Annotated in this window: 58 protein-coding genes and 2 tRNA genes (2 of these 60 cut by a window edge); 40 read left to right on the plus strand and 20 right to left on the minus strand. The window is 58.9% G+C overall.

The genetic code is table 11. From position 1 onward, the window contains the following. On the plus strand, window positions 1-788 hold the 3' portion of the coding sequence (locus AB9L16_RS08930; RefSeq protein WP_375123392.1) for a c-type cytochrome. 448 nt of this gene lie to the left of the window's left edge; the window shows 788 of its 1,236 coding nt (coding positions 449-1,236); the start codon falls outside the window, past its left edge; its stop codon occupies window positions 786-788. Window position 789: 1 nt separating this feature from the next. Beyond that, window positions 790-1,761, plus strand: coding sequence for an XdhC family protein (locus AB9L16_RS08935; RefSeq protein ID WP_375123393.1), 972 nt, complete (start codon window positions 790-792; stop codon window positions 1,759-1,761). Between the two features lie 129 nt (window positions 1,762-1,890). Here AB9L16_RS08935 and AB9L16_RS08940 read toward each other — a convergent pair whose 3' ends face one another. Further along, window positions 1,891-3,174 (minus strand): FAD-binding oxidoreductase, encoded by a 1,284-nt coding sequence (locus AB9L16_RS08940; protein ID WP_041478544.1) that lies wholly within the window; start codon window positions 3,172-3,174, stop codon window positions 1,891-1,893. Window positions 3,175-3,357: 183 nt separating this feature from the next. Here AB9L16_RS08940 and AB9L16_RS08945 point away from each other — a divergent pair. Together AB9L16_RS08945 and AB9L16_RS08950 are read left to right on the plus strand one after the other, a co-directional pair. Further along, a tRNA-Val gene (locus AB9L16_RS08945) sits at window positions 3,358-3,434 on the plus strand. 464 nt (window positions 3,435-3,898) lie between these two features. After that, complete coding sequence (locus AB9L16_RS08950; protein WP_375123394.1) at window positions 3,899-4,354, plus strand: DUF2214 family protein; 456 nt, start codon at window positions 3,899-3,901, stop codon at window positions 4,352-4,354. Between the two features lie 219 nt (window positions 4,355-4,573). Here AB9L16_RS08950 and csrA read toward each other — a convergent pair whose 3' ends face one another. Continuing rightward, window positions 4,574-4,768: a carbon storage regulator CsrA gene (csrA, locus tag AB9L16_RS08955; RefSeq protein ID WP_375123395.1), complete on the minus strand. Its 195-nt coding sequence runs from the start codon at window positions 4,766-4,768 to the stop codon at window positions 4,574-4,576. Window positions 4,769-5,018: 250 nt separating this feature from the next. Here csrA and AB9L16_RS08960 point away from each other — a divergent pair, with 250 nt between their 5' ends. Beyond that, a complete protein-coding gene (locus AB9L16_RS08960; protein ID WP_375123396.1) occupies window positions 5,019-5,384 on the plus strand; it encodes an SPOR domain-containing protein in 366 nt (121 codons plus the stop codon). Between the two features lie 83 nt (window positions 5,385-5,467). On the opposite strand, the gene AB9L16_RS08965 is transcribed toward AB9L16_RS08960, so the two are convergent. The 3 genes from AB9L16_RS08965 to AB9L16_RS08975 all read right to left on the minus strand — a co-directional run bounded on the left by AB9L16_RS08965 (window position 5,468) and on the right by AB9L16_RS08975 (window position 7,717). Continuing rightward, complete coding sequence (locus AB9L16_RS08965; protein WP_375123397.1) at window positions 5,468-6,157, minus strand: endonuclease; 690 nt, start codon at window positions 6,155-6,157, stop codon at window positions 5,468-5,470. 4 nt (window positions 6,158-6,161) lie between these two features. Beyond that, window positions 6,162-6,431, minus strand: a complete 270-nt coding sequence (locus AB9L16_RS08970; RefSeq protein WP_217863818.1) for a DUF1654 domain-containing protein — start codon at window positions 6,429-6,431, stop codon at window positions 6,162-6,164. A 197-nt stretch (window positions 6,432-6,628) separates the two neighbouring features. Next, on the minus strand, window positions 6,629-7,717 hold the full coding sequence (locus AB9L16_RS08975; RefSeq protein ID WP_095179504.1) for an asparaginase: 1,089 nt from the start codon (window positions 7,715-7,717) through the stop codon (window positions 6,629-6,631). A 336-nt stretch (window positions 7,718-8,053) separates the two neighbouring features. On the opposite strand from AB9L16_RS08975, the gene AB9L16_RS08980 reads away from it, so the two are divergent. From AB9L16_RS08980 to AB9L16_RS09015, 8 genes are all read left to right on the plus strand, one after another. Continuing rightward, entirely contained in the window at window positions 8,054-8,503 is a 450-nt protein-coding gene (locus AB9L16_RS08980; protein WP_041478549.1) for a hypothetical protein, read from the plus strand. A gap of 198 nt (window positions 8,504-8,701) precedes the next feature. Then, a complete protein-coding gene (locus AB9L16_RS08985) occupies window positions 8,702-9,658 on the plus strand; it encodes a sugar ABC transporter substrate-binding protein (RefSeq protein WP_024012403.1) in 957 nt (318 codons plus the stop codon). A gap of 55 nt (window positions 9,659-9,713) precedes the next feature. Beyond that, entirely contained in the window at window positions 9,714-11,267 is a 1,554-nt protein-coding gene (locus AB9L16_RS08990) for a sugar ABC transporter ATP-binding protein (RefSeq protein ID WP_236169312.1), read from the plus strand. Continuing rightward, window positions 11,264-12,241, plus strand: coding sequence for an ABC transporter permease (locus AB9L16_RS08995; protein ID WP_016774040.1), 978 nt, complete (start codon window positions 11,264-11,266; stop codon window positions 12,239-12,241). The genes AB9L16_RS08990 and AB9L16_RS08995 overlap by 4 nt, the downstream gene beginning before the upstream one ends. Window positions 12,242-12,244: 3 nt before the next feature. Continuing rightward, on the plus strand, window positions 12,245-13,264 hold the full coding sequence (locus AB9L16_RS09000) for a LacI family DNA-binding transcriptional regulator (protein ID WP_041478551.1): 1,020 nt from the start codon (window positions 12,245-12,247) through the stop codon (window positions 13,262-13,264). Window positions 13,265-13,288: 24 nt separating this feature from the next. After that, window positions 13,289-14,206: a ribokinase gene (rbsK, locus tag AB9L16_RS09005; RefSeq protein WP_305382607.1), complete on the plus strand. Its 918-nt coding sequence runs from the start codon at window positions 13,289-13,291 to the stop codon at window positions 14,204-14,206. Then, window positions 14,203-14,607, plus strand: a complete 405-nt coding sequence (rbsD, locus tag AB9L16_RS09010; RefSeq protein WP_315435646.1) for a D-ribose pyranase — start codon at window positions 14,203-14,205, stop codon at window positions 14,605-14,607. The genes rbsK and rbsD overlap by 4 nt, the downstream gene beginning before the upstream one ends. Before the next feature lie 31 nt (window positions 14,608-14,638). Next, window positions 14,639-15,667 (plus strand): nucleoside hydrolase, encoded by a 1,029-nt coding sequence (locus tag AB9L16_RS09015; RefSeq protein ID WP_315435647.1) that lies wholly within the window; start codon window positions 14,639-14,641, stop codon window positions 15,665-15,667. 34 nt (window positions 15,668-15,701) lie between these two features. On the opposite strand, the gene AB9L16_RS09020 is transcribed toward AB9L16_RS09015, so the two are convergent. Then, on the minus strand, window positions 15,702-15,902 hold the full coding sequence (locus tag AB9L16_RS09020; RefSeq protein ID WP_056784436.1) for a hypothetical protein: 201 nt from the start codon (window positions 15,900-15,902) through the stop codon (window positions 15,702-15,704). Between the two features lie 129 nt (window positions 15,903-16,031). On the opposite strand from AB9L16_RS09020, the gene AB9L16_RS09025 reads away from it, so the two are divergent. Then, window positions 16,032-16,334 carry a hypothetical protein gene (locus AB9L16_RS09025; protein ID WP_056784439.1) on the plus strand — a complete coding sequence of 101 codons (303 nt, stop codon included), beginning with the start codon at window positions 16,032-16,034 and terminating at the stop codon, window positions 16,332-16,334. 166 nt (window positions 16,335-16,500) lie between these two features. Next, a complete protein-coding gene (locus tag AB9L16_RS09030; RefSeq protein WP_016774047.1) occupies window positions 16,501-16,818 on the plus strand; it encodes an I78 family peptidase inhibitor in 318 nt (105 codons plus the stop codon). 65 nt (window positions 16,819-16,883) lie between these two features. On the opposite strand, the gene AB9L16_RS09035 is transcribed toward AB9L16_RS09030, so the two are convergent. Together AB9L16_RS09035 and AB9L16_RS09040 are read right to left on the minus strand one after the other, a co-directional pair. Next, window positions 16,884-17,096 carry a cold-shock protein gene (locus AB9L16_RS09035; protein ID WP_003179963.1) on the minus strand — a complete coding sequence of 71 codons (213 nt, stop codon included), beginning with the start codon at window positions 17,094-17,096 and terminating at the stop codon, window positions 16,884-16,886. A gap of 290 nt (window positions 17,097-17,386) precedes the next feature. Then, window positions 17,387-17,689, minus strand: a complete 303-nt coding sequence (locus AB9L16_RS09040; protein ID WP_056784441.1) for a hypothetical protein — start codon at window positions 17,687-17,689, stop codon at window positions 17,387-17,389. Window positions 17,690-18,059: 370 nt separating this feature from the next. On the opposite strand from AB9L16_RS09040, the gene thrS reads away from it, so the two are divergent. The 10 genes from thrS to AB9L16_RS09090 all read left to right on the plus strand — a co-directional run bounded on the left by thrS (window position 18,060) and on the right by AB9L16_RS09090 (window position 25,934). Beyond that, window positions 18,060-19,982, plus strand: coding sequence for a threonine--tRNA ligase (gene thrS / locus AB9L16_RS09045; protein ID WP_024012407.1), 1,923 nt, complete (start codon window positions 18,060-18,062; stop codon window positions 19,980-19,982). After that, on the plus strand, window positions 19,982-20,533 hold the full coding sequence (gene infC / locus AB9L16_RS09050) for a translation initiation factor IF-3 (RefSeq protein ID WP_169432615.1): 552 nt from the start codon (window positions 19,982-19,984) through the stop codon (window positions 20,531-20,533). Before thrS ends, infC begins: the two co-directional genes overlap by 1 nt. Before the next feature lie 60 nt (window positions 20,534-20,593). Beyond that, window positions 20,594-20,788, plus strand: coding sequence for a 50S ribosomal protein L35 (gene rpmI, locus AB9L16_RS09055; RefSeq protein ID WP_002553160.1), 195 nt, complete (start codon window positions 20,594-20,596; stop codon window positions 20,786-20,788). Between the two features lie 27 nt (window positions 20,789-20,815). Beyond that, complete coding sequence (rplT, locus tag AB9L16_RS09060; RefSeq protein ID WP_002553161.1) at window positions 20,816-21,172, plus strand: 50S ribosomal protein L20; 357 nt, start codon at window positions 20,816-20,818, stop codon at window positions 21,170-21,172. 109 nt (window positions 21,173-21,281) lie between these two features. Next, window positions 21,282-22,298 (plus strand): phenylalanine--tRNA ligase subunit alpha, encoded by a 1,017-nt coding sequence (gene pheS, locus AB9L16_RS09065; protein ID WP_375123398.1) that lies wholly within the window; start codon window positions 21,282-21,284, stop codon window positions 22,296-22,298. 26 nt (window positions 22,299-22,324) lie between these two features. Beyond that, the gene (gene pheT, locus AB9L16_RS09070; RefSeq protein WP_130899497.1) at window positions 22,325-24,703 is read left to right on the plus strand and encodes a phenylalanine--tRNA ligase subunit beta; all 2,379 of its coding nucleotides are present in this window, start codon (window positions 22,325-22,327) and stop codon (window positions 24,701-24,703) included. A gap of 3 nt (window positions 24,704-24,706) precedes the next feature. Beyond that, the gene (gene ihfA / locus AB9L16_RS09075) at window positions 24,707-25,009 is read left to right on the plus strand and encodes an integration host factor subunit alpha (protein WP_002553164.1); all 303 of its coding nucleotides are present in this window, start codon (window positions 24,707-24,709) and stop codon (window positions 25,007-25,009) included. Further along, window positions 24,990-25,346 carry a MerR family transcriptional regulator gene (locus tag AB9L16_RS09080; RefSeq protein ID WP_003179985.1) on the plus strand — a complete coding sequence of 119 codons (357 nt, stop codon included), beginning with the start codon at window positions 24,990-24,992 and terminating at the stop codon, window positions 25,344-25,346. The genes ihfA and AB9L16_RS09080 overlap by 20 nt, the downstream gene beginning before the upstream one ends. Window positions 25,347-25,435: 89 nt before the next feature. Further along, window positions 25,436-25,512: transfer RNA gene (locus tag AB9L16_RS09085), tRNA-Pro, on the plus strand. 206 nt (window positions 25,513-25,718) lie between these two features. Further along, a complete protein-coding gene (locus AB9L16_RS09090) occupies window positions 25,719-25,934 on the plus strand; it encodes a hypothetical protein (RefSeq protein ID WP_076567342.1) in 216 nt (71 codons plus the stop codon). 419 nt (window positions 25,935-26,353) lie between these two features. On the opposite strand, the gene rtcR is transcribed toward AB9L16_RS09090, so the two are convergent. Beyond that, a complete protein-coding gene (gene rtcR / locus AB9L16_RS09095; RefSeq protein ID WP_375123760.1) occupies window positions 26,354-27,958 on the minus strand; it encodes an RNA repair transcriptional activator RtcR in 1,605 nt (534 codons plus the stop codon). Between the two features lie 195 nt (window positions 27,959-28,153). On the opposite strand from rtcR, the gene AB9L16_RS09100 reads away from it, so the two are divergent. The 3 genes from AB9L16_RS09100 (at window position 28,154) to AB9L16_RS09110 (ending at window position 31,029) form a co-directional block, all read left to right on the plus strand. Next, window positions 28,154-29,380 carry an RtcB family protein gene (locus AB9L16_RS09100; protein ID WP_375123399.1) on the plus strand — a complete coding sequence of 409 codons (1,227 nt, stop codon included), beginning with the start codon at window positions 28,154-28,156 and terminating at the stop codon, window positions 29,378-29,380. A gap of 161 nt (window positions 29,381-29,541) precedes the next feature. Continuing rightward, complete coding sequence (gene rtcA, locus AB9L16_RS09105) at window positions 29,542-30,567, plus strand: RNA 3'-terminal phosphate cyclase (RefSeq protein ID WP_375123400.1); 1,026 nt, start codon at window positions 29,542-29,544, stop codon at window positions 30,565-30,567. A 174-nt stretch (window positions 30,568-30,741) separates the two neighbouring features. Continuing rightward, a complete protein-coding gene (locus AB9L16_RS09110) occupies window positions 30,742-31,029 on the plus strand; it encodes a hypothetical protein (RefSeq protein WP_041478565.1) in 288 nt (95 codons plus the stop codon). A gap of 82 nt (window positions 31,030-31,111) precedes the next feature. Here AB9L16_RS09110 and AB9L16_RS09115 read toward each other — a convergent pair whose 3' ends face one another. Continuing rightward, window positions 31,112-31,327 (minus strand): hypothetical protein, encoded by a 216-nt coding sequence (locus tag AB9L16_RS09115; protein ID WP_041478566.1) that lies wholly within the window; start codon window positions 31,325-31,327, stop codon window positions 31,112-31,114. Window positions 31,328-31,454: 127 nt separating this feature from the next. Continuing rightward, window positions 31,455-31,730: a hypothetical protein gene (locus AB9L16_RS09120; protein ID WP_041478567.1), complete on the minus strand. Its 276-nt coding sequence runs from the start codon at window positions 31,728-31,730 to the stop codon at window positions 31,455-31,457. A 196-nt stretch (window positions 31,731-31,926) separates the two neighbouring features. Here AB9L16_RS09120 and AB9L16_RS09125 point away from each other — a divergent pair, with 196 nt between their 5' ends. Then, the gene (locus AB9L16_RS09125) at window positions 31,927-32,256 is read left to right on the plus strand and encodes a hypothetical protein (protein ID WP_041478568.1); all 330 of its coding nucleotides are present in this window, start codon (window positions 31,927-31,929) and stop codon (window positions 32,254-32,256) included. Window positions 32,257-32,286: 30 nt separating this feature from the next. On the opposite strand, the gene AB9L16_RS09130 is transcribed toward AB9L16_RS09125, so the two are convergent. From AB9L16_RS09130 to AB9L16_RS09140, 3 genes are all read right to left on the minus strand, one after another. After that, entirely contained in the window at window positions 32,287-33,231 is a 945-nt protein-coding gene (locus AB9L16_RS09130) for an alpha/beta hydrolase (RefSeq protein WP_041478569.1), read from the minus strand. Between the two features lie 114 nt (window positions 33,232-33,345). Continuing rightward, window positions 33,346-34,344 carry an NAD(P)H-quinone oxidoreductase gene (locus tag AB9L16_RS09135; protein WP_375123401.1) on the minus strand — a complete coding sequence of 333 codons (999 nt, stop codon included), beginning with the start codon at window positions 34,342-34,344 and terminating at the stop codon, window positions 33,346-33,348. Between the two features lie 60 nt (window positions 34,345-34,404). Beyond that, a complete protein-coding gene (locus AB9L16_RS09140; RefSeq protein WP_252887659.1) occupies window positions 34,405-35,604 on the minus strand; it encodes a YbfB/YjiJ family MFS transporter in 1,200 nt (399 codons plus the stop codon). Window positions 35,605-35,715: 111 nt separating this feature from the next. Between AB9L16_RS09140 and AB9L16_RS09145 the strand changes: the two genes are divergently transcribed. After that, window positions 35,716-36,591 (plus strand): LysR family transcriptional regulator, encoded by an 876-nt coding sequence (locus tag AB9L16_RS09145; protein WP_375123402.1) that lies wholly within the window; start codon window positions 35,716-35,718, stop codon window positions 36,589-36,591. A gap of 180 nt (window positions 36,592-36,771) precedes the next feature. Continuing rightward, on the plus strand, window positions 36,772-37,278 hold the full coding sequence (locus AB9L16_RS09150; protein WP_375123403.1) for a hypothetical protein: 507 nt from the start codon (window positions 36,772-36,774) through the stop codon (window positions 37,276-37,278). A gap of 41 nt (window positions 37,279-37,319) precedes the next feature. Here the strand turns inward: AB9L16_RS09150 and AB9L16_RS09155 are convergent, their stop codons facing one another. Next, a complete protein-coding gene (locus AB9L16_RS09155; RefSeq protein ID WP_375123404.1) occupies window positions 37,320-38,042 on the minus strand; it encodes a pirin family protein in 723 nt (240 codons plus the stop codon). A gap of 220 nt (window positions 38,043-38,262) precedes the next feature. Here AB9L16_RS09155 and AB9L16_RS09160 point away from each other — a divergent pair, with 220 nt between their 5' ends. Both AB9L16_RS09160 and AB9L16_RS09165 read left to right on the plus strand, forming a co-directional pair. Continuing rightward, entirely contained in the window at window positions 38,263-39,213 is a 951-nt protein-coding gene (locus tag AB9L16_RS09160; RefSeq protein ID WP_095179519.1) for a GlxA family transcriptional regulator, read from the plus strand. Window positions 39,214-39,303: 90 nt separating this feature from the next. Beyond that, window positions 39,304-40,776, plus strand: coding sequence for a winged helix-turn-helix domain-containing protein (locus AB9L16_RS09165; RefSeq protein WP_095179520.1), 1,473 nt, complete (start codon window positions 39,304-39,306; stop codon window positions 40,774-40,776). Here the strand turns inward: AB9L16_RS09165 and AB9L16_RS09170 are convergent. Together AB9L16_RS09170 and AB9L16_RS09175 are read right to left on the minus strand one after the other, a co-directional pair. Continuing rightward, window positions 40,741-43,482, minus strand: a complete 2,742-nt coding sequence (locus tag AB9L16_RS09170; protein ID WP_375123405.1) for a winged helix-turn-helix domain-containing protein — start codon at window positions 43,480-43,482, stop codon at window positions 40,741-40,743. The two genes, AB9L16_RS09165 and AB9L16_RS09170, sit on opposite strands and share 36 nt — an antisense overlap. Before the next feature lie 241 nt (window positions 43,483-43,723). Next, window positions 43,724-44,155: a helix-turn-helix domain-containing protein gene (locus tag AB9L16_RS09175; RefSeq protein ID WP_056784487.1), complete on the minus strand. Its 432-nt coding sequence runs from the start codon at window positions 44,153-44,155 to the stop codon at window positions 43,724-43,726. A gap of 236 nt (window positions 44,156-44,391) precedes the next feature. Between AB9L16_RS09175 and AB9L16_RS09180 the strand changes: the two genes are divergently transcribed. The 6 genes from AB9L16_RS09180 (at window position 44,392) to ycaC (ending at window position 50,592) form a co-directional block, all read left to right on the plus strand. Then, window positions 44,392-45,375 carry an MBL fold metallo-hydrolase gene (locus AB9L16_RS09180; protein WP_056784490.1) on the plus strand — a complete coding sequence of 328 codons (984 nt, stop codon included), beginning with the start codon at window positions 44,392-44,394 and terminating at the stop codon, window positions 45,373-45,375. A 54-nt stretch (window positions 45,376-45,429) separates the two neighbouring features. Then, window positions 45,430-46,353: a LysR family transcriptional regulator gene (locus tag AB9L16_RS09185; RefSeq protein WP_039762138.1), complete on the plus strand. Its 924-nt coding sequence runs from the start codon at window positions 45,430-45,432 to the stop codon at window positions 46,351-46,353. Between the two features lie 635 nt (window positions 46,354-46,988). After that, entirely contained in the window at window positions 46,989-47,402 is a 414-nt protein-coding gene (locus AB9L16_RS09190; RefSeq protein WP_024012430.1) for a DoxX family protein, read from the plus strand. Beyond that, entirely contained in the window at window positions 47,395-48,021 is a 627-nt protein-coding gene (locus tag AB9L16_RS09195) for an antibiotic biosynthesis monooxygenase (protein ID WP_375123406.1), read from the plus strand. Before AB9L16_RS09190 ends, AB9L16_RS09195 begins: the two co-directional genes overlap by 8 nt. A gap of 40 nt (window positions 48,022-48,061) precedes the next feature. Then, window positions 48,062-49,900, plus strand: coding sequence for an amidohydrolase (locus AB9L16_RS09200; RefSeq protein ID WP_042609477.1), 1,839 nt, complete (start codon window positions 48,062-48,064; stop codon window positions 49,898-49,900). A 68-nt stretch (window positions 49,901-49,968) separates the two neighbouring features. Next, complete coding sequence (gene ycaC / locus AB9L16_RS09205) at window positions 49,969-50,592, plus strand: isochorismate family cysteine hydrolase YcaC (RefSeq protein ID WP_016774080.1); 624 nt, start codon at window positions 49,969-49,971, stop codon at window positions 50,590-50,592. 224 nt (window positions 50,593-50,816) lie between these two features. On the opposite strand, the gene AB9L16_RS09210 is transcribed toward ycaC, so the two are convergent. Then, window positions 50,817-52,244: a mechanosensitive ion channel domain-containing protein gene (locus AB9L16_RS09210; protein WP_375123407.1), complete on the minus strand. Its 1,428-nt coding sequence runs from the start codon at window positions 52,242-52,244 to the stop codon at window positions 50,817-50,819. 108 nt (window positions 52,245-52,352) lie between these two features. Next, a complete protein-coding gene (locus AB9L16_RS09215; protein WP_150741528.1) occupies window positions 52,353-53,372 on the minus strand; it encodes an alpha/beta hydrolase in 1,020 nt (339 codons plus the stop codon). A 235-nt stretch (window positions 53,373-53,607) separates the two neighbouring features. On the opposite strand from AB9L16_RS09215, the gene AB9L16_RS09220 reads away from it, so the two are divergent. Further along, entirely contained in the window at window positions 53,608-54,507 is a 900-nt protein-coding gene (locus tag AB9L16_RS09220; protein ID WP_041478583.1) for a LysR family transcriptional regulator, read from the plus strand. A 72-nt stretch (window positions 54,508-54,579) separates the two neighbouring features. Here AB9L16_RS09220 and AB9L16_RS09225 read toward each other — a convergent pair whose 3' ends face one another. Then, window positions 54,580-54,676, minus strand: the final stretch of a protein-coding gene (locus tag AB9L16_RS09225) for a type II toxin-antitoxin system mRNA interferase toxin, RelE/StbE family (RefSeq protein WP_082228561.1). Its footprint extends 173 nt past the window's final position; 97 of the gene's 270 nt are visible here — the last part of the coding sequence; its start codon lies off the right edge, out of view; its stop codon occupies window positions 54,580-54,582.

The following is a 54,676-nucleotide window of genomic DNA, read 5'->3' on the forward strand; positions in this document are numbered from 1 at the left end:
CCGGCTGGAACATGCTCTACGGCAAAGACGTCAAGCTGGAGCCCGCCGAAGGCAAAAGTGCGGCGTGGAAGCGTGGCCAGTATATGGTCGACGTCCTCGGCCATTGCGGTGAATGCCATACGCCACGCGGCCTGCCCGGCGCGATGCAAATGGACAAGCGCATGACCGGCGGCATCCTCAATGGTTATCTCGCGCCGAGCCTGCTGGCTACCGACCTGGCCGCGCGCGGCTGGAATCAGCAGGATCTAAGCACGTTTCTCAAGCATGGCATGAGCGCGCAAGGAACGATGTTCAACGAAATGTTCCCGGTGTTTCACAACAGCACTCAAGGTCTGAGCGATGCTGATCTGGCGGCAATGGCGACGTTCCTGCTTGGCGAGCAACCGCCACCAGCCAAAGAGCTCGTCGAAGTACCGCTGGACAAGCTCAGCGCGAGTGCTCAGCGCGGCCGTCAGGAATATCTGAACGTCTGCGCCGGTTGTCACGCGGTTGGCGGAGAAGGCAAACCGCACATCGCAGTGGCCATGCGCGGCAACACCACGTTGCGTCTGGAAGATCCGCGCAATCTGTTGCGAGTGATCGAGGACGGCATCGGCGAACAGAAGTTCTCCGGGTTCGAGCACATGCAGCCGATGCCGGGTTTTGCTGAAAAGCTCAGTCCTGAGCAATTGACTGATCTGCTCAACTACCTGCGTCAGGGTTGGGGCGGCCAGAGCGCTGAGCTGGCAGTAAGTGAAGTGCAGAAGCTGCAAGCCGACGCGCCGAGCGTCGAGCACAAGGCCCACTGATATGCAGCATCTCGATCTGCAAGTGGTGCGTCGGGCGCTGGAATGGTCGGTGGCCGGGCAGCGAATCTGGCTGTGCACGGTGCTGACCACTTACGGCTCGGCACCGCGCGCGCCGGGTTCGCTGCTCGCGGTGAACGAAAGCGGGCAGTGGATCGGTTCGCTGTCGGGCGGTTGCGTTGAGGAGGATTTTCTTCAGCGCGTTGCCGAAGGTGCGTTTCTCGAAGTAGTCAGCGTCGTGCGTTACGGCGAAGGCGATGATCCGCGCTCGCGGGTCAGTCTGCCTTGCGGTGGCATTCTCGATGTGTTGGTGGAAAAACTTGACGCCGACAGCGCGGTGCAGGCGCATCTGCGTGAACTGGAGTCAGCGCTGCTGGGTCAACGTCGTCTGCTTCGCGAAGTCGATCTGGCCAGCGGTGCGCGCGTTCTGTTGGCTGATCGCGAGCAGGGTGCACGGATCGAGCGTGAGATTGATCGGGTGCGCATCCGTATCGGTGCAGCACAGCGCTTGTTGCTCGCCGGCTACTCCAGTGTGGCGCAGGCCTGTGCCGAGTTCGCGGTAGGACTTGGCTTCGAAGTGATTCTCTGCGATCCGCGCGAGGAGGTGCTGGAAGGTGTGGTGCTCAATGGCGTGGAAATCCGTCGGCAGTTGCCTTCGGTGTTTATTGCCGACGGTGGTTGTCATCGCGATACGGCGGTAGTGGCGTTGACCCACGATCCGCGTATCGATGATCTGGCGATGATGGAGGCGGTGCGCACCAAGGCGTTTTACATCGGTGTGATGGGATCGCTGCAGACGTCGCAAAAACGCTTTGAGCGCTTACGTCGCATTGGTGGTTTGAGCGAGGCGGAGCTGGCGCGGATTCATGCGCCGATCGGCCTCAACCTCGGCAGCAAGACCCCGGCGGAAATTGCGCTGGCGGTGCTGGCGGATATCCTGCGGATTCGCAGCGGGATCGCTCGGGATCAGCTCTGATCCTAAGCCTTGCTGAATCTACTGTGGCGAGGGGATTTATCCCCGTTGGACTGCGTAGCAGTCCCCTCCTGCTCAAGAGGGGGCGCTTCGCACCCCCAGCGGAGATAAATCCCCTCGCCACAATGGTGTTTATAGGCCGTACTTATCGCGCAGCCCGTAATACCAGGCGCCCAGCGCGGCAAACGGTGTGCGTAGCAGTTGCCCGCCGGGGAAGGGATAGTGCGGCAGGTCGGCAAAGGCATCGAAGCGCTCGGCCTGACCGCGCAACGCTTCGGCGAGGACTTTGCCAGCCAGGTGCGTGTAGGTGACGCCGTGGCCGCTGCAGCCCTGCGAGTAATAGATGTTGTCGCCCAGGCGCCCGACCTGCGGTAAGCGCGAAAGGGTCAGCAGGAAGTTGCCGGTCCAGGCGTAGTCGATCTTCACGTCCTTGAGTTGCGGGAAAGCTTTGAGCATCTTCGGGCGAATGATCGCTTCGATATTCGCCGGATCGCGAGCGCCGTAAACCACGCCGCCACCGAAGATCAAGCGTTTGTCGGCGGTCAGGCGATAGTAGTCGAGCAGATAGTTGCAATCCTCCACGCAGTAATCCTGCGGCAAAAGCGCCTTCGCCAGCTCATCGCCCAGCGGCTCGGTGGTGATCACCTGGGTACCGCACGGCATCGATTTGGCCGCCAGCTCGGGCACCAGATTACCAAGATAGGCGTTGCCGGCGACGATGATGAACCTGGCCCTGACCTTGCCTTGCGGTGTATGCACAACCGGATTGGCCCCGCGCTCGATGCGCACGGCAGGTGATTGCTCATAGATGGTGCCGCCGAGAGACTCGACTGCCGCTGCTTCACCGAGCGCCAGATTCAGCGGATGGATGTGGCCGCCGCTCATATCGAGCATGCCCCCGACGTATTGATCGCAACCCACCACTTCACGGATGCGGCGTTGGTCCATCAGTTCCAGCTGAGTGTGACCAAAGCGTTCCCACAACCGTTTCTGCGATTCAAGGTGGCCCATTTGTTTGGCGGAAAGGGCGGCGAATACACCACCGTCTTTCAGGTCGCACTGGATGTTGTATCTGGCCACGCGCTCGCGAATGATCCGGCCGCCTTCAAAGGCCATTTCGCCGAGCAGTTGCGCCTGCTTGGGGCCGACCGTGCGTTCGATGACATCAATGTCGCGGCTATAGCTGTTGACGATCTGCCCACCGTTTCGGCCAGAGGCGCCAAAACCGACTTTCGCCGCTTCCAGCACGGTTACGCGAAAACCGTTCTCCAACAGGAACAGGGCGGACGACAGCCCGGTATACCCGGCGCCGATCACACAGACGTCCGTCTCCACATCATCCTGCAGCACAGGGCGTGGTGGTACGGCATTGGCCGACGCAGCGTAATAAGACTCTGGGTATTGGGTGTTCGCCATCCTGCCGCCTCTGTTTAATATATTTTACGAGTGTGCCGATCCTACCCGAGTTGAAAAACCTCCGCCAGCCACCGGAAAATCTTCGTCGCTGAGGCGAAATTAAATATTTTGCATATTCATAGGGTTAGGTGAAAAAAAGGTGTTGACACCCCTCCGGAATTCCGTAGAATGCCGCCTCACAGCAGGCACGTAGCTCAGTTGGTTAGAGCACCACCTTGACATGGTGGGGGTCGTTGGTTCGAGTCCAATCGCGCCTACCAAACAAAATCCGCTCTGCTGGGCGGTCTAGAAGGGCTCACCGAAAGGTGGGCCCTTTTTTGTTTTCTGCGATTTGCGCAACGCTTGTTCCCAGTCATTTCCGCTTCGCTCTGATCAGCTCTCCATTCATTACTATTTGCGCAAAATGATCAAGCGCCATTTTGGTGCGTTTTTTTACCATTTCGTGGTTGAAAACACCTGAATATCCAAAGGCTTACAGCTATTTTTCTCCAACCGGTTATCGAAAAAGCCTTGTTGCATATTGGGAATTTAAGTAACATCCGTTCCGCGTTCACCACCACGGTTTATGCATTTTTAAATCCCAAGCTTCCATCAGCTGCTTGGGATTTTTTTTGCCTGCGTTTTGGCGTTTGGCATCTGTCTCGCCGTCACCTCCAAGCGAGGCCCCGCTTTTTCGTCTACTACTGACTGGCCGATTTTCAACTCTTTGTAAGGGAGTGCGTCGATGCTGAGTCAGTGGATCCTTGCGGCTGTTCATCTATTCGCGTTTGCCTTGGCTTTCTGGGCGGTGCTGACGCGCGGCACAGTGTTCAGCCAGCTCTCGGCGGGTACGGGAGAGGTCAAGCGCGTGCTGCTCGCGGATAACTTGTGGGGGCTTTCAGCTTTGACGCTGCTTATTACCGGAGCGATGCGCGCATTTGGTGGTTACGAGAAAGGCTCTGACTATTACCTGAATCAGCCGCTGTTTCATCTGAAGATGACGTTGTTAGTGCTGATCCTGCTGGTAGAGCTTGCACCCATGATCACGCTGATCAAATGGCGCATCGCATCGTCGCGCGGGGTAGCGCCTGATGCCGGGCGTGCGAAGTTGTACGCGCGCATCAGTCATGTTGAAGCGCTGCTGCTGATCCTGATGATGGTCGCGGCGACAGGCATGGCGCGTGGGGTGATATTCGCTTAGAAGGCGAAATTCTCCGTGCTCTATCGGAAACGTCCGACAGCCAGCTCCAGGAGTGAAAGGTAATATCGGCGCAAGAAAGGAGGGAGTGACAAGTGAAAGGAGTCAGTGTGCTTCAGGCGCCGTGCCCAGCGGGGTGAAATGCGGATGGCTAAACGGCGCGTGAATCTTTAGCCAGTCTTGCGCGACGGCAATAGGACTGGCTACGTAATGCAAAGTGGCTCAGGATGTTTGCGGCTTGTCCGGAGCGGTCAGGCCGGCCTGGATGCGTTGGTAAATTTCTTCACGGTGCACTGCCACGTTTTTCGGAGCGTTGATGCCGATGCGGACTTGTTGGCCGCTGACTCCGAGGATGGTGATCGTGATGTCATCACCAATGTTTATGCTTTCACCGACTTTGCGGGTGAGTATCAGCATGGTCTTCTCCTTGATTGCTTTGTAGGGCACCTGATTCAGACAGTGCAGAGGTCGGTGGTATCTATAGATTAGTGCGAAGTCTCACGGTTTGGGTGCCTCTTTCTGACGCGCAGATGCGGCATTAATTCCCAGGGCGTAACTATACAGAGGCTGCAATCATCATTCTCGTTGTTTTGTGCCCATTTTGCGGGGCTCGCGAAGTATTTTTGAATGATAAGATCGCGGCTTTGTGAATTCCGAGGAAAGCGTTGTGCGCAAATTGGTTTGGCTGGTAGCGGCACTGGCATTGGCAGGCTGCGGTGAAGGCAAGAATGTAGATGCGCCAAAGCCTGAGGCAAAGGTCGCGGCAGCGCCGGCGGCCGCCGCGCCACAGTGGGATCTGGAAGTGCGTGGCGAGACTCCTCAGGCCGTCAGTGATCTGAGCGGCTGGTTGATCGAGCACGCTTTCGTTCCGACGGTCGTGAAGGACGGCAACGGTAAAACACGAATTCTGATAGGTCCGTTCAACTCCCAGGCTGATGCCGAAGCGCGCAAGGTGCAGGTGGATGCGGCGTTGGTAAAAGCCAAGAAACAAAATATCGAGTCGGTGGTGATTGAGCATCCGCTCACGCCATAAGCGAAGCGCCTTCAACACAGATTGAACGCCAGACATGAAAAAGGCCTCGAGCATAACGCTCGAGGCCTTTTTTTGTGCTGCGATCAGCCGCAGGCTTTCAGATTTACCGAGCCGACAAACTCGTTGCCACGCCCCATCACGCACGCCACGCTCTGGTTGCGCTGACGTTCCCAGTCCTGCACTGGATAGGTCTTGTCCCACGCTTCGTACAACTGCCGATCTTGCTTCGAAAGCCGCAGTCCGTATTGTTTGCTCATGTAAAAATACGTGCGGGCGATCATGCCGCGGATCGAAGGGCGGGGCATGACCTTCTTGGCCTTGAAGTCGACCTGCGTCAGGCAGGATCCATACTGACCGGACTGCACCGGCAACCAGCCGTAGCTGAAGTTGCTGCGATCACCGTTGACCTCACCGATGCTCGGTACCAGGTTGTGCAGGTCAGCTTCGGCCTTTTGATAAACCGGATCGTAACGCGTGCAATTCTTGCGTCCGCCTTGCTGCCAGCACTGCCGCTGATGCCCGATCTGCCACGCTGGCACGATGTGCTCCCACTCGATCCTCGATGCACGCTTGGCGTTCTTGCGCGGCACATAGCCGCAAGCCTTGAGATCGACGCGGTTGCCGGTGTACTTGCAGCCGCAGTAAAACTCCGTGGACTGCGGCGCATAAAGTTTCCATGCAGCTTTCTTGGCTTCGGAAAATGTACGTGGGGCGCCAGCCTGGGCGCCCACGGCGAAAAACAACAACAGCAAAGCAACACAGCGGACAGTCATTGAATCAATCTTCCTTCGGCACAACCCAAAAAATCTGCACGCCACCGTCATCGCGATAGGCGAGGGTGACGTTGTCGTTCTCGTCGATTTCCTCGAGCAAGCGCTCCCAGTCGTCTATCGGCTCATCCGGCAGACGGAAAATCAGTGCGGCTTTGGCTTTTTGTGCGGTGGGGGAATTGATGATTTTCTGAACGCGCATACCCATGCGTTCATAAGCGTCAGGAGCAGCAGGAGAGGTGGCCACGAGGTTATCCTTATTAAGCTGTACGTGCATACAGTATTTAACTGTAAGCGATTTCGCAACTGCTTAAAATTCAAGAAAATCCTCTGACAGCGGGTTTCCGATTTTGGTGTAGGACTTGTCGAGATTTTTGTGGGAAAAGTATTGGAAGGGTGTAAGCGGGGCACCACCTGCCAAGCTGACAGGTGATGCGCAATTGCCCGATCGAGAAGTGATCAGGCGATGTTCAATCAGTATTCCCAGAACATCCGTTGCAGCTCTTTGCTGTCGTTGGTCTTGGTCAGTGCAACCATCGCCAGGATGCGGGCTTTCTGCGGGTTCAGGTCGTGAGCGACAACCCAGTCGTATTTGTCGTCGGGCTGTTCGGCGTTACGCAGGACAAAGCCGCCGGCGTTGACGTGGGACGAGCGAATGATCTGCACGCCATCCTTGCGCAGCGCTTGCAGGGATGGAACCACGCGGGAAGATACCGAACCGTTGCCAGTGCCGGCGTGGATGATGGCTTTGGCGCCGGCTTGAGCCAGTGCCTTGTAGGCGGTATCGCTGACGTTGCCGTAGGAGTAGGCAATTTCTACGTCAGGCAGGCTCTTGATGTCCTTGATGTCGAATTCCGAATCCATGGTGTGACGCTTGGCCGGCAGGCGGAACCAGTAGGATTTGCCTTCGACCACCATGCCCAGCGGACCCCACGCGCTTTTGAATGCTTCGGTCTTGATGTTGATCATTTTGCTGACGTCGCGACCGGACTGGATCTCGTCGTTCATGGTCACCAGCACACCTTTGCCGCGTGCTTCTTTGCTGCTCGCCACGGCGACGGCGTTGTACAGGTTGAGCATGCCGTCTGCCGACATGGCAGTGCCCGGACGCATCGAACCTACGACGATGATCGGCTTGTCGGTTTTCTCGACCAGGTTCAGGAAGTACGCGGTTTCTTCCAGAGTGTCGGTGCCGTGGGTGATAACGATGCCGTCCACGTCCTTGCTGTCGGCCAGTTCGGAAACGCGACGACCCAATTGCAGCAGGTTGTCGTTGGTGATGCTTTCCGAAGCGATCTGCATGACTTGTTCGCCGCGCACGTTAGCCAGTTTGCTCAACTCGGGAATGCCGGCAATCAGTTGTTCGATACCGACTTTTGCTGCCTGATAAGTGGCGCTGTTGGCAGCACTGGCGCCGGCGCCAGCGATGGTTCCGCCTGTGGCGAGGACGACGACGTTCGCCAGTTTCGTCTGGGTTTCGGCTTCTTTTGCCTGAAGGGCAGCAGGCAGGAGCAGGAGGAGGGCCAGTGCGCCCGGAATCAAAGTATTGAAAGCAGATTTCATTATTTTTCTCTCTAGTCGTGAGACGGTGCTGATGCAGGTTCATCTAGATGCGCCCCAAGCCGATCTGAATGCTCGAGGTGCAAGGACGGGAGCAGGATTCATACCATGCGTAATGTGCTGGCGGAAAATGTTTAACCCAATGATTTAAATCAATATTTGTCGAGGGCTGGAGCATCGTTGAGGATTCATCCATCCGGGATTCCGAACGACAGGCGGATTCGTGTTCGGCTCGCCGATAGGCAATCTCTGAAAAGCCAGGCGGGTGACAAATCCTCGCTAAAGAAATGTGCTCTCAGGCCGATGCGTCCTCAAGGAAACCAAATCTTAGGAGTTCACATGTCACTGACGGTCGGTTTTGCCAATCCCGCTGCAGTCACCATTGGCGGTAAAACTGCAGCGACGATCAACAGCCTGAACGATGCGACCAATGAGACTTCGGCGCAGGCGCTGGGTACCGAAAAGACTGAGAAGAATCAGGTCAGAACCGGTGGCGGGCCTGTGCAGGAAAACAGTGAAACCGAGGCTGACAGCAATCTCAGCATCACCGTCAAGACGTTGCTCAAGCGGATGAAGGAATTGCAGAAGCAACTTCAGGAGCAGCAACAGCAACTGGCTGCGGCTCAGGCTGCAAGCTATCCGACTCCCGAAGCGAAGTCCCAGGCAGTGATGTCGATTCAGGGCCAGATCGCGCAAACCAGCGCCGCACTGGCAGAAGTGGCGGGTGCGTTGGTCAAGGAGATGTCGAAAAGCGCTACCAGCGGTGGCCTGGTCAACACGACCGCCTGAAGCGTCAGATGGCCGACTCAGCGATTCGGCCTACAACAAAAGACGATTTCTGATTGTTGACAAATGTCGGCGGGATTCTCATAGTTCGGTCTACGCAAACGTTTGCGCGACTTGGAAGGGCATCTGCTCTCGGAGCCGTGACGTAGCTTACGTCAGCGCAAACGTTGCTCACAATAATCATAAGATCGGAGTGAACCCATGAAGCTGCCATTCGCCGCACGTCTTCTTGCTGTCGCTATGCTGGCTGCCACAGCCGCCGCACTACCTGTCTCCTCGGCGTTCGCCGAATCTGCAGAAAAGCCCAAAGTCGCGCTGGTCATGAAATCTTTGGCCAACGAATTCTTCCTGACCATGGAAGACGGCGCCAAGGCCTACCAGAAAGAACACTCCGCCGATTTCGATCTGATCTCCAACGGTATCAAAGACGAAACCGACACCGCCGGCCAGACTCGCATCGTCGAACAGATGATCCTGGCCAAGGTGAATGCACTGGTGATCGCGCCTTCTGACTCCAAGGCCATGGTGCCGGTGATCAAGAAGGCCGTAGACGCCGGTATCACGGTGATCAACATCGACAACCAGCTTGATCCCGCCGTGGTCAAAAGCAAGAACATCAACGTGCCGTTCGTAGGTCCGGACAACCGCAAGGGTGCACGTCTGGTTGGCGAATACCTGGCCAAGCAGCTGAAGGCGGGCGACGAGGTCGGCATCATCGAAGGCGTGTCCACCACCACCAACGCGCAGGCGCGCACGGCCGGTTTCAAGGACGCGATGGAAGCCGCGCAGATCAAAGTGGTCTCGCTGCAGTCCGGTGACTGGGAAATCGACAAGGGCAACAAGGTTGCGGCTTCGATCCTCAGTGAATACCCGGATGTCAAAGCGCTGCTGGCCGGTAACGACAGCATGGCGGTCGGTGCCGTTTCCGCAGTCCGTGCCGCTGGTAAGGCTGGGCAGGTGAAAGTCGTCGGTTACGACAATATCAATGCCATCAAGCCAATGCTCAAGGACGGCCGCGTGCTGGCGACGGCTGATCAGTTTGCAGCCAAGCAGGCCGTGTTCGGCATCGAAACCGCGCTGAAGATCATCAAAGGCGAGAAAGTCGACAGCGGTGCCAACGGCGTGATCGAAACACCGGTCGAGCTGGTCACCCAGTAAGTCATCTGGCGACACAACGGCGCTCGTCCGTCCGGGCGAGCGCATGGAGATTTCTATGTCAGTTTCCGCTCCGAACGCTGTCCTCTCGGTCAGCGGTATCGGCAAGACCTATGCGCAACCGGTGCTCACCGGCATCGATCTGACGCTGATGCGCGGTGAAGTACTGGCGCTGACCGGCGAAAATGGTGCCGGCAAAAGTACCCTGTCGAAGATCATTGGTGGTTTGGTCACACCCACTACCGGCCAGATGCAATTCCACGGCAAGGACTATCGTCCGGGCAGCCGTACCCAGGCTGAAGAGCTTGGCGTGCGCATGGTCATGCAAGAACTCAATCTGTTGCCGACGCTGTCGGTGGCGGAAAACCTCTTTCTGGATAATCTGCCGAGCAGCGCGGGCTGGATCAGCCGCAAGCAGTTGCGCAAGGCGGCGATCGAAGCCATGGCGCAAGTCGGGCTCGATGCGATCGATCCGGACACGCTGGTCGGCGAACTCGGTATCGGCCATCAGCAGATGGTTGAAATCGCGCGCAACCTGATCGGCGACTGCCATGTGCTGATCCTTGACGAGCCGACCGCGATGCTCACGGCGCGCGAAGTCGAAATGCTCTTCGAGCAGATCAGCCGATTGCAGGCCCGCGGCGTTTCCATCATCTATATCTCTCACCGTCTCGAAGAACTGGCGCGGGTGGCGCAGCGTATTGCCGTGCTGCGTGACGGCAACCTGGTCTGCGTCGAGCCGATGGCCAACTACAACAGCGAGCAACTGGTCACCTTGATGGTCGGTCGCGAACTGGGCGAACACATCGACATGGGGCCGCGCAAGATCGGCGCTCCGGCGCTGACGGTCAAAGGCCTGACCCGTTCTGACAAAGTCCGTGACGTCTCTTTCGAGGTGCGTGCCGGGGAGATCTTCGGTATTTCCGGATTGATCGGGGCAGGGCGCACGGAATTGCTGCGGCTGATATTCGGTGCCGATGCTGCCGACAGCGGCACCATCGCGCTCGGCTCCCCGGCCAAGGTCGTGAGTATTCGCTCGCCAGTCGATGCCGTACGCAATGGCATCGCGTTGATCACCGAGGATCGCAAGGGCGAAGGGCTGCTGCTCAGTCAGTCGATCAGCGCCAACATCGCTCTGGGCAACATGCCGGAAATCTCCAGTGGCGGTTTCGTCAACAATGGCGACGAAATTTCCCTGGCGCAGCGTCAGATCGAAGCCATGCGCATCCGCAGCTCGAGCCCGACGCAGTTGGTTTCGGAGCTGTCCGGCGGCAATCAGCAGAAGGTCGTGATCGGTCGCTGGCTGGAGCGCGACTGTTCGGTGCTGCTGTTCGACGAGCCGACTCGTGGAATCGATGTCGGTGCCAAGTTCGACATTTACGGTTTGCTCGGCGAGTTGACCCGTCAGGGCAAGGCGTTGGTGGTGGTGTCCAGTGACTTGCGCGAGTTGATGCTGATCTGCGACCGGATCGGCGTGCTTTCGGCGGGGCGTCTGATCGACACCTTCGAGCGCGACAGCTGGACCCAGGATGATTTGCTTGCCGCCGCATTCGCCGGCTACCAAAAACGTGATGCGTTGCTCAATGAGGCAGCGCCTAGGGATCTCCCATGAAAACTGCATCTTCTGCCAGTAAACGTAGTGGCAATTTCTTCGGCCTGGGCACATATCTGGGCCTGGCCGGTGCCTTGCTGGCGATGATTGCGCTGTTCTCGGTTCTGAGCAGCCATTTCCTCTCGTACAACACTTTCAGCACCCTGGCCAACCAGATTCCCGACTTGATGGTGCTGGCGGTGGGCATGACCTTTGTGCTGATCATCGGCGGCATCGATTTGTCCGTCGGCTCGGTGCTGGCGTTGGCCGCATCGACGGTCAGCGTTGCGATTCTCGGCTGGGGCTGGAGCGTTTTGCCAGCGGCGCTGCTCGGCATGGCGGTGGCGGCGCTGGCCGGGACCATCACTGGCTCGATCACCGTGGCCTGGCGGATTCCGTCGTTCATCGTCTCCCTCGGCGTGCTGGAAATGGCCCGCGGTGTGGCGTATCAGATGACCGGGTCGCGGACTGCGTACATCGGCGATGCGTTCGCCTGGCTGTCGAATCCGATCGCGTTCGGTATTTCACCCTCGTTCATCATCGCTTTGCTGGTGATCTTCATCGCGCAGGCAGTTTTGACTCGCACTGTTTTCGGCCGCTACCTGATCGGCATCGGCACCAACGAAGAAGCCGTGCGGCTGGCCGGGATCAATCCCAAGCCCTACAAAATTCTGGTGTTCAGCCTTATGGGCCTGCTGGCGGGCATTGCCGCTCTGTTTCAGATTTCGCGTCTGGAGGCGGCTGACCCGAACGCAGGTTCGGGTCTGGAACTGCAAGTGATCGCGGCGGTGGTTATCGGTGGTACCAGCCTGATGGGTGGACGCGGTTCGGTAATCAGTACTTTCTTTGGCGTGCTGATCATTTCCGTGCTCGCGGCCGGTCTCGCACAGATTGGTGCGACGGAGCCGACCAAGCGCATCATCACCGGAGCGGTAATTGTTATCGCCGTGGTGCTCGACACCTATCGCAGTCAACGCGCCAGTCGCCGAGGCTGAACCATGGCAACGATCAAGGATGTAGCGGCGCTTGCGGGTATTTCCTACACGACCGTGTCGCACGTGGTGAACAACACCCGCCCGGTGAGTCAAGAAGTGCGGCGCAAAGTCGAGGCGGCGATCAAGAGCCTCGACTACGTTCCCAGTGCCGTGGCGCGCTCGCTGAAAGCCAAAACCACGGCGACCATCGGCCTGCTGGTGCCTAACAGCCTCAACCCGTACTTCGCTGAATTGGCGCGCGGAATCGAGGATTACTGCGAGCGCAACGGTTACTGCGTGATCCTCTGTAACTCCGACGACAATCCGGACAAGCAGCGCAGTTATCTGCGCGTGTTGCTGGAAAAACGCATCGACGGTTTGATCGTCGCCTCCGCCGGCGGTGACACTGGTCTGGCGCAAGGGCTGGCAGGCGTGAAGACGCCGATGGTTATCGTTGACCGGGGCCTGGAAGGTGTAAATGCCGATCTGGTGCGTATCGATCATGAATACGGCGCTTATCTGGCAACCCGTCACCTGCTCGAGTTGGGGCATCGCGACATCGCCACCATTGGCGGTCCGGCCAGTACCAGCGTGGCGCAAATGCGTCAGGCCGGTTATTGCCGAGCGCTGCGAGAAGCGGGAATCGAGGTGCGCGAGGAGCGTATGCTCGAAAGCGACTTCACCAGCACCGGCGGTTACAACGCCGCAGCCCGGCTGCTCGAGAGCAATCCGCCGAGCGCAATTTTTGCCGGTAACGACATGATTGGCATCGGTGTGCTGCGTGCGGCGGCTGAACGTAATGTCCGGGTGCCGGCCGAGCTGTCGGTAATCGGCTTCGATGACATTCAGATGAGCCGTTATGTCTATCCGGCGCTGACCACGGTCGGCCAGTCGATCCTGCAACTGGGCGAGATGGCCGCCGAAGTGCTGTTGCGCAGAATTGCCGCGCCGGATTCGGGCACCGATCAACGCATCGTGACCCCGAGCATTGTCCTGCGCGAATCGACCGCGCCGCTGTCCGGCGTGTTCACCGAATATCGCTGAAACCGAATTGATGAGTAGTGATGTATGCCAGCAAATGTAGTGGTAATAGGCAGCCTGAACATGGACCTGGTCACCCGGGCGCCACGGCTGCCACGCGGCGGTGAAACGCTGATTGGTCATTCCTTTGCCACGGTGTCTGGCGGCAAGGGCGCCAATCAGGCGGTTGCTGCTGCGCGCTTGGGCGCTAAGGTGGCAATGATCGGTTGCGTCGGAAATGACGACTACGGTGTGCGATTGCGCGATGCCTTGCTCGCCGAGCACATCGACTGCGAGGCTGTCAGTGTCGTAGAGGATTCCAGTGGCGTAGCGCTGATTGTGGTGGATGACAACAGCCAGAACGCCATCGTGATTGTCGCCGGTGCCAACGGCGCGATGACGCCGGCAGTGGTCGACCGCTTTGATGCGGTTTTACAGGCCGCCGATGTAGTGATCTGTCAGCTCGAGATTCCCGATGCGACGGTCGGGCATGCGCTCAAGCGTGCGCGTGAACTGGGCAAAACCGTCATCCTCAACCCGGCGCCGGCCAGCCGTCCTTTGCCGGCAGACTGGTTTGCCGCCATCGACTATCTGATTCCCAACGAAAGCGAAGCCGCCGCATTGAGCGGGCTCGCTGTCGACTCGCTGCAGTCGGCAGAAACGGCTGCCACTCAGTTGATTGCCATGGGCGCGGGCAAAGTCATCGTCACGTTAGGCGCGCAAGGCTCATTGTTCGCCAACGGCAACGGCTTCGAACATTTCCCCGCGCCGACCGTGAAGGCGGTCGATACCACGGCGGCGGGCGACACTTTTGTCGGCGGTTTCGCCGCAGCGCTGGCCGATGGCAAGTCTGAGGCCGAGGCGATTCGCTACGGTCAGATCGCCGCTGCACTGTCGGTTACCCGCGCCGGTGCGCAACCGTCGATTCCAACCATATCCGAAGTACAGGCGTTCAATCCCGCATGAAAAAGACTCCTTTGCTTAATGTCGCGCTGTCGCGATTGATCGCTTCTCTTGGCCACGGTGACATGGTCGTGATTGGCGATGCCGGTTTGCCCGTGCCACCGGGTGTCGAGTTGATTGATCTGGCGCTGACCCATGGCATCCCTGATTTCGTCAACACGCTGAAAGTTGTACTCAGCGAGATGCAGGTAGAAAGCCATGTGCTGGCCAAAGAGATCTTCGACAAACAACCCACGGCACTGGCCGATCTGGACGCATTGAACGAAGAGGGCGCGCTGGGCCGTAGGGATCTGCTCACCCACGACCAGTTCAAGGTGCTTAGCCGACAAGCCAGGGCGATCATTCGTACAGGAGAATGTCAGCCGTACTGCAACATCGTTCTGGTCGCCGGGGTTACATTCTGATTTCCGATATCACCTGCACAAGGAATGCGCTATGCAACGCTATGCTGAAAAACTCCATCAACTGCTTCGGGGTCTGCTGCTTTTGTCTGTGATAACTGCGACCGGCGTTCAGGCCGCTGAAAAAATCGATTTGATCATCGACACCGATCCAGGCGCTGACGACGTTGTCGCTTTGCTCTTCGCGCTGGCGTCGCCGGATGAATTGAATATCCGCGCGTTAACGACTGTCGCCGGCAACGTGCGCCTGGACAAGACTTCGCGTAACGCACGCCTGGCTCGCGAATGGGCAGGACGCGAAGACGTGCCGGTTTACGCTGGCGCACCGAAGCCGCTGATGCGCACGCCGATCTACGCCGAGAACATTCATGGCAAGGAAGGTTTGTCAGGCGTCACGGTTCACGAACCGAAGAAAGGCTTGGCGAAAGGCAATGCGGTCAATTATCTGATCGACACTCTTAAATCGGCCAAACCGCACAGCATCACCATTGCCATGCTCGGTCCGCAGACCAACCTGGCTCTGGCATTGATCCAGGAGCCGGAAATCGTTCAGGGCATCAAGGAAGTGGTGATCATGGGCGGGGCGCATTTCAACGGTGGCAACATCACCCCTGTGGCTGAATTCAACTTGTTCGCCGATCCGCAGGCTGCCGAGGTGGTGCTCAAGAGCGGGGTGAAACTCACTTATCTGCCGCTGGACGTGACCCACAAGATCCTGACCAGCGATGCACGCCTGAAGCAGATCGCCGCGCTGAACAACAATGCGAGCAAGATCGTCGGCGACATTCTCAACGAATACATCAAGGGCGATATGGAGCACTACGGCATTCCCGGTGGCCCGGTGCATGACGCGACGGTTGTGGCGTATCTGCTCAAGCCTGAGTTGTTTGCCGGTCGGGCGGTTAACGTCGTGGTGGATAGCCGTGAAGGACCGACATTCGGCCAGACCATTGTTGACTGGTATGACGGCCTGAAAGCACCGAAGAATGCATTCTGGGTCGAAAATGGCGACGCCCAGGGATTCTTTGATCTGTTGACCGAGCGCCTGAAACGCCTGAAATAATTCGTCAACCCGCAGGCGGTTTGCCTGCGGGTTTTCACTGCGGCTGTTCGGCCTGGCTGATCGGATAGCGTTCGAATACCTGATTGATAAAATGCTGCGCCGCTTCTATCCCCAACTCCTTGACCAGTAAATCAATGCCGATCAGCGCCAATTCTTCCGTCGTGCCGGGGCTGTAAGAGCTGTGTCCTTCGGCCCATTTGGCGTTGATGGCGGCGTCGATGCTTACACTGGTCATGGGAGGCTCGAAAGGTCAGGATGTCTGTTTTCGAGTTAACCATTTTGTGCGGCATTTGGCACTGCGACTTAGGCATGAGCGGAGCGCTATGCGACACTTGGTCTTTTCCGGCTTGCAAAGGACCCCGCTGTGCAGATTGATCTGAATACCCCTGACGGCCTCACACTCGAAGCAGTGCGCCAATTGCTTGCCTCGGGCAGTGACGACGTGCACAACCAATTGCGCGTGACCAAAGATGGCATTGCCTATCTGTCTACGGTGACCGGTGGGCAGGATATCGAGGGTCTGCTGTTTCGCCTGGAAACCTGGGCGAAGGGGTCGGGCTATGTGGGTAACGTCGCAGCCAGCGATGAAGTCTGGGTGATGCAGATTTTCAACGCACTCAAAGACAACTGGCCGAATCCGCCCTACGACTACATCGACGTTTATTGAGGTCGTTAATATTCAGTCACGAATGTTTGATGAGCCGGACAGGGCGGCTCAGGCACACTCGGCATTTTTCCGCTCGTGGGGCAGGGCATGGCTTGAGCCTTGAAACCAAACGCCGCATTGGCGGTCGCACGATCTCTGCTTAAACATTTGAAAACAAGGAGGCTTCATGCCTTTGAAGTTCGCGACACTGGGTGCACTTATGGCCGCTGCTCTGTTGGCTGGTTGCAGCACAACCTCCAGCGAGTCGGCAAAGGAGCCCGTGGCGGCTGAATCAGGAAATAGCCGCTGCGAAGCATCGGCAGCGCAATTTGCCATCGGCAAGAAGGCATCCCCTGAGTTGCTGGATCAGGCGCGTGCCAAGGCTGGGGCGCAAAATGCGCGTTTCCTCAAGCCGAACGACATGATCACCCTGGAATACCGCTCCGATCGCCTGAACCTGAACACCGACAACAACCTGGTAGTTACTCGCGTCAACTGCGGCTGAGTCCTTTTGCGTCAGGCATAAAAAACCCCGTCACCAGGACGGGGTTTTTTTAGTGCGCCGAGAAATTACTCTGGGCGAACCTGTGCAGCTTGCATACCCTTTTGGCCTTTCTCAGCCACGAAAGAGACGGTCTGGCCTTCTTTCAGGCTTTTGAAACCGTCGGATTCGATAGCTTTGAAGTGTACGAACAGGTCGTCACCGCCACCTTGAGGAGTGATGAAGCCGAAGCCTTTTTCATCGTTGAACCATTTAACGGTGCCGGTTTGGCGATTAGACATGGTGTATCTCCAAGAAACATATATTTTCAGTAGTGCTGTGCTGCTCAGGCCAACTGGGCACACCCGGGTATCATAGTCGAAATGTTCGCTTTGGTAGCCCCCCGGACGTGCTGTTTGCCAATCAGTCGTGTTTTCTTTACCACCTGGTTGCGCTGAAAGCCCCGGTTTGAAAGGCTTTCAGCGAAACGTAAAGACGATAAAAAAACCTGTAAAACCTGCATAAATTGTCTGAAAAGCCTCATTTCCAGCACTTTTTTCCGCCTTTCAGCCGATGTTAATGACCGGTTTTCTTATTTTTTCGGGGCGGTATTTGCCTTGCATTTGGTGATCTGGCCAAGGGCTTTCTTTTGCAATTCAGGCGTCGCCTTGTTGTCCATCAGCGCCTGAATGTCGCTGGCCGGATAGGACTTGATGGCGTCAGCTCCGCAAGCGCAGTGGGATTTCGCCGCGGCAGCACCGATTTGCTGGGTTGCAGCCTCAGTGCACTGGGCCATGTACTTCTCGCGCTCGCCTTTCGGCCAGTCGGCATGGGCGCTCAGTGGCAGCAGCAGAACGACGGGTGCGACGAGGGCGAATAAGCTTTTCAGACGCATGCGAGGATGCTCCTTGTGGGTCAATGTCTTGTTATCTGAGGGCGCAAAGGCCGATCAAGTTCAGCACTTTGGCATAAAAACGGACATTTGACCTTCTGCCAAATCAGGACGTAAGCGACCGCTCATCTGTGCTAGCATGCCGGGCTCAAGCGTTCTCAGGCTTCGGATGACCTTCAGTCCCGAAGCGGTCGGCGTGCGAATTTTTCCGATTTGAATCCCAGTCACTCTGGTTCGGTTTTCCGGTTGGCCGCAAGGCTCCTGCCGCTGTAAGGCAGGCGTTCGTCATTGAATGGCCTGGATCGGATCTTGTACTGGCTCATCCCAACCCACGTGACCTTTGGTAGGGGTCACCACTAGGAGAGGAGGCGCCATGCCAACTATTACTCTTCCCGACGGCAGTCAACGTTCATTCGATCACCCGGTTTCCGTAGCCGAGGTCGCCGCATCCATTGGTGCAGGTCTGGCCAAAGCCACGCTCGCGGGCAAGGTCAATGGCCAACTGGTCGACGCCAGCGACATCATCAGCAGCGACGCGACCCTGCAAATCATTACGCCAAAGGATGAAGAGGGGCTGGAGATCATTCGCCACTCTTGCGCGCACCTGGTTGGCCACGCGGTCAAGCAGCTGTACCCGACCGCGAAGATGGTCATCGGCCCGGTCATCGACGAAGGCTTCTATTACGACATCGCCTACGAGCGTCCTTTCACGCCGGAAGACATGGCGGCCATCGAGCAGCGCATGCAGCAGCTGATCGAGAAGGATTATGACGTCATCAAGAAAGTCACTCCGCGCGCGGAAGTGATCGAAGTGTTCAAGGCCCGCGGCGAAGATTACAAGCTGCGTCTGGTCGAAGACATGCCGAACGAGCAGGCCATGGGTCTGTACTATCACGAAGAATACGTCGACATGTGCCGCGGTCCGCACGTGCCGAACACGCGTTTCCTGAAATCCTTCAAGCTGACCAAGCTGTCGGGCGCCTACTGGCGTGGCGACGCCAAGAACGAGCAATTGCAGCGCGTCTACGGCACCGCTTGGGCTGACAAGAAACAGCTGGCGGCGTACATCCAGCGCATCGAAGAAGCCGAGAAGCGCGATCACCGCAAGATCGGCAAGCGTCTGGGCCTGTTCCACACCCAGGAAGAATCCCCGGGCATGGTGTTCTGGCACCCGAATGGCTGGACTCTGTACCAGGTGCTCGAGCAGTACATGCGCAAGATCCAGCGCGACAACGGCTACCTTGAGATCAAGACTCCTCAAGTCGTCGACCGCAGCCTGTGGGAAAAATCCGGGCACTGGGCCAACTACGCCGACAACATGTTCACCACTCAGTCGGAAAACCGCGACTACGCGATCAAGCCGATGAACTGCCCATGCCACGTGCAGGTGTTCAATCAGGGCCTGAAAAGCTACCGCGAGTTGCCGATGCGTCTGGCCGAGTTCGGTGCCTGCCACCGTAACGAGCCGTCGGGTGCGTTGCACGGCATCATGCGCGTGCGAGCGTTCACTCAGGACGACGCGCACATCTTCTGCACCGAAGAGCAGATGCAGGCCGAGTCCGCTGCGTTCATCAAGCTGACCATGGATGTCTATCGCGATTTCGGCTTTACCGAAGTCGAGATGAAACTGTCCACTCGTCCGGAAAAACGCGTCGGCTCCGATGAGCTGTGGGATCGCGCTGAAGCAGCATTGGCTGCAGCCCTTGATTCTGCTGGCCTGCCGTACGATCTGCAGCCGGGCGAGGGTGCTTTCTACGGGCCGAAGATCGAGTTCTCGCTGAAAGATTGTCTCGGTCGAGTCTGGCAGTGTGGTACCTTGCAGCTCGATTTTAACCTGCCTGTCCGTTTGGGCGCTGAATACGTCTCTGAAGACAACAGCCGCAAACACCCGGTGATGTTGCACCGCGCGATCCTCGGTTCGTTCGAGCGTTTCGTCGGGATTCTGATCGAGCACTACGAAGGTGCTTTCCCTGCGTGGCTCGCGCCGACCCAGGCGGTGATCATGAATATCACTGATAAACAGGCAGATTTTGTTGCAGAGGTTGAAAAAACTCTCAACGAAAGCGGATTTCGTGCCAAGTCCGACTTGAGAAATGAAAAGATCGGCTTTAAAATCCGCGAGCATACTTTGCTCAAGGTTCCCTATCTCTTGGTTATCGGAGATAAGGAAGTCGAGATGCAGACTGTCGCTGTGCGTACTCGTGAAGGTGCTGACCTGGGCTCGATGCCCGTCGCCCAGTTCGCTGAGTTTCTCGCGCAAGCGGTTTCCCGGCGTGGTCGCCCAGATTCGGAGTAATTATTATCAAGCGTGAAATGAGACAAGATAAACGAGCTGCACCGAAAGCCCCGATCAACGAGAATATCTCGGCACGCGAGGTTCGGTTAATTGGCGCTGATGGCGAGCAGATTGGCATCGTCTCGATTGATGAAGCGCTTCGTATCGCTGAAGAAGCAAAGCTTGATCTGGTGGAAATTTCCGCAGATGCAGTCCCGCCTGTTTGCCGGGTGATGGACTACGGCAAATCGATCTTCGAGAAGAAGAAGCAGATTGCCGCGGCGAAGAAAAATCAGAAGCAGATTCAGGTTAAAGAAATCAAGTTTCGTCCAGGGACGGAGGAAGGGGATTACCAGGTAAAACTGCGCAACCTGGTACGTTTCCTGAGTGACGGGGACAGGGCCAAGGTATCCTTGCGATTCCGCGGCCGTGAGATGGCCCACCAGGAGCTGGGGATGGAACTCCTCAAGCGGGTTGAACAAGACCTGCTCGAGTACGGTTCGGTCGAACAGCATCCTAAGATGGAAGGACGCCAGCTGATCATGGTCATCGCCCCGAAAAAGAAGAAGTAATCAACAGGGCACGGCAGGCCTTCTGATTATGTTTATCAACTGAATGCGGAGTATCCGAACATGCCAAAAATGAAAACCAAAAGTGGTGCTGCCAAGCGGTTTCTGAAAACTGCTAACGGCATCAAGCACAAGCACGCTTTCAAGAGCCACATCCTGACTAAAATGTCGACCAAGCGTAAGCGTCAACTGCGCGGTAGCAGCTTGCTGCATCCGTCTGACGTGGCAAAAGTCGAGCGCATGCTGCGCCTTCGTTAATTTAGTCAAGAATAGAGGAAGTAACTCATGGCTCGTGTAAAGCGTGGCGTCATTGCCCGTAAGCGTCACAAAAAAATTCTGAAACTTGCTAAAGGCTACTACGGCGCACGCTCCCGCGTATTCCGTGTTGCCAAGCAAGCGGTAATCAAGGCAGGCCAATACGCCTACCGTGACCGTCGTCAGAAAAAACGTCAGTTCCGCGCTCTGTGGATCGCTCGTATCAACGCTGGTGCTCGTGTTAACGGTCTGTCCTACAGCCGTTTCATCGCTGGCCTGAAAAAAGCGTCCATCGAGATCGACCGTAAGGTTCTGGCTGATCTGGCAGTGAACGAAAAAGCGGCGTTTGCTGCGATTGTCGAGAAAGCTAAAGCCACCTTGGCTTAAGTACCCCCGACAGTCACCCGGCCTCACCTCTGTGGGGCCAGGTGTTAAACGTCATAAATAGGGGAAGAGCCTTCAAGCTCTTCCCCTATTTTGTATCTGGAGTCTGTACATGGAAAACCTGGATGCGCTGGTCTCTCAAGCACTAGAGGCTGTGCAAAGCGCTGAAGATATCAATGCCCTGGAGCAAATCCGGGTTCAATACCTTGGCAAGAAGGGCGAATTGACTCAGATGATGAAGACCCTGGGGAATCTGCCGGCCGAAGAGCGTCCGCAAGTCGGTGCGCTGATCAACGTTGCCAAGGAACGTGTTACAGGCGTTCTCAATGCGCGCATGGCATTGTTTGAAGAAGCCGAACTGGCTGCCAAACTGTCTGCCGAATCCATCGACGTGACATTGCCGGGCCGTGGCCAGACCTCTGGCGGTCTGCATCCGGTCACCCGGACTCTGGAGCGCGTCGAGCAGTTCTTCACCCGCATTGGCTACGGCATCGCCGAAGGCCCTGAGGTCGAAGACGACTACCACAACTTTGAAGCGCTCAACATCCCAGGCCATCACCCGGCCCGGTCGATGCATGACACCTTCTATTTCAATGCCAACATGTTGCTGCGCACCCATACCTCGCCGGTACAGGTCCGCACCATGGAATCCAAGCAGCCGCCGATCCGCATCGTCTGCCCGGGCCGCGTCTATCGCAGCGACTCCGATATCACCCATTCGCCGATGTTCCACCAGGTCGAAGGCCTGCTGGTTGATCGCGATATCAATTTTGCCGATCTCAAAGGCACCATCGAAGAATTCCTGCGGGTGTTCTTCGAGAAAGAACTGGCCGTGCGTTTCCGTCCTTCGTATTTCCCCTTCACCGAGCCATCCGCTGAAGTCGATATGGAATGCGTGATGTGCAGCGGCAAAGGCTGCCGCGTCTGCAAGCAGACCGGCTGGCTGGAAGTGATGGGCTGCGGCATGGTTCACCCGAACGTGCTGCGCATGTCCGGCATCGATCCGGAAGAGTTCTCCGGATTTGCCTTCGGCATGGGTGTCGAGCGTCTGGCCATGCTCCGTTACGGCGTGAACGACTTGCGTCTGTTCTTCGACAACGACTTGCGGTTCCTCGCGCAATTTCGCTAGTCGTAACGAATTCTTAGGAGAGCAGGATGAAATTCAGTGAACAATGGCTGCGTGGCTGGGTCAGCCCGCAGGTAGATCGCGATGAGCTGGTTGCTCGTCTGTCGATGGCCGGTCTTGAGGTCGATAGCGTTACTCCGGCCGCCGGCGTATTCAGTGGTGTGGTGGTGGGTGAGGTGCTGAGCACCGAGCAGCATCCGGACGCCGACAAGTTGCGCGTATGCCAGGTCAGCAATGGCGCGGAAACCTTCCAGGTCGTGTGCGGAGCGCCAAACGTGCGCCCGGGCCTGAAGATTCCGTTCGCGATGATTGGCGCAGAGCTGCCGGGCGACTTCAAGATCAAGAAGGCCAAGCTGCGTGGCGTCGAGTCCAACGGCATGCTGTGCTCGCAGGCAGAGCTGCAGGTCGGTGAGGGCAACGACGGTCTGATGGAGCTGCCGGCCGATGCGCCGGTGGGCGAAGATTTCCGAGTGTATCTGGATCTGGAAGACGCCAGCATCGAGGTCGACCTGACCCCGAACCGTGGCGACTGCCTGTCCCTGGCCGGTCTGGCTCGTGAAGTCGGCGCGCTGTACGCCGTGCCGGTAACCCGTCCTGTGGTGGCTGCGGTTGCAGCGGTACACGACGAAGTCCGCTCGGTCGAGGTGCTGGCCCCAGCTGCCTGCCCACGTTACCTGGGTCGGGTCATCCGTAACGTCGACCTGTCCAAGCCAACCCCGCTGTGGATGGTTGAGCGTCTGCGTCGCGCCGACGTGCGCAGCATCGACGCTGCCGTCGACATCACCAACTACGTCATGCTCGAGCTCGGCCAACCGCTGCACGCTTTCGATCTCGCCGAAATCAATGGCGGCATTCGTGTGCGCATGGCTGAAGAGGGCGAAAAGCTGGTTCTGCTTGATGGTCAGGAAGTCAGCCTGCGTAGCGATACGCTGGTCATCGCTGACCACACTCGTGCACTGGCGATCGCCGGCGTCATGGGTGGCGAGCACAGCGGTGTTTCCGCGACCACCCGTGATGTGTTCCTCGAATCTGCGTTCTTTGATCAGATTGCGGTTGCCGGCAAGGCACGTTCTTACGGCTTGCATACCGACGCTTCGCATCGCTACGAGCGTGGCGTTGACTGGCAACTGGCCCGTGAAGCCATGGAGCGCGCCACTGGCCTGCTGCTGGAAATCACTGGCGGCGAAGCTGGTCCGATCATCGAGACCGTCAGCGAACAACATCTGCCATCGATTGCACCGATCACTCTGCGCGCTCAGCGCATCACTCAGATGCTCGGCATGGAGATGGATTCGGCACAGGTCGAGCGTCTGCTCAGTGCCTTGGGCTTGAGCATTACCGCTGACGGCGAAGGCCAATGGCGCGTTGAAGTGCCAAGCCACCGCTTCGATATCAGCCTGGAAGTCGACCTGATCGAAGAGCTGGCTCGTCTGTACGGTTACAACCGTCTGCCGGTTCGCTACCCGCAAGCGCGTCTGGCGCCGCAAGCCAAGGCCGAAGCGCGTAGTGATCTGCCTGAGCTGCGTCGTCTGCTGGTTGCTCGTGGTTATCAGGAAGCGATCACTTACAGCTTCATTGATCCGCGTCAGTTCGAACTGTTCAATCCAGGTGTCGAGCCGCTGTTGCTGGCCAATCCGATCTCCAACGATATGGCCGCCATGCGCTCGTCGTTGTGGCCAGGTCTGGTCAAGGCGTTGCAGCACAACCTCAATCGTCAGCAGGATCGTGTGCGTCTGTTCGAGAGCGGCCTGCGCTTCGTTGGTCAGCTTGACGGCTTGAAGCAAGAGCCGATGTTGTCCGGGGTTGTGTGCGGGAGTCGCTTGCCGGAAGGCTGGGCGCAGGGTCGGGATACCGTCGACTTCTTCGACGTAAAGGCTGACGTGGAGGCTGTACTGGGTTTTGCCGGTGCCCTGGATTCGTTCACCTTTGCTCCGGGCAAACACCCAGCGCTGCATCCGGGTCAAACCGCGCGCATCGAGCGTGAAGGTCGCGAGGTAGGCTATATCGGTGCAATTCACCCTGAGCTGTCGAAGGCGCTGGGGCTGGATCGTCCGGTGTTCGTCTTTGAGCTGGTTCTGGCGGAAGTGGCGCTCGGTAAAATGCCGAAATTCCACGAGTTGTCGCGCTTTCCTGAAGTGCGTCGTGACCTTGCACTGATCGCGCACAAAGACGTCGCGGCCTCGGCTGTACTGGACGTAATCCGTGAAAATGCAGGCGAATGGCTCACAGAGCTCAGGCTGTTTGACGTGTATCAGGGTAAAGGTATTGATCCTGATAGAAAAAGCCTTGCAGTCGGCTTGACCTGGCAGCATCCATCGCGCACTCTTAATGACGATGAGGTGAATTCGACGACGCAAAATATCCTCACCTCGCTCGAACAAAGGTTGAACGCCACGTTAAGGAAGTGACGTATGGGGGCTTTGACGAAAGCTGAGATGGCGGAACGTCTGTATGAAGAGCTGGGCCTGAACAAGCGGGAAGCCAAGGAATTGGTCGAACTGTTTTTCGAGGAAATCAGGCACGCTCTTGAAGACAACGAGCAGGTCAAATTGTCCGGTTTCGGCAATTTCGACCTTCGGGACAAACGCCAGCGGCCCGGCCGCAACCCGAAAACGGGGGAAGAAATCCCGATCACGGCTCGCCGTGTGGTCACCTTTCGTCCAGGGCAGAAGTTGAAGGCCCGAGTTGAGGCTTATGCTGGAACCAAGTCATAACGACGAACTACCCGTCATCCCGGGCAAACGCTACTTCACCATTGGTGAGGTCAGCGAGCTGTGTGCCGTAAAGCCACACGTGCTGCGCTACTGGGAGCAGGAGTTTCCTCAGCTCAACCCCGTCAAACGCCGCGGGAACCGCCGGTATTATCAGCGCCAGGACGTGCTGATGATCCGGCAGATCCGCGCGCTCCTTTACGATCAGGGTTTCACCATCGGCGGCGCACGTCTGCGCCTGTCCGGCGACGAAGCCAAAGATGACACCACACAGTACAAACAGATGATTCGGCAGATGATTGCCGAATTGGAGGATGTCCTGGTGGTACTCAAGAAATAAAAAGCTGCGTTTGAATACTTCCAGTTTTCAAAAGCTTGCGATATATTCTTGAGCGTTCTTCGAGGTGAAGAACGGGATGCAACATCAGTCGGGGCGTAGCGCAGTCCGGTAGCGCACTAGCATGGGGTGCTAGGGGTCGAGTGTTCGAATCACTCCGTCCCGACCATATTTTTCAACGACTTAGGCCAATGTTCACAGCATTGGCCTTTTTCATGTGTGTGAGATTTGCGGGGCTACTCGATCACGCCTGCGACTCGCACCAAGTGTTTGGATTTGTAAGAAAGTCCGCTCGTCGAGCAAATAGCACTCTCTGTGCGCCGATCTTCTCTTACTTATTAAGCGCAGCCCCTGCGCCACTGACGGGAGAGAATGATGATCGACGACAACAACGGCCCTGAAGCGCCATATCCGGGACCAGACGAACAAACCCCTGATTCTGGCGAGGGTCATGATTCCGGCCTGGAGCAGGCTGATTCTGAGCCGAAGCAGGGCACCGACGAACGACCAGAGGACTGGAATCCGCCACCCGGCAATCCTGGCTCTGATCAGGACGCCCAGACGGGCCGAGATAATGGCGGCGCTAAGTAAGCCCGATCAATTGTAATAGTTCACGAGACCCGGCCATCGCGCCGGGTTTTTATTGCCGCCCAACCCTCTATCGACATCCTTGGGCGCAGACGGTTATTTGGGCGTGGGTGGGCGAAGCCGAGCGGCGCCGGCGGCTGGACGCTTCGATCCAGGCGCCGGCAACAAGCATGTTCACTCTACGATGCAGATCCAGCGATGGTTGTATCGATAGGGTGCGCGGGTGAAATGGACGTCTGAGACCATTTTCATGCCTCGCTCTTGGAGCGCTTCGGTCAGTTGTACGAGTGTCTCTGCCTGGATAGTCATTGCTGTCACCTCGTCAGATTTACTGCGTTCATAATTCTTGACCGAGAGATCAGGCGGCTAATTCATTTTTTCTACAGTCATCATTGAAGTAGTGCGATCAAGAGCGCTGTGCTTCACCTCGTGTCCACTAACTTGCCCCATTCAAGTCCGAACCGCGCCAGGTACTTCCTCAAGCGATCGGCATCATTAGGCTGCGCCTTGGCCTGCCGGGAAATACCGAACAGCTGTCGGCCTGCATCGGACAGGCTATCGGCCTGCCGGCACACCTCAATGACAGCCTTCAACTGCAAGCGATCGAACAAGTCCATGCTCTCGCCATCTCCCGGCAACTCAGTTGATATAGCAGTGGGTTGCGCCAAGCCCCATGCATATCGCAATCGATCGATCTCATCGTCTACCTGCGCTTCATCGATGCGTCCGCTTTCGGCCAAAGTTGCCATCCGGGTAATCGACGCGGACAGTTCGCGAAAGTTGCCCAGCCACGCTGCTTCACGTGAGCTGGCGAAGGCCAGGTAGCGTCGGCGTGCTTCGAGATTGAAACGCGCGCGTTGCCCATGTTCGCGCGCGTGGCGTTCCAGTTCGAAATCGATGTTTGGCTCGATGTCCTCGCGGCGGCCGGCGAGGCCGGGCAGGTCGAATGTCCAGAGGTTGATCCTTGCGTACAGATCCTCGCGAAAAAGGCCTTCGGCGACGCGGCTGCGCAGGTCGCGATGGGTGCCGGCGATTATCAGAAAATCACTCTCGACTTCCTTGTCCGAGCCCAGCGGGAAGAAGCGTTTCTCTTCGATTGCCTTTAACAGCATCGCTTGTTCGTCCGCGCCGAGCTCACCGATTTCATCGAGAAACAGCATGCCGCCGTTTGCGGCGCGCAGCAGGCCATCGCGAGCGTTTTGCGCTCCGGTGAAGGCGCCTTTGACGTGACCGAACAAGGCCGACATCGCGCCGTCGCCACGCAAGGTTGCACAGTTGACTTCGACAAAGCGTCCCTGCATTTGATGACGGTTACGTTTGAGTTCGTAGATGCGCCGCGCCAGGAAGGATTTGCCGGCGCCGGTCGGGCCGATCAGCAGCATGGGGGCTTTGGAGCGCAGCGCAACGCGCTCGATCTGTTCAATGGAGCGGTTGAAGGCCGGGTTGCGCGTGGCGATGCCGGACTTGAGAAATTCCAGGCCTTCGAGGCGTTTGCTGGCGAAACGTGAGGCAATGCGATCATAGCGCGACAGATCGAGATCGATCAGCGCGTGAGTGCCGCAGGCGGGCTCGTTTTCGTTCTTGCGCTTGGCGGGGGAGGTCTGAATCAGCCGGGCTGGCAGATAGCGCGCCTCGGTCAGCAGGAACCAGCAGATCTGTGCGACGTGGGTGCCGGTGGTGATGTGGACGAGGTAATCCTCGTGCTCGGTGTCAAAATTGTACGCAGTGGTGAAGTCGTGCAGGGCGCCGTACACCTCCTCGAAATCCCAAGGGTTGCGCAGCGACATTGGATGCAGGCGCACTTCGGTGCTCGGAGAAATCTGCTGGATGTCCGCTCGGACACGCTCGGCGAGGCTGACGTCGCGCGCGTCGAGGCCATGAATCAATTCAAGTCGGTGGATAGGGAGGTCTGTTTGTTGGCACAGGCCTACGCTTGGTCGCCAATAATTCCATCGGCTGGCACCTTTGCCGACACGATCCAGGGTGGCTCCGATAAATCCGATGGCGACCGTGCGTTTGTTGGGCATGCTTATCTCATAAGATAAATGACGATATGCAATGATAATTTTGCTGGTCGGATTTGTCTTCCATAGATTATCGAGCCTCGTCCAATCAGAGATAAAAGTTATTAAAATCAAAAACATAGCAGAAACAACCATGGCCGCATCCAAAGCTGGCACAGCGGCTGCAATGCTGATGGAAACGAACATGGACACCAAGATATGAAAGACCAAACCTACCAGCTTCTCGAAGTCGCCAACGGCAAGCCCATCAAACTCTGGACCGAAGGCGTCCCGGTTGAAAACGAAGCCCGCGCACAGTTGATGAACACTGCGAAAATGCCCTTCATCTTCAAGCATCTGGCGGTGATGCCGGATGTGCACCTGGGCAAGGGGTCAACCATCGGCAGCGTTATTCCAACGGTCGGCGCGATCATTCCCGCAGCGGTGGGCGTCGACATCGGTTGCGGCATGATCGCTGCGCGTACATCGCTGATGGCTTCGGATCTGCCGGACAACCTCCACGGACTGCGTAGCGCCATCGAGCAAGCGGTGCCACATGGCCGCAGTTCTAATCGTTCGCGACGAGACAAAGGCGCCTGGGGCGAGGTTCCGCAGCAAGCCGATCAGGCCTGGGCGGGGTTGCAGCCGCGCTTCAAACTGATCACCGACAAGTATCCGAAACTGGTCAACACCAACAACCGGGGGCATCTGGGGACGCTCGGCAGTGGCAACCATTTCATCGAAGTGTGCTTGGACGAGGCCAATCGGGTGTGGTTCATGCTGCACAGCGGTTCGCGTGGCGTCGGCAACGCTATCGGCAACCTGTTCATCCAGATGGCCCAAGCCGATATGCGTCAGCACATTGCCAACCTGCCGGACCGTGACCTGGCCTATTTCGAAGAGGGCAGCCAGCATTTTGATGATTACGTGGAGGCGGTTGGCTGGGCGCAGGACTTCGCCAGACAGAACCGTGAACTGATGATGCGTGCGGTGGTTCAGGCCACGCGGCAGATCATCCGCAAGCCGTTCGAAGTGGCGCTGGAGGCGGTCAACTGCCACCACAATTACGTGCAGAAGGAACGGCATTTCGGTGAAGACGTGCTGATTACCCGCAAAGGCGCGGTGTCAGCGAAGAAGGGCGAACTGGGGATTATTCCGGGCTCGATGGGCGCCAAGAGTTTCATTGTGCGCGGTCTGGGCAACGAAGAGTCGTTCAGTTCCTGCAGCCACGGCGCCGGGCGCACCATGAGCCGCACCAAGGCCAAGAATACCTTCACCGTTGCCGATCAGATCCGCGCCACTGCCCACGTGGAATGCCGCAAGGACGAAGCGGTGATTGACGAAATTCCGATGGCCTACAAGGACATCGACAAAGTCATGCACGCCCAGCGTGAGCTGGTGGAAGTGCTGCACACCCTGCGTCAGGTGGTGTGCGTCAAAGGCTAAGGAACTACAGCGCTGGCGAGAATTCTGCGTCCGGCGCTGCCCCGGTTCATCGCGGCTGAGCTGAAGCGCGAATTATCAATATTGATCGTAACTCACGAAGACCCACGACGGTTTAACGGTACCTCAGAGACACCGTCGGGCTATACGCGTAAGGATTTGCAATGAAAGAGATAATCGAACTGGACGGCGCCATCGGTGGCGGCCAGGTGTTGCGCAGTGCGTTGAGCCTGTCGATGGTGACAGGTCGGGCGTTTCGCATTAAACAGATTCGCGCCAGACGCAGTCGTCCGGGATTGCTGCGTCAGCACCTGACAGCCGTGATGGCGGCGGGCGAGATTTGTGGTGCACAGATATCTGGTGCGCATCTGGGGTCGCAAGGCCTGAGCTTCGAACCGGGCGAAATTCGCGGCGGCGACTTTCAGTTCGCTATCGGCACGGCCGGCAGCTGCACGCTGGTGCTGCAGACGTTGCTGCCAGCCTTGTTACGGGCATCGAAGGCCAGTCGGGTGACGATCTCCGGTGGCACGCATAATCCGCTGGCGCCGCCGACGGATTTCCTGTCGCGCAGTTGGTTGCCGCTGCTGCGGCGCATGGGCGGCGATGTCGAGTTGGAGTTGCTGCGTCATGGTTTCGTACCGGCTGGCGGTGGCGAAATTGCGGTGAAGGTGCAGCCCTCGCGCCTCACGCGCCTGGACCTGTGTGAGCGCGGCGAGGCAGTCTCACGACGCGCATTGGCGCTGACCGCAGGTCTCGCACCCACTGTCGCTCAGCGAGAGCTGAGTCAGGTGGCCAAGCGTTTGAACTGGCCAGTGGAGGCGCTGCAACCTGTGGCGCTTGATCCGGCACGCGGCCCGGGCAATGTGTTATTGCTGGAGTACGTTTTCGAGCATGTCACTGAGGTGTTCAGCGCATTTGGCCAAGTGTCGTTACGCGCCGAGAAGGTGGCCGATGCCGCAATCAATCAGGCTGTCGACTGGTTGCGCAGTGATGCTGCGGTCGCTGAGCATCTGGCCGATCAGTTGCTGTTGCCGATGGCGCTGGCCGGTGGCGGATCGTTCACCACGCCGCGCATGACTGATCATCTGCGCAGCAACATCGAAGTCATTCACCTGTTTTTGCCGGTCCGTATCGATTGCCGAGAGGAGGGCGGCGATCGCTTGCGGGTAGACGTTTTCCAAACCGATTAACAGCGGCCGGCAACCGGAAAGCAGTTGCACAACCTCATCGCAGGTGAGGCTAGCCTTCAGCCATTAGCACATCCGACCTAATTGCCCCCGGTCTGGCTCGACCTTAAAGTCCTTTCGCTTGGCAGGTTATTGCCAGTATTTCTCCGGTATGAAAATCAAAAAGGTCGATCTGCAATGAACTCATCAAGGACTATCCCGGTTCTCGCTTTATTCGCAACAATGGCGCTCGCAGTTACTGGATGCCAGACCGTCAAACCGGGAGAGAGTGATCTCAAGAATCGCGCACAGACCACCATCGGTAAACCCGTAATCAAGGTTTCAAATATCCGCAGCGACTTCAATACAACCTTCTACACCGCTCAAACCGAAAGTGGCGAATATACGTGCGAACTGCCGAGCGGCCCGATGGTTGCCCTGGGTTCCATGGGCATGGGACTGGGCGCTCAGTGCACCAAGCAATGACTAATCAGTCCTTTCGAAGCTGAAAGAAAAAGGCCAATGTCGATGACATTGGCCTTTTTATTTAACCAATACTCGGCGCAGATCAGCTGGTTTTCGAGTTCAGCTTGCGCAGTTCTTCGTAGGTCGCCGATTGCACGAACCAGAAGCCAGAGACGATGCACCAGCCCAGGGTGCCGCCTACAAACATGCCGAGACCCGAAAGAAAGCTCTGGCTCATCATGAAGAGGGAAACGATCAGGATGACCGCCAGTGCGATGTAGAGAACGATGTTGTTGACGCCGATGACGAAATCTTTCATTTGCATTCCTTGGATGTATTTTCCTCTGGCCACCTTCTATGGTGGCCAGTGCGCGCATCATATTGATATCACCGTGGATTGCGCTAGTTCGGCGTCGGTATTTCGTTATGAATAGCAAAGTCCGTGGTTACTGAGCGGGCTTTTTCTCAAGATCTTCAGAGTCGCTCGACGTCGCCGCATCCTTCTCCGTCTCGTGCGGTTCTGAGCCCGCATTGGCGCCTGAAGACTCTTCACCTTTCTTGTTGGCCTTCTCATCATGGTCACTAGAGCTTTGTGCATGATTGACACCGGGCAGGGCGGTGGCGGGGGTGGCAGCGCCCGCTGTCGTTTCGGCTGCCCAAGCGTGGAGCGGGCCAATCAAGCACAGACTGAAAAACGACATTGCGAAGATTTTCTTGTTCATCACGTGGGCCTTCTACGCGGTGGGATGTACTGCTTTGGATAAGCCTGTCTGCCAAAGGTGCGCAGTACTGGACGAGCGGCGAAGCCTGATTGTATTCAGCCGGATCAAAAATCTCGCGACAGCAGGCAAATTGCTGGCCCCCATAGGTGTTTCGCACCGGCAAAATCGCCTTTTTTCAAAAGGTTAGGTTGGCTACATGCGCACGATTGTCATCACCGTTGTGACGCTCTCCCTGGCTTTGATCGCCTCGGGAGTGCAGGCAAAAGAGTTGAGCAAGGGCCATCGCTTTGCCTGCACCTGGGGCTCGGATATTGCTGCCGGTGCGCAGCGATCAAAACTGTCCGGGGTTTCGCTGTATGGCGCGCGCAAGCAATTGCAGGTTCGCCGATTCCAGCAACCCTGGATGCGCATGACAGCGATGGGGATTACCGAGCAGACCTACAACAGCAGTTCGAAGCTCAAACCGGCAGCGGTCAAGCAGACCTATTACGAACAATGCGTACGCCATGAGTTGGCTCGGCGCTGATGCCGGTTTCTCAGGGCTGATTTACACAGCTCAGGAATCGCGAGAGCCCTTGGCGACTGCCGGCCCGGCAACCCGCGGCGCCGCTTTGGTCTGCATCAGTGCATCCAGAGCCTTGCGATAGCCCTGGCCGCCAAGCGCCATGCTGTTGTTGTGCGTCGCGCCGGGCACGAGCAGCAGGCGTTTGGGCTGCTCTGCGGCATTGAATAGCTGCTCGCTGAAGCGCGGCGGCACGAAGGCATCAGCCAGGCCATGCACCACCAGCAGTGGCATGTGAATGTCGGCGATCTTGTCGATGGAATCGAATTTCTGCGACAGGAGCCAACGCACAGGAAGCGAGGTGTTGGCCACGGCGGCAGCTACGTCGGCGAGAGAAGTGAAGGTAGATTCGATGACCAGACCGCGAACCGGCAGAGGTGTGTTGTTGCGCGCCGCGTTCTGTCCGAGCTCGGCCGCCAGATCAATCGCCACCGCACCGCCGAGAGAGTGGCCGTAGATCAGGCGCTTGTTCGGGTCCGGTTGCAGCAGCTGGAAGCGCTCCCAGGCCACGCGGGCATCTTCATAAACGCTGCTTTCGGATGGAAGATCACCCTTGCTTTGGCCGAACCCGCGATAATCGATGGCCAGCACCGAATAGCCCGCCGCGCGTAGTTGTTCTATGCGGAACAACTGTCCGGTGAGGTTCCAGCGCACCCCATGCAAATAAAGGATTGCCGGGGCATTGGCACGTTCCGCCGGCCACCACCAGGCATGGATGTTCTGCCCGGCCTTGAAACTCTTCGGTTGCAGATCGAGTTCCTGAACGCTGCCAGGCAGACCGCGATACCAGCCGGCGGTGCCCGGCTCGATGCGAAACAACAGTTTGCGCTCGGTGTGTTCCAGCACCGCACAACTCGTCGGCACGCCAATGATCAGCGCGGCCATCATGGCGAACGCCAAGCGGCGGCGTCGCAGACGGGTCAGGAAGGACAGGAACATTAATCGTTTCACCACAGCGCAGACAAAGAACGCTTTTTACCAGATGCCTCGGTCTGCGCGTGACTGTTTTTCGACCACCGTGCACGCCCAACGATTACAAGATGCTGCAATCGATCACGCCACCTGCAGCACAATCTTGCCGATATGATCGCCGCCCTCCATGCGGGCATGGGCCTGAGCCGCGTCAGCCAGCGGGTAAACCTTGTCGATGATCGGCAGGCAGCGCCCGGCGCTGAGGGCAGGCCAAACGTGTTCTTGCAGTTGATCGGCGATGGCGGCTTTTTCCGTAGCCGTACGCGCGCGCAGCAGCGAACCGGTGACCACCGCGCGTTTGCCGAGGATCGCCAACAGATCGATGTCGTTGGCGCGGGCGCCGCCGAGAAAGCCGAGCATCACCAGTCGGCCATCCATTGCCAGTGCGCTGATGTTGCCGTTCAGATACGAGCCACCCATGATGTCGAGAATCACGTTCACGCCTTGATCTGCGGTTTTCTGGGCAATGACCTCGGCGAAATCTTCCTCACGATAGTTGATCGGTTGCCCGCCAAGTTTGCTGATTGCGGCGCATTTTTCAGGACTGCCGGCGGTGGCGAACGCCTCAATACCGAATTCACGGCAGAGCATCAGCGCTGTGGTACCGATACCGCTGGTGCCACCGTGAATCAGCACGCGCTGGCCTGTCTTGGCGGCGCCGAGGCCGAAAAGGTTGGCCCAGACGGTGAAAAACGTTTCCGGAATCGCGGCGGCCTGGACCCAATCGACTCCATCCGGCACAGGCAAAGTCTGGCCGGCCGGAACCGCGCAATACTCGGCGTAACCGCCGCCATTGGTCAGCGCGCAGACCCGATCGCCGACCGCGAAACGCGTTACTCCGGCGCCAACCGCGACCACTTCGCCAGCCACTTCCAGACCGGGGATCGGGTCCATGCCGGGTTTCATCGGGTACTTGCCGGCGCGCTGCAAGGCATCCGGACGATTGATTCCCGCGGCGTGAACACGGATCAGCACTTGGCCCTCGGAAGCAGTGGGCAGAGATACGCGCCTGGCTTGCAATACTTCAGGGCCGCCGGGTTGGGTGATTTCGATACGGGTCATTTCTTTAGGCAGTGACATGTCTATTCCTGTGGAGAAGGTCGTGTAGATGGGAGCGCAGACAGGGTGCAATGATTCCCCTCAGTTCGCCGCGCAGCGCGTTTCATTAGCAGAGGGCAGCCAGCGCATGGCTAGCTCCAGCAGTAGAGCCACGACGATTGCGCCAGCGGCGATCACAAACAGCAGCGTGTGCTGACCACCTGAAGCGTTGAACAGCGCCGAGTAGGCAAACCCGGCCAGAGCCTGAAAAGTGGCGAACGATACGGTGGCGCGGCTCCAGGCGATCTGCTGACGGTGATGCGACGGCACCAGCTCATGCACGCGGGCCAAGGCCAGCGGGACGATGCCCGGCGGGAACGAGCCGAGAATCACCGCCAGTAAAGCCAGCGCCAGAAACGCATGGGAGACGGCGAGCAAACCGAGGGCAATGGCTTGAACTACCAGCACCACGCGAATGCCAGTGCGTGCACCAAGCTGGTCGGCCAGAAAACCGTACGTCACCGGCCCGACAATCGCTCCCAGGCCATACATCACCCAGACCATTGCGCCGATATGCGCCCCGGCGCCCAGTCCGCGAGCCACGTAATCCACCAGAAACACCATGGCAGGCACCAGCCCGGCGGCCATGAACGCGTATTGAGCAAACAACAGGTAGACGCCCGGCGGTGTCGGCTCATCAGCCGACGTTGCGTGCGCAGCCACAGGGTGCGCGGTATCCGCAGGCCAGCCGAACCAGCTCACCGCGGTCAGCAACAACGCCAGCGCGCCCAGTCCCAGCCAGGTCGCTTGCAAGCCGAGGCTCAGCAGCGGCGGCACGATGGTCCCGGAACCGGCGATTCCGAGGCCGATGCCCAGGAAGATTGCGCCACTGGCCAGACCTCTGCGCGCCACCGGAACGTGAGGCAGCACGGTTGCCGCCACCAGCACCATGATCGCGCCACCGGCAATGCCGGACAGCAAACGCCAGCCGAAGAACCAGCTCACCGAGAGCGGATAAGCACAGGCAAAAAATGCTCCCGTGACCGCGAGCATCATCAGGCGCAGGGCGTTGCGGTTACCCAGTCGATGGGCCATGGGCCGACCGAGCAGGGCGCCGATCAAGTAGCCAACCAGATTGGCCGCGCCGAGATAGACGACATCATTGGCGGAAAACCACTGTGCCTGAATCAGCGAAGGGATCAGCGGCGTGTAGGCGAAACGCGCCAGGCCAATGCTGACCAGGCTGGCGCAAAGCCCGGCGAAGATCGGCAGCCAGATGCCGGAGGAATTTGCAGTACGCATGATAGCGATCTCACAAGAGGTGTATGGCGCTCAGCTTATCGGCTATCCTGGCTGCGCATATGCAGCGATTAAGCGGCAGAGTGATGCAAAAATGCTTCGATGAGGATCAGCATGAATTGGGATGATGCGCGGGTTTTTCTGGCGGTCTGTCGCGAGTCCACCTTGCGCGGAGCTGCACGAGTTCTGGGCGTGGACCAGGCCACTGTCGGGCGGCGTATTACCGCGCTGGAAAAGTCTTTGAGCGCGACGCTGTTCCTGCGTACCTCCGATGGCTACGCGTTGACCAGTGTTGGTGAAGCGGCGCGTAAAAGTGTGGAAAAAATGGAACATTCGGCACTGGAACTGGAGCGGCACATCCACGGGCTGGACGATCGTCTGACCGGTAACGTACGGGTCAGCACCACCGACTCGATGGCCATCGACTTCATCATCCCGGCGATGGCGCGCCTGCATGATCAGCATCCGGATGTGCAGATCCAGCTGGATGCATCGACGCAAATCCTCAGTCTGGCCAAGCGCGAAGCCGATATCGCGGTGCGCAATACTCGGCCGGATAACCCGGATCTCATCGCTCGGCGAATCGCCCGTTGGCCTGTAGGACTTTTCGCAGCACAGGCCTATGTCGAGCGCCATGGAGAACCGCAGCCCGGCAACGCTTTCGGGGGCCATGATCTGGTGGTGTATCAGCCGTACTTACAGAGCAAAAAAGACCTGACGCTGGTCTCTGAACCGTTGACCCGCGGACGCATCGTCGCCACGCTCAGCTCCAGCCTCTTGGTGCGTCGAGCCCTTGCCGCAGGCCTCGGGATAGGCGAGATACCGGTATACATGGGCGAACGCGATGGCCTCGTCAGACTTTGGCCGGAGCGGACCCGGCCGCTGCCGTATGAAGTGTGGCTGGTCACCCACGCCGACCTGCGTCACACCGCGCGGGTACGGGCGGTCATCGAGCAGATCGTTGAGGCTTTTGCGCTGGAAAACGAATAAGTGGTTCAGGGTTTTGCCGAGGCTACAACTGCTGACGAAACAGCCTACGTCCGAGACAGAATGGGCCGGCTTGTTGTAGTCCGTGATGAGTTCTATTGTCACTGCAGCTCGATGCAGACCTCAGTGACGCATCGAAACGAAGAGCCAGGGAAGGCCGCGTAGCCGCAGAAAGGTGTCGAATTGAAAATCAGGGAAGTGAATCAATATGCAGTCACGGACAGATCGGACGCGGGGCGGAACAGGCAAATCATGAGCAGCATAAGTCGCGAAGAATTCGATGCCAGGATAGAAACCATCGAGACGAGGATGGATGGCCGCGTGGCAGAAATGCGCGCCGACATTCGCGGGTTCCTGGCTGCTCAGGCAGAGCGGGACAAGGTCTATCTTGAACGGGACAAGGCCCTGCAGGAACGGGACAAGCGTTATGACCTGATGTGGATGGGCGTGCAGAAAATCGCCGACGAATCGCGGGAAGCGATCAGACAGGCATCGACGGTAAAGGCCAATTACTGGGCTGCCACCACTGTGCATTTCCTCGGCGTGGCTTCCTTGCTGGTTGGCGCACATTTTGCCAATCAGGCGGCGGTGTTGACCACGATACAAACCACGCTGGCAGCGATTCAGATTGGCAAAGAGGTATCGTCACCCAAACCTGTCGTACAACCCTCAGCAGTGCCGCCGCAATAAAAAACGGCCTTCAGTGGAAGGCCGTTCTGCATCGCGCCAGATCATGGCATTTCCGGCAACTCCTGAGGCCGCAAGTCGAACACCAGCACTTCGGCATCGACCCCGTTGCTCAAGGTGAGCAGCTGTTCTTCACGAACCCGCACGCCGTCGCCTTCCTGCAAGGGTTGGCCATTGAGTTCGACGCTGCCACGCGCAACGTGCACGTAAGCGTAACGATTGGCCGGCAATTTCAGCGTGGCACTTTCCTCGCCGTCAAATAACCCGGCGTAGACCCGCGCATCCTGACGGACTTTCAGGGAGCCATTGCTACCGTCCGGCGAGATGATCAGTTGCAGGCGACCACGTTTTTTCTGCGCGCTGAAGTGTTCCTGTTGATAGCGCGGCTTGGCGCCGCTGACATCCGGCACGATCCAGATTTGCAGAAAGTGCACGGGCTTGGTGGCCGAGTGGTTGAACTCACTGTGCGCCACGCCGCTGCCGGCACTCATCAATTGCACGTCCCCGGGGCGGATCACCGAGCCAGTACCGAGGGTGTCCTTGTGTTCCAGCGCGCCTTCGAGCACATAGGAAAAGATCTCCATGTCGCGGTGCGGGTGCTGGCCAAAGCCTTTGCCGGCGGCGACCCGGTCATCGTTGATCACCAGCAGATCGGAGATACCCTGTTCACGCGGGTTGCGGTAGCTGGCGAAAGAAAAGGTGTGAAACGACTTCAACCAGCCGTGATTGGCGAGGCCGCGATCGGAGGCTTTGCGAAGAGTCAGCATGATGAAATCTCCTGGCGGGACGTGAATTCGTCCGAGTGAGGAGAAGGTTACTGGTTACCCGGTGAGGCAATAAGTAGATGGAAATTGAAAGACTGTCCGGCTCAGGTTGACAGTTTTGCGTTATGGTTCACCCATTCGATCACGCTCCTGAACACTCGGTCCGCCATAATGCCTTGGCTGAACCGTGCGTATTGACCCTTGAATATGTGTGAAACCTCCCATGAAAACCGTGGCAATGGTGCTGTTCCCTGACTTTCTGATGCTCGACATGGCGGGGCCGCTGGAGGTGTTTTCAGTCGCCAACCGTTATCTGAAACCTGATCTGCACTATCAATTGACGACTCTCGGCACAGAGCGCGGCTTGCTGAGGGCGTCCAACGGCGTGCAGGTTCAGGCTGACTTGCACATCGACGAAGCGGCCGAGCGCTATGACCTGCTATTGGTGCCGGGCGGACCCGGCGCCTATAACCAGAGATTTCCCGAGCTGTTTGGCTGGTTGAAAAAAGCCGTGCCGCGCGCGGAGCGTTACGGTTCGATTTGCACTGGCGCATTCATCCTCGGCCACGCCTGCCTGCTTGATGGTTATCGCGTCACCACGCATTGGAACTACACCGAACGGCTGATCAAGGCTTTCCCGAAAACCACGGTGACCACCGATCAGATCTACGTCGAGGATCGTAATCTCATCACCTCCGGTGGCGTTACGGCCGGCATCGACCTGGCGCTGGCGGTGGTGGCCAGAGATCACGGCAAGAAAATCGCCCAGGACGTTGCCAAGGTCTTGTTGGTGGTCATGAAGCGCCAGGGCGGGCAAGCGCAGTTCAGCCCGTTGATGGCGGCAGTCTCACCGCAAGAAACGCCCATCACCCGCGCGCAGAATTACGTCCTTGAACATCTGGATGAAGCGTTCACCGTCGAGCGCATGGCCGGATTGGCGAACATGAGCGCACGGCACTTTGCTCGCCTGTTCGCCCGTGACGTCAATATGACGCCGATGGAGTTTTTGCAGAATGCCCGCATTGACTGCGCGCGAAACCTGTTGGAAACCGGCGATCTGCCGCTCAAGACCATCGCCTACAAAAGCGGCTTTGGCAGTGTCCGGCACATGCGCTCGTTGTTCGCCGAAAAGCTCGGTCTTACACCGTTACAATACCGCGAACAGTTCAGCTAGAGCGGTTCTGTCCGTCTGACGCAGTCGGATGTCCGTGCTGCGTCGGCTCTGGCGGTTGTATCGTCACGCGAGAGTGCCAAGATGTTTGGCATGAATAATCACAACGACACAAGCCACGGTTCAGTGCTGCGTTTCGGCCCCTACGCCTTTCATGTGCGCCAACGTCTGGTCCTTGAAGGAGAGCAGCCGTTGCGCATGGGCGGGCGCGCCATGGACATCCTTCAGGCGCTGCTCGAACACGCGGGTGAGGTGGTCAGCAAAGAGCAGTTGATTGCTCGAGTGTGGCCGACCTCGGTCGTCGAAGAGATCAACCTGCGGGTGCACATTGCGGCGTTGCGCCGCGCACTGGGTGACGGCGTAAACGGGCAGCGTTTCATCATTCACGTGGCGCACTGCGGCTACAGTTTTGTCGCCCCGGTGGAGCAGGGCACCAGTGATGCGCTGACCATGCCCGCTGCCGCGCTCATGCCCCTGCACAATCTTCCGGCACGACTGACGCCAGTCAGTGGGCGCGACGCCCTGATTGGTAGTCTGGTTCGACAAATGCCGGTATGCCGCTTGATGACGATTACCGGTGCGCCGGGTGTTGGCAAGACCACTGTGGCATTGCGCGTGGCGGAATTGCTCCTGCAATACTTTCGCGATGGCGCCTGGTGGGTCGACCTTGCCAGCCTCGAAGATGACATTCCATTGCTCGAGCGCCTGTTGCACACCCTGAAGACAGACTTTTTCACACTGACCGGCCGGCACGCCTTGTTGATACTGGATAACTGCGACCACCAGCGCGACAGCTGTGCGGCACTGGTGGAAACGCTGTTGCATGCTGCGCCTCGCCTGTCGATTCTGGTCACCGGCCGCGAAGCCTTGCAAGTCGCGCAGGAGACCGTTCATTACGTGCCGCTGTTGGCGATTCCCAAGCGCTCGACATTGAACACCGTCGAAGAAGCCATGGGCTATCCGGCGGTGCAGTTGTTCGTCAATCGCGCGCGGGCACGGCAGCATGGCTTCTGTTTGCGTGAGCAGGATTTGCCAGGTGTGCGCGAGATCTGCCGTCAACTGGACGGTCTGCCGCTGGCGATCGAGCTCGCCGCTGCGCAGATCGACGCGCTGGGCTTGATCGGCTTGCAGGCACAGGTTGAAAACGGCCTGCAGTTGCTTGGCCAAGGCCGGCGCACCGCGGAACCGCGCCATCAGTCGATGGCCGCTGCGATCGATTGGAGCTTCCAGTACCTGACGGAGATGGAACAGCGTGTGCTGCTGCGTCTGTCGGTATTCAGCGCGGGCTTTACCCTGGAGGCCGCACTGAGTGTGATCAGCAGCGCGGATCTGGCGGGTTCCAGACTGTCCGCGATAATCGAAGGGTTGGCGCGCAAATCGTTGCTTGTTCGAGAACCCAACCGTGCGACGGCCCGCTATTGGATGCTCAACACCGTGCGCCGCTATGCTCGTGATCAGTTCGAGCGCAGTGACGACAAGTTCGAACTGAAACAGCGCCATGCGCGCTATCTCAGCAGAACGCGCAACGCTTCAGGCCGGGCACTGCTCGTGGAGGCTGTCGAGTAGCAGGCGGACCTTGCGCAAGTCCGGTGTGGCGTAGCCTTCGGTGAAGCGCTGGTAAATGGGGCTGAGCAAATCCCATGCTTCGCGATGGCGGGACTGGCGCTGCCATAATCGGGCGAGGTCCGTGGCGCTGCGCAGTTCCCAAGCGAGGGCGCCCTGGCTTCTGGCGATGGCCAGAGCTTGTTGCAGGGTTTGTTCGGCTTCTCGGGTTTCAGCGGTGTCTGAGCGGGCCGATTCGCGAGCAGGCTCGCTCCCACAGGATGAACCCTTCAACAATGCCGCCGCCCGCGCCCGCAATATCTCCGCTGCACTCCATCCCGCATCGCCATTGCGCGCGCGCTGCACCAGTGCATCATCGACAAAACGCTCATCCAGCGTAACCATCACTTCCCGAATCAGACCGCTGCTCTGTGCTGGTACGGGCACGGCATTATCCGGATCGATCACCTGCGCATACTGCCGGCCCCAGTTATTGAACAGCAGCACCGAGTGCTTCTGCGATTGTTCCAGCAGCAACTGCAGCAGCGCGCGGGCGTTTACATGGTCGCCGTTGTAATGAGCGATCAGACAACTGGCCAGCGCCAGGGTGTAACAGATCGATGTGCCGTGATTGATCTGCACGGCGATGTCCAGCGCCTGCCGTGCGGCGCGCCAGGCTTGCTCGGGCAGGCCCTGCAACCACAGCACTCGGGCCAGCACTGTCAGCGAAGCGACGCTCTGATCGTATTGCACGCCAAAACCATGGGTGAAACGATTGAGATGGCCGCTGTGCGCCATGCGTTGCAGCACCTGCTCGGCATGTACGCGTGCCTGCGGCTGGTCGCCGGCATAATGCAGGGCCAGCACGCGCAAGCGATGTGTGCTCAGTGACAGCAGCGGTTCGCCGTGCAGGCCGATGCGGTCGAATTGCTCACTCTGGGCCAAAGCCATGCGGTAATGCCCGCAACTCAGATTGACCGCCATGTGCCCCGACACTGCGCGCAGTTGCCCGGCCAGATCGCCGTGTTCCTCGGCCAATTGGCAGGCGTCGACGAAGGCCTGAATGGTTTGTGGCGTGCCGCCCCAGGTGTGATAGCTGGCGCTACCGAGCGCCAGTTTCAAGGCGATTTGCAGGCGAGGGCAGGGCGGTAGCAGCGAGTCTGCAGGCGAAGCCTCCAGCAGACTCAGTGCCCGGCGCACATAGCGGCTGTAATCGCGCAGCAACGACAGCTCCTGCCACAAAGGCGCCGACGCGGCTGCCAGTTGCACCCCCAGCTCATCCGGTCCCGGCCCGTTGAGGCTCCAGTCCAGCGCCGCGCGCAAATCCTCCAGACCCCGGGCATAGCGCTCCATCCACAATACAGTCGGAGTATTGTCCCAATCCGCCTGCGCCTGCTGCATCAGTGTCAGGCATCGCTCGGCGTGGCGTTGGCGGGTTGCGTTGAGCTCGTCGGCCTGTTCGAGTTTTTCCAGTGCGTAGTGGCGGGTAGTGTCGAGCAAGCGATAGAAAACATCTTCGTCGCCCACTTCGACGCTCAGCAGGGATTTGGCCACCAATTGTGTGACGGCGGTGAACACCGCGCCGGGATCAATCTGTTGGCCGATGACCACCGCTGCCGCCGAGGCGAGGGTGAAGCTGCCGCGGAAAATCCCCAGTCGCCGCAGACAGGTTTGCTCGCAGACGTTGAGCAGGTTGAAACTCCAGTCCATCGTCGCGCGCAGGGTCAGGTGGCGTTCGGCGCTGCTGTGGTGTCCGGCCGACAATGGCGGCAAACCCTCGCGCAATTGCTTGAGCAATCCGTCCATGCCCAATTCGCTGACCTGCGCGGCGGCCAGTTCCAGTGCCAGCGGAATGCCGTCCAGGCGCTGGCAGATTTCGATCGCTTGCGGCAGCTCGGCGTGGCTCAGTCGGAAGTTTTCCCTGGCTGCGATGGCGCGCTCGACAAACAACTGCATCGCAGCAAAGCCCAGTGCTTGGGCCGGCTCCATCGGGGTCGACATGGACGGGCATTCGAGCGATTCCAGACGCTGCACGAACTCACCCTCAGCGCGCAGGCTCTCGCGGCTGGTCGCCAGGATATGCACCTTTGGTGCCCCCCGCAGAATCTGCTCGCTGAGCGCGGCGACCGCATCAATCAAGTGCTCGCAGTTGTCGATCACCAACAACATTTGCTGTTCTCGCAGGCCGTCGACCAGACCAGCCTGCGCATCGCCTTCAGCTGCGGACAGATCAAGCAGCGTCGCCAGATGCGAGCCGATCAGCGCGGGATCGGCGATGGGCGCCAGATCCACCAGGCGGATGCCGTCGCGATACTGGTCGAGCAATTGTTCGGCGACGCGCAGGGCGACGGTGGTCTTGCCAATGCCGCCGGGGCCGACCAGAGTGATGCAGCGTCGGCGCGGCAGTTGCGTAATCAAGTGATCGATCAGGGGTTGGCGACCAATCATCCGCGTACGACGCAGCGGCAGGTTGTGCCGGGGCGCGGCGACCGCAGGCGTTGCTTCGATGCTGTCGAGCACGAACGGTGCGACAAAGCTGTAGCCGCGCTGCGCCACGGTGACGATGTAGCGCTGGCCGTTCTGCCCGTCGCCAAGCGCTTTGCGCAGCGCCGCCATGTGCACGCGCAAATTGATGTCTTCAACGACACTGTCTGGCCAGACCCCGGCCATCAATTGCTGTTTGCTCACCACTTCACCGGCATGGGCCAGCAAAATCAGGAGGATGTCCATCGCCCGCCGTCCCAGGCGCAAAGGCTGTTGGCCTTCAAGTAGCAATCGTTGCCCGGGATGAATCCGATAGGGGCCAAACGCAATGGCCTGATTCGGGAAAAACTCAACAGCGCGCTCCTGCGGTGATGCGGCGGACAGGGCGAATCAGTGCCTGGCGCATGCGCAGGCCGTCTGATCCGGGGTGTCCGGGCATAATCCTCAGGTTTGAGCATCAGTGCAACGGGTGGCGTAACGGCAGCAGTCAAAACACCGCAGGCTGCGCTGCGGTGTTTTTCGGTTTATCCATGACTCGACAGCGCCAGGCGAAGGGATTGATGCCCTCGCTGCGGGTGAACATGTGGCAGAAGTGCGCCTGATCGCAGAAGCCGCATTCGAGGCTGATTTGCGTCAGGCTCAAGTCGGTGTGCTGGATCAGCAACTTGGCCCGGGCCAGGCGCTGGGCGCGGATCCAGTCCTGTGGCGACAGGCCGGTGCTGCACTTGAATGCGCGGGAGAAATGACTGCGTGACAGTGCACATGCCCGGGCCAGTTCAGCCACTTCGAGGCTTTCGCCCAAGCGATCGAGGATCAACTGTTTGATCTGGCGTTCGCGCTGCGGACTGAGTCCGCCAGTCGTGTTTTTACGCGGTTCGCTGGCAGGGGCGAGGGCGACGGTTTGCTGTGGATAAGCCATGGCCAAGGTCCGTGTCGGTGGGGAAGGCACGGTCGGCGCATTCCCTCAGGTCAAAAAAGCAACGCTGCGCAGAGGGCTTCATTGTTGGGCGATGCCTTGAGACTGACGAGTTAATCGTTGTTAATTTCCTCGCTCAGGCTGGAACTCAGCACATCCTTGCAAGTCAGCGCCCGGCGCTTTGCGCGACGATGTCGACAAAGCACGGCCGCCGTTGGCCAGGTTCAAAGGGGAATGCAATGAAAAGCTTGGTGAAAGCGGCAACGACGCTGGCGGTCGTGCTGGCAATGTCCGGCGCCATGGCGCAGGCACCGCAGGTTGGCACTCAGGCGCCGGGTTATTTCCGGCTGGCTGTCGGCGATTACGAAGTCACGGCGTTGTTCGACGGTTACAACGATTTGTCGCCGAAGTTGTTGCAGGGCATGAGCCAGAGTCAGATTCGCGCGCTGCTTGCGCGCCGTTCGATTGAAACCCCTGGCGTGCAGACGGCGTTCAATGCCTTTCTGGTCAACACTGGCAAACAACTGATTTTGGTCGACACGGGCGCAGGGCAGTGCATCGGCGCCACCGCAGGCCAACTCTCGGCCAACATGCAGGCCGCCGGTTACAAGCCTGAACAGGTCGACACGATTCTGCTGACGCACCTGCACCTCGATCACGTCTGCGGTCTGGTCGACGCCGAAAAGAAACCGGTGTTCGCCAACGCCACCGTGTTTGCAGCCAAAGCCGAGGCCGACTACTGGCTCGATCCGGCAGCGCTGGCCAAGGCCCCGGCGGGCGCAAAAGAGTTTTTCAAGATAGCCCGGGACTCTACGGCGCCCTATGTTGCCGCCGGCCGCTTCAAGACGTTTGCCGCCGGGCAGTCGCCACTGCCGGGACTGGTCGAAGCAACCCTCGAAGCCGGCCACACGCCGGGCAGCACCACATATCGCTTCAATTCGCAGCAGCAGAGCATCGTGTTCATGGGCGATCTGGTGCATAACCTGGCGGTGCAGTTTTTGCACCCGGAAGTGTCGATCGGTTTCGACGTCAACAGTCAGCAAGCGATCAGCAGTCGTCAGGCAGTGTTCAGTGCTGCGGCAGCGAGCAAGACCTGGGTGACGGCAGCGCATCTGCCGTTCCCGGGCATCGGCCACATCACCGCCGAGGGCAAACATTTCCAATGGGTGCCGGTAGAGTACGGCCCCTACAAACGCGCGGCGAAAGTGCCATTGATCGAGTAAAGTGCCCAACGCCTGTGGCAAAAAGCGTCTGACACCGATAAGGAAACCACACCCATGAACCGTAACGATCTGCGCCGCGTCGACATGAACCTGCTGGTGATTTTCGAAGCGCTGATGTTCGAAAAGAATCTGACCCGTGTGGCGGAAAAACTGTTCATGGGCCAGCCGGCGGTCAGTGCTGCACTGGGGCGCTTGCGTGATCTGTTCGACGATCCGTTGCTGCTGCGCAACGGTCGCGGCATGGAGCCGACAGCGCGGGCGCTGGCGATCCTCAAGGAATTGCAACCGGCAATGGACGTGATTTCCGGCGCAGTCAGCCGCGCCAAGGAGTTCGAACCGGCCAGCAGTTGCGACGTATTTCGCATCGGTCTGTCGGACGACGCCGAGTTCGGTCTGTTTCCACCGCTGTTGCGCCAGCTTCAGCAGGAGGCGCCGGGGATCGTCGTGGTGGTGCGCCGCGCCAACTATCTGTTGATGCCGGCGCTGTTGGCCTCTGGAGAAATCTCCGTGGGTGTCAGCTACACCACGGATCTGCCGGCCAACGCCAAGCGCAAGAAGCTGCGTGATATTCCCTGCAAAGTGCTGCGCGGCGACGACCGTCCGGGGCCGTTGACCCTGGACGAATATTGCGAACGTCCGCATGCAATGGTGTCGTTCTCCGGTGACCTGAGCGGCAATATCGATCTGGACCTGGCCAAGATCGGCCGTTGCCGCCGAGTCGTTCTCGGCGTACCGCAGTTCAGCGGCTTGCGCGCCTTGCTCGCCGGTACCGAGATGATCGCGACGGTCCCGGACTACGCCGCCTGTGCCTTGGTCGAAGGCTGCGCCCTGCGTGCCGAAGATCCGCCATTCCCGATCGATGCCGCGCAATTGTCGATGGCGTGGAGCGGGGTGCATGACAACGACCCGGCGGAGAAGTGGCTGCGCTCGCGCATCAGCCAGTTCATGGCGGCGCCGCTGGATATTCCGGCGCTTTAACCGCCCTCGATTACACAAGCAGTTCTCCTGTGGCAGCGAGCCTGCTCGCGAAAGCGGTGTGTCAGTTAGTGTGGATGTGACTGGCCTGACGCCTTCGCGAGCAGGCTCGCTCCCACATTGTTTTGTGGCAGTCTGCAAATTGAGTGCACGCCGCCAATCCCTGTGGGAGCGAGCTTGTTCGCGAAAGCGGTGGGTCAGTTTGTGTGGATGTGACTGGCCTGACGCCTTCGCGAGCAGGCTCACTCCCACAGAGAAATTCGGGGCTGACCGGGCTTTGTGATTCGGCACATAGACTTGTGGGAGCTGGCTTGCCAGCGATTGCGGTGGGTCCGTCAAAGAAGGTGGTGGATGTGCCGACCAATCGCTGGCAAGCCAGCTCCCACAGGGATACGGGGTGGAATGAACATTGTTGGTCACCACAAAAACCTGTGGGAGCGAGCCTGCTCGCGAAAGCGGTGTGTCAGTCAATGTGGATGTGGCTGACCTGACACCTTCGCGAGCAAGCTCACTCCCACATTGTTTTGTGGCTGGCGGCAGAACATCAAAGACCTGAAAAGCAACTAAGCACACCCATCCAATTTCTCCCGCGCCGGCCTTGGCATGATTCCCGTCAATGACATTCAAAGGGTCGGGTCATGATTGCTACGAGGGATGAACAGGCGCGCGACATCGGGTTGCTGTTCCTGCGGGTCAGCGGTGGATTATTTCTGCTGTGGGTGCACGGCTTGCCGAAGTTGCTGGACTTCACCGCGCAGCTGCAACTGATCGAAGACCCGTTCCACCTCGGCGCCCACCTGACCCTGATCCTGGCGATCTTCGCCGAAGTCCTCTGCCCGTTGCTGATCGTCGCCGGTGTGCTGGCGCGATTGGCTTGTTTGCCTATTCTCTTTGTACTGCTCGTGGCGTTGCTGGTCGTGCATCCGCAATGGAGTGTGGCTGAAGGGCAGTTTGGCTGGTTGCTGTTGATTCTTTTCACCACCGTCTTGATCGCCGGGCCGGGACGGCTGGCGATTCCTGTTCGTTTGCCCGGAGTGCTGCGTTATGCCTGAAGTCCTCAATTCACAAGCACCGGGGGCCGATGAGACCGTCACGTTGATCATCAAACACTCGGTCAAAACCGGTTTCGAATCGGCGTATGAAGCATGGCTGCGCAATATCGTGCGCGTCGCCGGGCAGCGCGAAGGGCATTTGGGTGTCGACGTGGTGCGCGGCAAGCGCGGGCGTCTGGATTTCTACACTTGCGTATTGCGCTTTAGCTCCACCGAAGCGATGCAGGGCTGGCTGGAATCCTCCGAGCGTCAGGCGCTGGTGGCTGACGCCGCACCGATGCTGGCCGACGGCGATCAGACCGAAGTCGCGCCGGTCAATGAATTCTGGTTCACACCGCTGGCCGAGGCCGGCTCGCCGCCGCCGCGCTGGAAGCAGGCTGTCGTCACACTGTTGGTGATTCTGCCGCACACCCTGCTGGTGCCGCTGATCTGGGGCCCGCTGCTGGCGCTGCATCCGCTTCTGTCCAACTACGTGGTCGCCACGTTCCTGATCACCCTGACCATCGTCCTCTCGGTGGTCTACGTGGTGATGCCGCCGGTCACCCGTTTGTTTACCCCGTGGCTGGAAGCCAGTCAGGCCCACGAACACCTCGATTCCCAAGAAACCTCGCCGCGTTGAGCGGGGTTTGCTTCTTTTCACTTTCGCTTGAGGAACTGCGATGAGCGCCGATCTGATTTTATTCAATGGCCAATTTCATACCGTAGACCGGGAAAAACCACTGGCCAGTGCGGTGGCGATCAAGGATGGCCGCTTCGTCGCCGTCGGTAACGATGCCGAGGCCATGGCCCTCAAGGGCAGCGCCACACAAGTGGTCGACATGAAGGGCCGCTGCGTCATCCCTGGCCTCAACGACTCGCACTTGCACCTGATTCGCGGCGGTCTGAACTACAACCTCGAACTGCGCTGGGAAGGCGTGCCATCGCTCGCCGACGCGCTGCGCATGCTCAAGGATCAGGCCGATCGCACGCCCACCCCGCAGTGGGTGCGTGTGGTCGGTGGCTGGAACGAGTTCCAGTTCGCCGAAAAACGCATGCCGACCCTGGAAGAAATCAACCAGGCCGCGCCGGATACTCCGGTGTTCATCCTGCACCTCTACGACCGTGCGCTGCTCAACCGCGCTGCCCTGCGTGTGGCCGGCTACACCCGCGACACGCCAAACCCGCCGGGTGGCGAAATCGTCCGCGACAGCAACGGCAACCCGACCGGCATGCTGGTCGCGCGGCCGAACGCGATGATCCTCTACTCGACACTGGCCAAGGGACCGAAGCTGCCGCTGGAATATCAGGTCAACTCGACCCGTCAGTTCATGCGCGAGCTCAATCGCCTGGGCCTGACCAGTGCAATCGACGCCGGGGGTGGTTTCCAGAATTACCCGGACGATTACCAAGTGATCGAGCAACTGGCCAAAGACGACCAGTTGACCGTACGCATCGCTTACAACCTGTTCACCCAGAAGCCGAAAGAAGAGCTGACCGATTTCCAGAACTGGACCGGCAGCGTCAAGTTGCATCAGGGCGACGACTACCTGCGCCACAACGGTGCTGGCGAAATGCTGGTGTTCTCCGCCGCCGACTTCGAGGATTTCCTCGAACCGCGTCCGGACCTGCCGCAGACCATGGAACAGGAACTCGAGCCGGTGGTACGCCACCTCGTTGAGCAGCGCTGGCCGTTCCGTCTGCACGCCACGTACAACGAATCGATCAGCCGTATGCTCGATGTGTTCGAGAAGGTCAATCGCGACATTCCGTTCAACGGTCTGCCGTGGTTCTTCGACCACGCTGAAACCATCACCCCGCAGAACATCGAGCGTGTGAAAGCGCTGGGCGGCGGTATCGCGATTCAGGATCGCATGGCGTTCCAGGGCGAATACTTTGTCGATCGCTACGGCAAACAAGCCGCCGAAGCCACGCCACCGATCAAGCGCATGCTCGCTGAAGGCGTGCCGGTTGGCGCTGGCACCGACGCCACCCGCGTGTCCAGCTATAACCCGTGGACTTCGCTGTACTGGATGGTCAGCGGCCGTACCGTTGGCGGTCTGGCGCTTTACGAAGAAGGTTTGCCACGCAGCACCGCGCTGGAACTGTTCACCCACGGCAGCGCCTGGTTCTCTTCGGAGCAGGGCAAGAAGGGCCAGATCCGCGTCGGCCAACTGGCAGACCTGGCGGCACTGAGCGCGGACTTCTTTAGCGTTGAGGAAGAAGCGATCAAGTGGATCGAGTCGGTGATGACCGTGGTCGGCGGCAAGATCGTCTACGCCGCCGGCGACTTCGAAGACCTCGGCCCGCGTTCGATTCCGGTGCTGCCGGACTGGTCGCCGGTAGTCAAAGTCCCGGGCCACTGGCGCCCGAACTCGCCACTGCAGGCGCAGGTTCACCAGTGCAGCGGGCCGTGCGCCGTGCACACCCACAGCCATGAAAAAGCGCGGATGTCGAATGCGCCGGTCAGCGATTTCGCCGGTTTCTGGGGCGCGTTCGGCTGTTCCTGCTTCGCGTTCTGAGTTTGAAAAAAGCGCCGGTCATCAGGGCCGGCGCTTCCCGCAACAACCATCCATCCAGGAGTTTTGCCATGAGCGTTCCTTACAAGCGTCTGAACAAAGATGATGCCGTCGTCCTGCTGGTCGATCACCAGACCGGTCTGATCTCGCTGGTGCAGGATTTCTCGCCGAACGAGTTCAAGAACAACGTGCTGGCACTGGGCGACATCGCCAAGTTCTTCAAGCTGCCGACCATTCTGACCACCAGCTTCGACGCAGGTCCAAACGGCCCGATCGTGCCGGAACTGCTCGAGCAATTCCCTGACGCGCCGTTCATTCAGCGTCCAGGCCAGATCAACGCCTGGGACAACGAAGACTTCGTCAAGGCGATCAAAGCCACCGGCCGCAAGCAACTGATCATCGCCGGTGTAGTGACCGACGTTTGCGTAGCTTTCCCGACCCTGTCGGCGATTGCTGAAGGCTTTGAAGTGTTTGTTGTTACCGACTCGTCGGGTACCTTCAACACCACCGTGCAACAAGCGGCGTGGGCGCGGATGTCGGCCGCCGGTGCACACCTGATGAACTGGTTCGCTGTGGCTTGCGAGCTGCAAGGCGACTGGCGCAACGACATGGAAGGCCTGGCGCATCTGCTGTCCGAGCGTCTGCCTAACTATCGCAACCTGATCAACAGCTATACCAAGTTCACTGCCAAGTAATCTGGTCGAAAGTCAAAAGCCCCTCACCCTAGCCCTCTCCCGGAGGGAGAGGGGACTGACCGCGTTGTTTGCTAGAGTTGCATCGACCTGCAATACCGAGCCGAGCTCCGCTCTTGAAACGCATGGAGATCGGCTCCCTTTCCCCCCTCGCCCCCTTAAGGGGAGAGGGCTGGGCGGGCGGCGTTCCGATGAGGGGGTGAGCTTTTGATCTTCAAAGTTTCAGATCAGCGTTTTTGCAACCACCCCAAAAAACCACCTTTCTTCACCGCCACCGGTTTGGCCATCAACGCGAGGCGACTGTTCTGCTGACGCACCGCCTGCAACTTGTTCAAGGCCCGGCCGACTTCGCTGCGCTTGTCCATGCACTCACGGGTCAACTGTTTGTCGAGACGATAGATGATGCTCGACGTCAGCGCCGTGAACGTCGCCTGCGACGGTGTATCGGCAAGAATGCTCTGCTCACCCATGACTTCGCTCGGCCCCATGCGCCCGGCCTCGGTCTGGCCATTGCCGTCCGGCACCGTCGCGCTGACCACGCCCGTGGCGATCACGAACAGACTGTCCGGCACCTCGTCCAGATCCAGCACCACCTGACCGGCCGTGTACTGCTGCGCGACCATCGACTCAGCGAGGCGATCACGTTCCTCGCTGCTCAGCGAGCGGAAAATCTTCACCTCATCCAGCAACGCACGGGCGCGGCTCGACGGTTCGATCACGCCGTCGGGATGCCGGGAAATACCCGCCGCTTCGAGATGACGGTGGGCGAGGTCGAACAGTTGATTGCGCACTTCGCTCTTCTTGCCCAGCTCAGCGATGAAACCGCTGGCAACGTATTCCGACATGGTTTCGCCGGCTTCTTTGAGTACGGCTTTCGGCGCCGGGCTGAGCAACAGCGAACTGCTGCCCTGCAGAGTGCGATCAAGGGCATCCAATACCCGACGCGGACGAATGTGGTTCGGCACTTTGATACTGATCGAGACACCGTGCATGTTGCTCGGCCGGCTGAGATTGACGATTTTCGCCTTGGCCGCCACCGAGTTCGGTACTACGGCCATGGTGCCGGCGCTGGTCAGCAGGTGCGTGGCGCGCCAGTCGATATCGAAGACCTTGCCTTCGACGCCGTCGATCATCACCAGATCGTCTACCTGATACGGCTTGGTGGTGTTGAGGACGATGCCGGAAAACACATCGGCGAGGGTGCTTTGCAGCGCCAGACCGACCACGATGGCGACCACCCCGGAAGTGGCCAGCAGACCTTTGACCGGCAGATCCAGCACGTAACCGGCCGCCGCGACAATCGCGACCAGAAACACCAGCGCGCCGATGACGTCCTGCAGCAAGCGCCCGCTGTGACCGATGCGGCGCATCAGCGCCAGGCCGATCACTTCGGTCAGCACCCGTGCTGCGTACAACCACCAGAGAATCCCCAGCGCCGTCGCACCCAGCTGCGCCACACGATCATCGGCGAACAGCGGCGCCTGCAAGGGGCTGACACCGGCATTGATCACCAGCGCGCTGAACGCCAGAAACAGTGCCAGACGCACGCCGACTCGCGGCGCGCGATGGCTGAAGGGCGAGAAATGCCAGAGCGCGGCGTCGAGCAGCAACAGCACAGCGCTCCAGGACAGCAGGTGGGCGTAGAAAAGGGTCATGACCGGTACTCCGCGACGCTGGTGAGAAAAAAGATCGCAGCCTGCGGCGGCTCCTACAGGGAATCGTATTCCAGGGTAGGCGCTGCCGCAGGCTGCGATCTTTTGCTTTTATGGATTCAGATGAGTCTTCAGCTCGGCCGCCGCCTGACGCACCGCCGCTTTGACTTCCGGAATCTGGCTCAGCGGATTGAGCAGGCCGAAGTCATGAATCATGCCGTTGTAGCGCACCGAAGTCACCGGCACGCCGGCTGCATCCAGATGCCGCGCATAGCCTTCGCCTTCGTCACGCAGCACGTCGAACTCGGCGGTCTGCACCAGCGCAGCGGGCAGGCCCTTGAGCTGTTCGGCGCTGGCGTTGAGCGGCGAGGCATGGATCTGCGCACGCTCGGCCGGGTTGGTGGTGTAGTTGTCCCAGAACCACTGCATCATGCCCTTGGTGAGAAAATGGCCCTCGGCAAATTGCTGGTACGAACCGTCATCGAATTGCGCATTGGTTACCGGCCACATCAACAGTTGGAAGCGCAGGGCAGGGGCTTTCTGCTCCTTGGCCATCAACGCCACGACCGCCGCCATGTTGCCGCCGACGCTGTTGCCGGCCACCGCCAGACGTTTGCCATCGACACCGATGTCCTTGCCGTGCTCGGCCACCCATTTCGTCGCGGCGTACGCCTGGTTGATCGCGGTCGGGTACTGCGCTTCGGGCGATGGCGTGTAATCGACATACACCGCAACAGCGCCAGAGCCGACCACCAGATCACGGATCAGGCGCTGGTGCGTCGGGAAGTCACCCAGCACCCAGCCGCCACCGTGGAAGAACATGAACACCGGCAACTCGCCTTTGACCTTGGCCGGGCGCACCACTTTCAGGTTGATGGTCTGGCCGTCGACCTTGATCGCCTTGTCGCTGACTTCCACGCCGGACAGATCAACCTTTACCGAAGCTTGGGCACCGGTCAGCACTGCACGGGCGTCCTTCGGGCTCAGTTGCTCCAGCGGACGACCTCCGCCAGCGGCGAGGGCATCGAGGAACGCTTGGGTGTTGTGTTCGACGCCGGGGCTGCCTGCGGCAAATGCGCTGCTGACGGACAGGGCGAGGAGGGACGCGGCTAGGGTTTTCTTGATGCTCATGTTCAATTCCATTTTTGAATGTGTGATGTAGGAGCTGCCGAAGGCTGCGATCTGATCGTTCCCACGCTCTGCGTGGGAATGCAGCCGGGGACGCTCCGCGTCCCAACGATCAGATGGCTGCCTTCGGCAGCTCTTTGTGTTCAGGGTTGTTTTCAAACCGTGAGCACAGATTAATGGGCTGCTGAAAAGCGAAAAAGCGGCTATAAAGCGTTTAACTGTCCACCAGAGAGTGACAATGAACCCGTTCGAAGACATGCGTATTTTTTGCCAGGTCATGGACTCCGGCAGCTTCACCGCCGCGGCCGATCAGTTGGGGCTGTCCAAGCAGTTCGTCAGCCGCCGTTTGATGCAACTGGAAGAGCGCCTCGGTGTGCGCTTGTTGAATCGCTCGACCCGCCGCCTCGACGTCACCCCGCTGGGGCAGAGCTATTACGAATCGGCGTTGCGCTTGTTGGGTGAGGTGGAACAGGTCGAGCAGGGCATCGCCGGCGAAACCGCCGAGCCGCGCGGCACGATTCGCCTCAGCGCGCCGTTGTCGTTTGCCGTGGCGCATCTGGGTTGTCTGCTACCGCTATTCCTGCAGCGTTATCGCGAAGTCACCGTCGAAGTGGATCTGAGCGATCGCCCGGTCGACCTGCTCGGCGAAGGTTACGACCTGGCCCTGCGCATCGGCGTGCTGGAGGACTCGACATTGATCGCCCGACGTATCGCCAGCATCGAACGGGTCTACTGCGCCAGCCCGGCCTACCTCGCCGAACGCGGCACACCACTCAAACCCGAAGACCTGCACAGCCACGACTGCCTGCCTTACGGCCACGGGCGCTCGGTGCAATGGCGTTTCAACGAAGCGCCGGGCAAACCGCTGCTGATCAACGTCGCCGGCCGCATGCGCGTCAACAACGGCGAACTGCTGCGGGACGCAGCGGTGCAGGGGATGGGCATTACCTATCTGCCGACCTTCATCGTCGGTGCGGCGCTGAAGGATGGGCGCCTCGTGCCCGTGCTGGATGATTTACGCCCGGAGCCACTGACCCTGTCAGCGGTTTATCCGCAGCATCGCCAGGCTTCGCGGCCGGTACAGGCGCTGGTGGAGTTTTTGCGTGAGCGGCTTAACCAGAGTCATGTGAATCTTTGATAGTGGGGCCTGCTGGGCAAACGGCGTGTTATCGATCGGGCGAACGTCCTACCGTTTTTTCCTGCGATGTCTTTATGGATATTCCTGTCGGGTATGCAAAACGCTAAGTATCTCGATTCGATCCGTCACCTCATAAATCACTACGTAGTTAGGATGTACAACGATTTCC

Origin of the sequence: Pseudomonas sp. LW8, assembly GCF_041956865.1 — a bacterium.
Lineage (GTDB): Bacteria > Pseudomonadota > Gammaproteobacteria > Pseudomonadales > Pseudomonadaceae > Aquipseudomonas > Aquipseudomonas siliginis.

Bases quoted from the DNA above. Each gene is read 5' to 3' on its own strand.
- AB9L16_RS08935 (WP_375123393.1), top strand. From the start codon at position 790: ATGCAGCATCTCGATCTGCAAGTGGTGCGTCGGGCGCTGGAATGGTCG.
- AB9L16_RS08940 (WP_041478544.1), bottom strand. From the start codon at position 3,174: ATGGCGAACACCCAATACCCAGAGTCTTATTACGCTGCGTCGGCCAAT.
- AB9L16_RS08950 (WP_375123394.1), top strand. From the start codon at position 3,899: ATGCTGAGTCAGTGGATCCTTGCGGCTGTTCATCTATTCGCGTTTGCC.
- csrA (WP_375123395.1), bottom strand. From the start codon at position 4,768: ATGCTGATACTCACCCGCAAAGTCGGTGAAAGCATAAACATTGGTGAT.
- AB9L16_RS08965 (WP_375123397.1), bottom strand. From the start codon at position 6,157: ATGACTGTCCGCTGTGTTGCTTTGCTGTTGTTGTTTTTCGCCGTGGGC.
- AB9L16_RS08970 (WP_217863818.1), bottom strand. From the start codon at position 6,431: ATGCACGTACAGCTTAATAAGGATAACCTCGTGGCCACCTCTCCTGCT.
- AB9L16_RS08975 (WP_095179504.1), bottom strand. From the start codon at position 7,717: ATGAAATCTGCTTTCAATACTTTGATTCCGGGCGCACTGGCCCTCCTC.
- AB9L16_RS08980 (WP_041478549.1), top strand. From the start codon at position 8,054: ATGTCACTGACGGTCGGTTTTGCCAATCCCGCTGCAGTCACCATTGGC.
- AB9L16_RS08985 (WP_024012403.1), top strand. From the start codon at position 8,702: ATGAAGCTGCCATTCGCCGCACGTCTTCTTGCTGTCGCTATGCTGGCT.
- AB9L16_RS08990 (WP_236169312.1), top strand. From the start codon at position 9,714: ATGTCAGTTTCCGCTCCGAACGCTGTCCTCTCGGTCAGCGGTATCGGC.
- AB9L16_RS08995 (WP_016774040.1), top strand. From the start codon at position 11,264: ATGAAAACTGCATCTTCTGCCAGTAAACGTAGTGGCAATTTCTTCGGC.
- AB9L16_RS09000 (WP_041478551.1), top strand. From the start codon at position 12,245: ATGGCAACGATCAAGGATGTAGCGGCGCTTGCGGGTATTTCCTACACG.
- rbsK (WP_305382607.1), top strand. From the start codon at position 13,289: ATGCCAGCAAATGTAGTGGTAATAGGCAGCCTGAACATGGACCTGGTC.
- rbsD (WP_315435646.1), top strand. From the start codon at position 14,203: ATGAAAAAGACTCCTTTGCTTAATGTCGCGCTGTCGCGATTGATCGCT.
- AB9L16_RS09015 (WP_315435647.1), top strand. From the start codon at position 14,639: ATGCAACGCTATGCTGAAAAACTCCATCAACTGCTTCGGGGTCTGCTG.
- AB9L16_RS09020 (WP_056784436.1), bottom strand. From the start codon at position 15,902: ATGACCAGTGTAAGCATCGACGCCGCCATCAACGCCAAATGGGCCGAA.
- AB9L16_RS09030 (WP_016774047.1), top strand. From the start codon at position 16,501: ATGCCTTTGAAGTTCGCGACACTGGGTGCACTTATGGCCGCTGCTCTG.
- AB9L16_RS09035 (WP_003179963.1), bottom strand. From the start codon at position 17,096: ATGTCTAATCGCCAAACCGGCACCGTTAAATGGTTCAACGATGAAAAA.
- AB9L16_RS09040 (WP_056784441.1), bottom strand. From the start codon at position 17,689: ATGCGTCTGAAAAGCTTATTCGCCCTCGTCGCACCCGTCGTTCTGCTG.
- thrS (WP_024012407.1), top strand. From the start codon at position 18,060: ATGCCAACTATTACTCTTCCCGACGGCAGTCAACGTTCATTCGATCAC.
- rpmI (WP_002553160.1), top strand. From the start codon at position 20,594: ATGCCAAAAATGAAAACCAAAAGTGGTGCTGCCAAGCGGTTTCTGAAA.
- rplT (WP_002553161.1), top strand. From the start codon at position 20,816: ATGGCTCGTGTAAAGCGTGGCGTCATTGCCCGTAAGCGTCACAAAAAA.
- pheS (WP_375123398.1), top strand. From the start codon at position 21,282: ATGGAAAACCTGGATGCGCTGGTCTCTCAAGCACTAGAGGCTGTGCAA.
- pheT (WP_130899497.1), top strand. From the start codon at position 22,325: ATGAAATTCAGTGAACAATGGCTGCGTGGCTGGGTCAGCCCGCAGGTA.
- ihfA (WP_002553164.1), top strand. From the start codon at position 24,707: ATGGGGGCTTTGACGAAAGCTGAGATGGCGGAACGTCTGTATGAAGAG.
- AB9L16_RS09080 (WP_003179985.1), top strand. From the start codon at position 24,990: ATGCTGGAACCAAGTCATAACGACGAACTACCCGTCATCCCGGGCAAA.
- AB9L16_RS09090 (WP_076567342.1), top strand. From the start codon at position 25,719: ATGATCGACGACAACAACGGCCCTGAAGCGCCATATCCGGGACCAGAC.
- rtcR (WP_375123760.1), bottom strand. From the start codon at position 27,958: ATGCCCAACAAACGCACGGTCGCCATCGGATTTATCGGAGCCACCCTG.
- AB9L16_RS09100 (WP_375123399.1), top strand. From the start codon at position 28,154: ATGAAAGACCAAACCTACCAGCTTCTCGAAGTCGCCAACGGCAAGCCC.
- rtcA (WP_375123400.1), top strand. From the start codon at position 29,542: ATGAAAGAGATAATCGAACTGGACGGCGCCATCGGTGGCGGCCAGGTG.
- AB9L16_RS09110 (WP_041478565.1), top strand. From the start codon at position 30,742: ATGAACTCATCAAGGACTATCCCGGTTCTCGCTTTATTCGCAACAATG.
- AB9L16_RS09115 (WP_041478566.1), bottom strand. From the start codon at position 31,327: ATGAAAGATTTCGTCATCGGCGTCAACAACATCGTTCTCTACATCGCA.
- AB9L16_RS09120 (WP_041478567.1), bottom strand. From the start codon at position 31,730: ATGAACAAGAAAATCTTCGCAATGTCGTTTTTCAGTCTGTGCTTGATT.
- AB9L16_RS09125 (WP_041478568.1), top strand. From the start codon at position 31,927: ATGCGCACGATTGTCATCACCGTTGTGACGCTCTCCCTGGCTTTGATC.
- AB9L16_RS09130 (WP_041478569.1), bottom strand. From the start codon at position 33,231: ATGTTCCTGTCCTTCCTGACCCGTCTGCGACGCCGCCGCTTGGCGTTC.
- AB9L16_RS09135 (WP_375123401.1), bottom strand. From the start codon at position 34,344: ATGTCACTGCCTAAAGAAATGACCCGTATCGAAATCACCCAACCCGGC.
- AB9L16_RS09140 (WP_252887659.1), bottom strand. From the start codon at position 35,604: ATGCGTACTGCAAATTCCTCCGGCATCTGGCTGCCGATCTTCGCCGGG.
- AB9L16_RS09145 (WP_375123402.1), top strand. From the start codon at position 35,716: ATGAATTGGGATGATGCGCGGGTTTTTCTGGCGGTCTGTCGCGAGTCC.
- AB9L16_RS09155 (WP_375123404.1), bottom strand. From the start codon at position 38,042: ATGCTGACTCTTCGCAAAGCCTCCGATCGCGGCCTCGCCAATCACGGC.
- AB9L16_RS09160 (WP_095179519.1), top strand. From the start codon at position 38,263: ATGAAAACCGTGGCAATGGTGCTGTTCCCTGACTTTCTGATGCTCGAC.
- AB9L16_RS09165 (WP_095179520.1), top strand. From the start codon at position 39,304: ATGAATAATCACAACGACACAAGCCACGGTTCAGTGCTGCGTTTCGGC.
- AB9L16_RS09170 (WP_375123405.1), bottom strand. From the start codon at position 43,482: ATGGACATCCTCCTGATTTTGCTGGCCCATGCCGGTGAAGTGGTGAGC.
- AB9L16_RS09175 (WP_056784487.1), bottom strand. From the start codon at position 44,155: ATGGCTTATCCACAGCAAACCGTCGCCCTCGCCCCTGCCAGCGAACCG.
- AB9L16_RS09180 (WP_056784490.1), top strand. From the start codon at position 44,392: ATGAAAAGCTTGGTGAAAGCGGCAACGACGCTGGCGGTCGTGCTGGCA.
- AB9L16_RS09185 (WP_039762138.1), top strand. From the start codon at position 45,430: ATGAACCGTAACGATCTGCGCCGCGTCGACATGAACCTGCTGGTGATT.
- AB9L16_RS09190 (WP_024012430.1), top strand. From the start codon at position 46,989: ATGATTGCTACGAGGGATGAACAGGCGCGCGACATCGGGTTGCTGTTC.
- AB9L16_RS09195 (WP_375123406.1), top strand. From the start codon at position 47,395: ATGCCTGAAGTCCTCAATTCACAAGCACCGGGGGCCGATGAGACCGTC.
- AB9L16_RS09200 (WP_042609477.1), top strand. From the start codon at position 48,062: ATGAGCGCCGATCTGATTTTATTCAATGGCCAATTTCATACCGTAGAC.
- ycaC (WP_016774080.1), top strand. From the start codon at position 49,969: ATGAGCGTTCCTTACAAGCGTCTGAACAAAGATGATGCCGTCGTCCTG.
- AB9L16_RS09210 (WP_375123407.1), bottom strand. From the start codon at position 52,244: ATGACCCTTTTCTACGCCCACCTGCTGTCCTGGAGCGCTGTGCTGTTG.
- AB9L16_RS09215 (WP_150741528.1), bottom strand. From the start codon at position 53,372: ATGAGCATCAAGAAAACCCTAGCCGCGTCCCTCCTCGCCCTGTCCGTC.
- AB9L16_RS09220 (WP_041478583.1), top strand. From the start codon at position 53,608: ATGAACCCGTTCGAAGACATGCGTATTTTTTGCCAGGTCATGGACTCC.